General features: G+C 54.8%; 40 protein-coding genes, 1 pseudogene and 1 other annotated feature (1 of these 42 running past the window's edge). Of the genes and pseudogenes, 18 read left to right on the forward strand and 23 right to left on the reverse strand.

The window, feature by feature from the left end:
* Nucleotides 1-282, forward strand: partial view of a CBS domain-containing protein gene (locus PV433_RS01865; RefSeq protein ID WP_332070490.1) — the 3' portion only. Its footprint begins 123 nt before the window's first position; the window shows 282 of its 405 coding nt (coding positions 124-405); its start codon lies off the left edge, out of view; its stop codon occupies nt 280-282.
* 85 nt (nt 283-367) lie between these two features.
* Here the strand turns inward: PV433_RS01865 and PV433_RS01870 are convergent, their stop codons facing one another.
* The gene (locus tag PV433_RS01870) at nt 368-1,258 is read right to left on the reverse strand and encodes a sugar phosphate isomerase/epimerase (RefSeq protein WP_332070491.1); all 891 of its coding nucleotides are present in this window, start codon (nt 1,256-1,258) and stop codon (nt 368-370) included.
* 252 nt (nt 1,259-1,510) lie between these two features.
* Between PV433_RS01870 and PV433_RS01875 the strand changes: the two genes are divergently transcribed.
* Nucleotides 1,511-2,632, forward strand: coding sequence for an SGNH/GDSL hydrolase family protein (locus tag PV433_RS01875; RefSeq protein WP_332070492.1), 1,122 nt, complete (start codon nt 1,511-1,513; stop codon nt 2,630-2,632).
* Between the two features lie 128 nt (nt 2,633-2,760).
* Here the strand turns inward: PV433_RS01875 and PV433_RS01880 are convergent, their stop codons facing one another.
* A complete protein-coding gene (locus tag PV433_RS01880; RefSeq protein WP_332070493.1) occupies nt 2,761-3,444 on the reverse strand; it encodes a hypothetical protein in 684 nt (227 codons plus the stop codon).
* Nucleotides 3,445-3,677: 233 nt separating this feature from the next.
* On the opposite strand from PV433_RS01880, the gene PV433_RS01885 reads away from it, so the two are divergent.
* The 3 genes from PV433_RS01885 (at nt 3,678) to PV433_RS01895 (ending at nt 5,243) form a co-directional block, all read left to right on the forward strand.
* Nucleotides 3,678-4,226, forward strand: coding sequence for a TetR/AcrR family transcriptional regulator (locus PV433_RS01885; protein WP_332070494.1), 549 nt, complete (start codon nt 3,678-3,680; stop codon nt 4,224-4,226).
* Between the two features lie 54 nt (nt 4,227-4,280).
* Nucleotides 4,281-4,601: a quaternary ammonium compound efflux SMR transporter SugE gene (sugE, locus tag PV433_RS01890; protein ID WP_190929345.1), complete on the forward strand. Its 321-nt coding sequence runs from the start codon at nt 4,281-4,283 to the stop codon at nt 4,599-4,601.
* A gap of 63 nt (nt 4,602-4,664) precedes the next feature.
* A complete protein-coding gene (locus tag PV433_RS01895) occupies nt 4,665-5,243 on the forward strand; it encodes a hypothetical protein (protein WP_332070495.1) in 579 nt (192 codons plus the stop codon).
* Between the two features lie 187 nt (nt 5,244-5,430).
* Here the strand turns inward: PV433_RS01895 and PV433_RS01900 are convergent, their stop codons facing one another.
* Both PV433_RS01900 and PV433_RS01905 read right to left on the reverse strand, forming a co-directional pair.
* A complete protein-coding gene (locus tag PV433_RS01900; protein WP_190929343.1) occupies nt 5,431-6,558 on the reverse strand; it encodes an SGNH/GDSL hydrolase family protein in 1,128 nt (375 codons plus the stop codon).
* A gap of 114 nt (nt 6,559-6,672) precedes the next feature.
* Nucleotides 6,673-7,926: an AGE family epimerase/isomerase gene (locus PV433_RS01905; RefSeq protein ID WP_332070496.1), complete on the reverse strand. Its 1,254-nt coding sequence runs from the start codon at nt 7,924-7,926 to the stop codon at nt 6,673-6,675.
* 228 nt (nt 7,927-8,154) lie between these two features.
* Between PV433_RS01905 and PV433_RS01910 the strand changes: the two genes are divergently transcribed.
* Nucleotides 8,155-9,024, forward strand: coding sequence for a hypothetical protein (locus PV433_RS01910; RefSeq protein ID WP_332070497.1), 870 nt, complete (start codon nt 8,155-8,157; stop codon nt 9,022-9,024).
* Nucleotides 9,025-9,158: 134 nt separating this feature from the next.
* On the opposite strand, the gene PV433_RS01915 is transcribed toward PV433_RS01910, so the two are convergent.
* From PV433_RS01915 to PV433_RS01950, 8 genes are all read right to left on the reverse strand, one after another.
* Nucleotides 9,159-10,292 carry a serine hydrolase domain-containing protein gene (locus tag PV433_RS01915; protein WP_332070498.1) on the reverse strand — a complete coding sequence of 378 codons (1,134 nt, stop codon included), beginning with the start codon at nt 10,290-10,292 and terminating at the stop codon, nt 9,159-9,161.
* A gap of 63 nt (nt 10,293-10,355) precedes the next feature.
* Nucleotides 10,356-11,546, reverse strand: coding sequence for an anhydro-N-acetylmuramic acid kinase (locus PV433_RS01920; RefSeq protein WP_332070499.1), 1,191 nt, complete (start codon nt 11,544-11,546; stop codon nt 10,356-10,358).
* The gene (gene nagZ, locus PV433_RS01925; RefSeq protein ID WP_332070500.1) at nt 11,543-13,261 is read right to left on the reverse strand and encodes a beta-N-acetylhexosaminidase; all 1,719 of its coding nucleotides are present in this window, start codon (nt 13,259-13,261) and stop codon (nt 11,543-11,545) included. The genes PV433_RS01920 and nagZ overlap by 4 nt, the downstream gene beginning before the upstream one ends.
* Nucleotides 13,262-13,372: 111 nt before the next feature.
* Nucleotides 13,373-14,107: a hypothetical protein gene (locus tag PV433_RS01930; RefSeq protein WP_332070501.1), complete on the reverse strand. Its 735-nt coding sequence runs from the start codon at nt 14,105-14,107 to the stop codon at nt 13,373-13,375.
* 150 nt (nt 14,108-14,257) lie between these two features.
* On the reverse strand, nt 14,258-15,370 hold the full coding sequence (locus tag PV433_RS01935) for an ABC transporter ATP-binding protein (RefSeq protein ID WP_190931848.1): 1,113 nt from the start codon (nt 15,368-15,370) through the stop codon (nt 14,258-14,260).
* A 32-nt stretch (nt 15,371-15,402) separates the two neighbouring features.
* Nucleotides 15,403-16,236 carry a carbohydrate ABC transporter permease gene (locus PV433_RS01940; protein WP_190931847.1) on the reverse strand — a complete coding sequence of 278 codons (834 nt, stop codon included), beginning with the start codon at nt 16,234-16,236 and terminating at the stop codon, nt 15,403-15,405.
* Nucleotides 16,237-16,249: 13 nt separating this feature from the next.
* The gene (locus tag PV433_RS01945; RefSeq protein WP_332070502.1) at nt 16,250-17,179 is read right to left on the reverse strand and encodes a carbohydrate ABC transporter permease; all 930 of its coding nucleotides are present in this window, start codon (nt 17,177-17,179) and stop codon (nt 16,250-16,252) included.
* Between the two features lie 152 nt (nt 17,180-17,331).
* Entirely contained in the window at nt 17,332-18,717 is a 1,386-nt protein-coding gene (locus tag PV433_RS01950; protein ID WP_190931846.1) for an ABC transporter substrate-binding protein, read from the reverse strand.
* A 582-nt stretch (nt 18,718-19,299) separates the two neighbouring features.
* On the opposite strand from PV433_RS01950, the gene PV433_RS01955 reads away from it, so the two are divergent.
* Together PV433_RS01955 and murQ are read left to right on the forward strand one after the other, a co-directional pair.
* Nucleotides 19,300-20,238, forward strand: coding sequence for an N-acetylglucosamine kinase (locus PV433_RS01955; RefSeq protein ID WP_332070503.1), 939 nt, complete (start codon nt 19,300-19,302; stop codon nt 20,236-20,238).
* A 14-nt stretch (nt 20,239-20,252) separates the two neighbouring features.
* The gene (gene murQ, locus PV433_RS01960) at nt 20,253-21,167 is read left to right on the forward strand and encodes an N-acetylmuramic acid 6-phosphate etherase (protein ID WP_332070504.1); all 915 of its coding nucleotides are present in this window, start codon (nt 20,253-20,255) and stop codon (nt 21,165-21,167) included.
* 127 nt (nt 21,168-21,294) lie between these two features.
* On the opposite strand, the gene PV433_RS01965 is transcribed toward murQ, so the two are convergent.
* The 3 genes from PV433_RS01965 to PV433_RS01975 form a co-directional block, all read right to left on the reverse strand.
* Nucleotides 21,295-21,456, reverse strand: coding sequence for a hypothetical protein (locus PV433_RS01965; RefSeq protein ID WP_332070505.1), 162 nt, complete (start codon nt 21,454-21,456; stop codon nt 21,295-21,297).
* A gap of 27 nt (nt 21,457-21,483) precedes the next feature.
* Nucleotides 21,484-21,891, reverse strand: coding sequence for a hypothetical protein (locus PV433_RS01970; RefSeq protein ID WP_332070506.1), 408 nt, complete (start codon nt 21,889-21,891; stop codon nt 21,484-21,486).
* Nucleotides 21,892-22,110: 219 nt separating this feature from the next.
* Nucleotides 22,111-22,776: a DNA-binding response regulator gene (locus PV433_RS01975; protein ID WP_332070507.1), complete on the reverse strand. Its 666-nt coding sequence runs from the start codon at nt 22,774-22,776 to the stop codon at nt 22,111-22,113.
* 653 nt (nt 22,777-23,429) lie between these two features.
* Here PV433_RS01975 and PV433_RS01980 point away from each other — a divergent pair.
* Entirely contained in the window at nt 23,430-23,639 is a 210-nt protein-coding gene (locus tag PV433_RS01980) for a sporulation protein Cse60 (protein ID WP_190931842.1), read from the forward strand.
* A gap of 36 nt (nt 23,640-23,675) precedes the next feature.
* Nucleotides 23,676-24,227, forward strand: a complete 552-nt coding sequence (locus PV433_RS01985) for a 50S ribosomal protein L25 (protein WP_332070508.1) — start codon at nt 23,676-23,678, stop codon at nt 24,225-24,227.
* Between the two features lie 154 nt (nt 24,228-24,381).
* On the opposite strand, the gene PV433_RS01990 is transcribed toward PV433_RS01985, so the two are convergent.
* Complete coding sequence (locus PV433_RS01990) at nt 24,382-25,146, reverse strand: sulfite exporter TauE/SafE family protein (protein WP_332070541.1); 765 nt, start codon at nt 25,144-25,146, stop codon at nt 24,382-24,384.
* Nucleotides 25,147-25,675: 529 nt separating this feature from the next.
* On the opposite strand from PV433_RS01990, the gene PV433_RS01995 reads away from it, so the two are divergent.
* Nucleotides 25,676-26,497, forward strand: a complete 822-nt coding sequence (locus tag PV433_RS01995) for an AraC family transcriptional regulator (protein ID WP_332070509.1) — start codon at nt 25,676-25,678, stop codon at nt 26,495-26,497.
* A gap of 251 nt (nt 26,498-26,748) precedes the next feature.
* Here the strand turns inward: PV433_RS01995 and PV433_RS02000 are convergent, their stop codons facing one another.
* The 5 genes from PV433_RS02000 to PV433_RS02020 form a co-directional block, all read right to left on the reverse strand.
* Complete coding sequence (locus tag PV433_RS02000) at nt 26,749-27,516, reverse strand: sugar phosphate isomerase/epimerase family protein (RefSeq protein WP_332070510.1); 768 nt, start codon at nt 27,514-27,516, stop codon at nt 26,749-26,751.
* Between the two features lie 104 nt (nt 27,517-27,620).
* Complete coding sequence (locus PV433_RS02005) at nt 27,621-29,279, reverse strand: DUF4091 domain-containing protein (RefSeq protein ID WP_332070511.1); 1,659 nt, start codon at nt 29,277-29,279, stop codon at nt 27,621-27,623.
* A gap of 577 nt (nt 29,280-29,856) precedes the next feature.
* Complete coding sequence (locus PV433_RS02010) at nt 29,857-30,837, reverse strand: hypothetical protein (protein WP_332070512.1); 981 nt, start codon at nt 30,835-30,837, stop codon at nt 29,857-29,859.
* A gap of 39 nt (nt 30,838-30,876) precedes the next feature.
* A complete protein-coding gene (locus PV433_RS02015) occupies nt 30,877-31,878 on the reverse strand; it encodes a hypothetical protein (RefSeq protein WP_332070513.1) in 1,002 nt (333 codons plus the stop codon).
* A gap of 23 nt (nt 31,879-31,901) precedes the next feature.
* Nucleotides 31,902-32,825, reverse strand: coding sequence for a helix-turn-helix transcriptional regulator (locus tag PV433_RS02020; RefSeq protein WP_332070514.1), 924 nt, complete (start codon nt 32,823-32,825; stop codon nt 31,902-31,904).
* A 701-nt stretch (nt 32,826-33,526) separates the two neighbouring features.
* On the opposite strand from PV433_RS02020, the gene PV433_RS02030 reads away from it, so the two are divergent.
* The 6 genes from PV433_RS02030 (at nt 33,527) to ltrA (ending at nt 41,248) form a co-directional block, all read left to right on the forward strand.
* Nucleotides 33,527-34,588: a Gfo/Idh/MocA family protein gene (locus PV433_RS02030; RefSeq protein WP_190931834.1), complete on the forward strand. Its 1,062-nt coding sequence runs from the start codon at nt 33,527-33,529 to the stop codon at nt 34,586-34,588.
* Between the two features lie 18 nt (nt 34,589-34,606).
* On the forward strand, nt 34,607-35,449 hold the full coding sequence (locus PV433_RS02035) for a hypothetical protein (RefSeq protein WP_332070516.1): 843 nt from the start codon (nt 34,607-34,609) through the stop codon (nt 35,447-35,449).
* Nucleotides 35,450-35,492: 43 nt separating this feature from the next.
* The gene (locus tag PV433_RS02040; protein ID WP_332070517.1) at nt 35,493-36,398 is read left to right on the forward strand and encodes an AraC family transcriptional regulator; all 906 of its coding nucleotides are present in this window, start codon (nt 35,493-35,495) and stop codon (nt 36,396-36,398) included.
* Nucleotides 36,399-36,671: 273 nt separating this feature from the next.
* Nucleotides 36,672-36,904: a binding site (T-box leader), on the forward strand.
* Nucleotides 36,905-37,099: 195 nt separating this feature from the next.
* Entirely contained in the window at nt 37,100-38,410 is a 1,311-nt protein-coding gene (aspS, locus tag PV433_RS02045) for an aspartate--tRNA(Asn) ligase (RefSeq protein WP_332070518.1), read from the forward strand.
* Between the two features lie 151 nt (nt 38,411-38,561).
* Nucleotides 38,562-39,329 (forward strand): sugar phosphate isomerase/epimerase family protein, encoded by a 768-nt coding sequence (locus tag PV433_RS02050; RefSeq protein ID WP_332070519.1) that lies wholly within the window; start codon nt 38,562-38,564, stop codon nt 39,327-39,329.
* Nucleotides 39,330-39,955: 626 nt separating this feature from the next.
* Nucleotides 39,956-41,248, forward strand: a complete 1,293-nt coding sequence (gene ltrA, locus PV433_RS02055; protein ID WP_332070520.1) for a group II intron reverse transcriptase/maturase — start codon at nt 39,956-39,958, stop codon at nt 41,246-41,248.
* Between the two features lie 572 nt (nt 41,249-41,820).
* On the opposite strand, the gene PV433_RS02060 is transcribed toward ltrA, so the two are convergent.
* A complete protein-coding gene (locus tag PV433_RS02060) occupies nt 41,821-42,690 on the reverse strand; it encodes a helix-turn-helix domain-containing protein (RefSeq protein ID WP_332070521.1) in 870 nt (289 codons plus the stop codon).
* Between the two features lie 84 nt (nt 42,691-42,774).
* Here PV433_RS02060 and PV433_RS02065 point away from each other — a divergent pair, with 84 nt between their 5' ends.
* The gene (locus tag PV433_RS02065; RefSeq protein ID WP_332070522.1) at nt 42,775-43,599 is read left to right on the forward strand and encodes a phytanoyl-CoA dioxygenase family protein; all 825 of its coding nucleotides are present in this window, start codon (nt 42,775-42,777) and stop codon (nt 43,597-43,599) included.
* Between the two features lie 257 nt (nt 43,600-43,856).
* On the opposite strand, the pseudogene PV433_RS02070 reads toward PV433_RS02065, so the two are convergent.
* Nucleotides 43,857-44,249: pseudogene (locus PV433_RS02070) on the reverse strand (manganese catalase family protein); the annotation flags it as partial.
* Nucleotides 44,250-44,750 lie beyond the last annotated feature (501 nt).

Below are 44,750 nucleotides of genomic sequence, written 5' to 3' on the forward strand. Positions count from 1 at the left end.
GAAAATGGCCTATATTTCGGAACCTTGTCTGAGGGAGATTTGTTATGGAAGATGAAGGCCACGCCCGGTCTCAGTTTCGATACGATGCACGAAATTCCCGTTACCTCCATCAAAAAACGGCTGAAAGTCGAATGTGTTGCGATCGACGCCGATTTGGACGATATGCTGGCGCTGGCAGCCGATCAGAACTTCGTTCCGGTCGTAGACGCCGATCGTGTCTTCCTCGGCATAATTCGCCGCAAAGATATAATCGCATACTATACCCAGAATATTGTAGATTAGTTGGAAAGACCTGATCTAACGGATGATGCAGGCTGCCGTTCAACCGGCAGCTTTTTTTGTTCTGTATTGTCCCGCCCGGTGCCGATCAACGGGTACGGATGCCGCACACTTGAGCGGCCCTCCGGTATATGTCCCGCAGCTCATCCGTGCCGACAACCGTATGGTTATGCTCGAACGTCAGGTGGAACGCCGAGTTCCGCTCGGCCAAATGACACAAATACAAGTAAGCATCTCCGCAGCCGTCGTCCCCGCCATCGCTTTCCCGCACGGGCAAGTGATGCTTGAACGTGTCTTCCTCATACCGGACGTTGCTGTAATGCACCAGGTACACGCAGGAGGCGAGCCGGTCGATCCAAGCGTACGGATCGAAATTGTAGAAAGACCGCCGCGTGATATCGAGTCTGGCGGTGTCGACGACAAGCCCAATCTCGCGAAACTGCAAAAACATGTCGGTGAAAATATCCTCATACTCGCCAAAAAAGTCGTGCTCCAGCAAAATCCGCTGCTTATAGCGATGCTGCAGCTCGGCAAGCTCGTGGAACATCCGCTCGGAGATGTCGCGGAATTCGGCCCGCGGAAGCCGGTCGGAGGCGTATCGCTGCCGCTCTCCCGGCAAGCGGCGGTACAGCTTGCGAATCGGCGGCTGAAAGACGGGGAGGTACGGATAGTGAAACAAAATGTAATCGGCCCCGTAGCGGGAGGCAATCCCGGTTTGGGCCTCGACCTCCCTCATGGCCTCGCGTCGTTCCTCGGCGTCCGGGGCGTTCAGCAGCGGCAGGTCGTAGCCGTTATCGCCCAGAATCGGCCCGTGCACGCCGTAGCGGATTCCGCTCCGCTCGCAAAATAATTGCACCTCCCGCAAGCTTTTCTCATCGGCATAACGACAAATCTCAAGTCCGTTCAGCATATCCAGCTGTACCTGCTGCCACTTGACCGGCTCGAGCTTGTCCCACATGCCCATCTGCAATCGTCTCATCCGAGTCCCCCTAATAAGCTATATCGTCCAGTACTAATAATCTCCTACATTGGACTGTCCGGCAACCGGTTTGGTTGCGCGCTTCGGCTGCTGGATGTTCCGACGCTTCATCGGCACCGGGCCGCACTTCCTGTTCAGGGCAAGACGGCAGACGGCGCGGGTGAGGCGGCAAATCCCTGCTCCGTCGTTTGGCCGGAAGGGTTTCCCCGGCGGGCGACGAATAGTTTTTTACTGGAGGTGTTCTAGTTTCTTATGAACCAGCTAACAAAATCGGTGCCGCACAGAATCCATACGTTTACAGAAGCTTGGCTCGAGTGGCTTGGCGGCGGCAAATTCCCGGTCGCATTTTTTGGCGACAGTACGTTTGACGGTGCCAATACAACCGATTGGGTCCGCAATACGATCGGCGCCGACAACCAATCCCCGAACGCATTCTCGAAAAAGCTGGAGGAGCTGCTCCGGCAGGCGACCGGCAACGACAGCTTGCGCATCTACAATGCCGGCTTCAGCGGTCAGACGGCCAGATGGGCAGAGAAGGTCATCAGCGAGGAGTTCGGCGAAGCTTCCGCTTACAGCGACGTCAAAATGATCGGAATCGGCTTCGGGATTAACGACCGGCTCGGCTATCCGAACGAAAAGGCATACCGCGAAGGCTTCAAGCGATCAATCGTGACGCTGATCGACTGGTGTTATTCGCAAGGCATCCAGCCTTTTCTGCTGACGACCCAAGCGACCGTAGAACCGGGGGTGCTGACGCAATATGCGGACGAATACCCGATGCGGACGAGCGAGCACATTCATTCCGCAGCCAATGAGGTAAAGCGCGAGCTTGCGGACGAATACGGCTTGCAGCTCATCGATCTGAACGAGTTCGGCGAAAGCTTCCTGCTCTACTCGCCGCTTAGCACCGCAGCGATCATCTCGGACCGGCTGCATTTTGGAGATGCCGGCCACCGCGCAGAAGCCGAGTATTTGTTCTCCCGCTTCTGTCCGCGCACGATCGCCGTCGACTCCTACACCAAGATCGACTATTCGAGCCAGCGGGTGTTCGACTGCGTGCCGGAGGATTGGCTGACCATGCCGGATGCCCCTTCCGGCAGCTTCAAAGTGTATGTGGACCGCACGAAGGCGGATACGTCGGATCTGGGCATCCTATCCGCTTGGTTGTTCGTGAGCTCCAAGAAGAAGCTTCGCTTGTCAGCGTACCGGGGAATCTCGGCGGACAGCCGCACCTACGTTCGGATCAACGGCGAAACTAAATCTCTGGAAAGCCCCGAGACGGTAATCGGCGATCTGGACATCGGGCTGTACAAGCTGGAAGTTTTCACAGGACCGTCGGAGCGGGTTGACTTCAAAGGGTTTATTTTGGAGTAAACGTTCCCGCTGGTAATCATTCTGATCCGGGGCATAACCGCCTCTAAACAAAACAGGCACCTCCATCGTTGGCCCTTGAGAGGCAAAAAGCTCTCTCTTGAGCGGACAACATAGAAGTGCTTGTTTTCTCATTTCTGTGACTGCTTGCCTTTGCGCGCCCTTCGGGTGCCAAACCAGGCTCCAGCCAGCACCAGCACCGAAAAGGCCGCGATCGCTGCATACAGCCCCCGCTGATTTTTCGCAGGCGTAACAACCGCGCCCGCTTGCGAACCGGCAGCTTCGCTGTTTAACGGATGCTTCTCTTCCCCGGCTTCAAGCGGATGATCCTGCAGAAATTGATCGTACGTTTCGGTGTACGGATGTTCCGTGGAATTCGTTCCCCGGTAACTTTCAGTTACCCGATTGTTTTGAATGACCGCGATATTGTTGCTGTCCGAGGTAAAAGAAAGCTCTCCGTTATTCACCTGCAGCAATACCATCACTTCGGTTCCGACGGGCGGGATCGCCTGAATGACGGCGCCTGTCGTATAAATAAACTCTTTTACAGTCACACCGCTGCGGCGGAACGGCTCCATGTCGAAAGACTCGGGCTGCTTTAGCACCCGATGAATACGGATGACGGCTTCCTGTCCTTCCTGCTTCTCTTTGGCGGGCTTTAATTGCTCCACTTTGCCCTTAACGATCACATCCGACTTTTCGATCATTTGGGCCGGGGGCAAAATAAGGAGCTTCGCATCAGCTCGAGGTGGAAACCATAAGCTAAAAACGAGCAAGAGAGCAAAAACCGGCATCAGGCAGCGGATCGGACGCATAGACTTCCCTCCATTTCCCGATAATAGCTGCATGCTTATATGACGATGGAATCCTCAATAGGTTGCAGCTCGAGGGGATTTACAGAGCGGGTAACGACTGCGGCGCACAATCGGAGCTTGCGAATCCGGGACGGGTCTGCTATTATGAGTATCGCCGAATACCTAACTATCGTTAGTTAGAAGAACGGAAGGAGCGATCGTTTATTACCGCTACCGCTATTAAATCCGCCGCATTGAAACTGTTTTCCGTACACGGCTATGAAGGGACGCCTTTATCCGCGATCGCCAAAGAAGTCGGGATTAAAACTCCGTCGCTGTACGCGCATTTCGAGAGCAAGGAGAAGCTATATTTCGCCGTTTACGAAGAGGTACAGGCCGAGCACGTCCGCAGGCTGGAAGCGTTGATCGACTCGGTCCGGGAGGAAAATACCGGGACGAAACTGTATACGATATTGTCGGAGACGTGCCGCAATTACTTGCTCGATGAGGAAAAGGCGGCGTTTCTGAAACGGGCGATGCTGTTCCCTCCTTCCTCCTTGCAGGACGAGCTGCAACAGCGGTTTATGGACGCGGAGAAGAGGCAAACCGCCGTCTACCGCGGCATTTTCGAAGCGGCTATCGAGGAAGGATCGATCGCGGGCCGGGATGCGGATGACTTGCTCGCCGCTTATTACTGCCTGCTGGACGGATCGTTCGTACAGATGTTTTATTACGGCCCTGACCAGTTCCGGCAGCGGCTGCATTCCGTCTGGTCGATATTTTGGGAAGGAATCGCCCGCTGATGCGTCGATCGGAAGATTATCTTACAACTAGAGAACGGAAGTGGAGTGGGAGACATGGCTTGGTTTTATTTGGTGATTGCCGGTTTATTTGAAGTGGTATGGGCTTTCGGCCTGAAATATTCGCACGGGTTTACAAGAATCGGCCCGAGCGTCATAACGGTCGCAGGGATGGCCGTCAGCTTCTTTTTCCTGTCGCTTGCGCTGAAGTCGCTGCCGATCGGTACGGCCTACGCCATTTGGACGGGAATCGGGGCGCTGGGCACCGTCATAGTCGGGATGATCCTGTTCGGCGAACCGAGAGAATGGACGAGAATCTTGTTCCTGCTGTTTATCGTGACAGGCATCGTCGGTCTGAAAGTAACGTCCGGCGAGTAATCCGAATCAACAGGCCTCATACTAAGGGTAGCTTACTCTTCTAGCGAAAAGGGAGGAACAAGAATGGATCGAACCGGAATCCGGGTGCCGTTCGGCTACGAACCGCCTGAGGAGACGTCAAAAGGCACGCTGCTGATCTACGACAGCTTCGACCTTGGCGATGATGAAGACAACCCGTCGCCCGTCGCCGGCGACTGGCTGGACCGGCAAGGACTTGCCGAGCTCGCCGGCTGGGCCGAGCGCCGGTTTATTTCGCGCGTAGTTTGGTACGTGCCCCATGAGGAGACGCTGAAACGGATGGGCGTCCGGTACCCGGCGCCGATGTACAAGCGCGAGGAGGCGCTTCGCGAGGCAGCCGATTCGATCCGTTCGGGGGTTCGAACCGAGATCGACACCTGGGAGCGGAAGCGTAAAAAGTATACACCGATGGATACCGCGCTGCGTTATATGGAAGAGCGGTACAAGGGACCTTACTTCCTCGGCTTGTCGGAAGGAACCGCGAACCGGTTTGCCTCTTATCAAGACTTCGAGGAGTGGATACGCAAAATCCGGCTCGTCGTCGCCGCAGGCCCCGAGTTCCAGCCGCATCCTCATCTCGGCAAGCATGCCGCGCGCTGGAATGCCGCAACTAAGCGCGAATAGAAAAACAGCCGCTTGGGACCTGGTGCCAGGTCAGACCTTACGTGCTGCGCCTGAATGGGCTCCGGTTATCCGTCAGTCCCTTTCCAGCACAAGCACAAAATAAGCTCTGACCGGGTACGGCTCCTTGCGGCTGTTTCCGTATCCAGCAATTGTGTGATTCAATCACGCATCGTACGCAGATTGCGAATTACGGTTGCCGGCTAAAACCGAGCAGCTCCTGAAGCACAGGCGTAAGCGTATCGGCCATCCGCAGGAAGCCTAGATCGGTCGGGTGCACCCCGTCCACCGTACACTCGTAGTAGCTGTCCGTGCCAAGAAGCGCCGTGCCGTCAAAAAAGTGAATGTTGGCGTCCCCTTGCCGGCGGTACGATTCAACCGTCTCCATCTCGATCTGCATCATGTCCATTCTTTTCTGGAGCAGCGCCGGCTCGAACCGCTCGCGGCCGAACTGGATTTTGGACAGCACCAATATCGGCACGTCCGGATGAGCCTCGCGGTAAATCCGGATAAACTCAGGAAGCGTCTTGCGCATCAAGTCCAATTCGCCCGCATTGGCTTCGTAATCAAGCACGAGCAGGGCCGGATCGCTGATCTCGCTCAAGACGCGGGCGACTTCCGGGTCACCGCGGCCGTTACCCGAGAAACCTTCGTTAATAAATTCCATCGGAATTCTGCGGCTCAAAATGTTCGTATACGCCATCCCCGGACGGGTAGCGCAGCCACCCTGCGTAATCGAAGTTCCGTAAATGATCACCTTACGGTTATTCGCATAAGGCGCCGGCGCAATCACTTCCGCTCCCGGATCGATCCCGATTTCGACTTCCTCGACCCCTTGATACAGCGGGAAGTTCAGCGTTACGCTGCGTAGTTCCTTTTGCGGGAACTCGTACATCATTACTTCATATTCCAATTTCGTATGATCGTATCGGGATATGCTGTAAAAGTGCTGATCGCCCGTCTCGCCAAAGTATAAGTCGAATCCGCATTGGCCGGTGGACGGCATATGGTACATATTCGCCTTGCCCGACAGCTTGACGCGGATCGCCAGTCGGGCCGAGTCCGTCCGGAACGCGATCTGGCCTCCGGCCGTCGATTTCGACAGCTGCTGAACCTCCGGGCGAATCGGATAATTCGGTTGTACCGGCAGTCTCCGGTACACTTGATCCTGCTCGAACCAGGGAAAGCCGGATAAGCGAAACGGCTTCTCCTTCGGCGACATCCAGATCATCCCGAGGTTCCCCGTCTGCTCCAGCGTCATATTAGGGTCCAGCTTTTGCGCATCCACCTGATTCGTTTGCTTCGTTTGCTCCGCCATCGGTATGCGGCCTCCTTCTAACCGGATTTGCTCCGGTAATCCTTTTCTTCCCGATTTTACCACAGCCTGTCCAGGAAGTACCGTTGGGAAATATAAAAATTTTTACGGATTTCCCTACTTCTCCGCGCCCCTCATTCCGTGAAGCAGCTCGATGATATAGATGACGTTCCGGATGATATGATACGGATCTTTGACCGGCAAAGCGACGACTTTGTCGATCGGCTCGCCGCCGCGCTTGCGGATCTGAATCCACTCACCCACGCTTTCGTCCGGGTTCGGAAACGTCCGGAACGTATAGTCGTGAAGCCGGTTGTAATCGCGCAGAAAATCGTCGTCGCGCGTTAATCTGTAACCGAGCAGCGTCGTATAGAGCGCTTCGGAATGCGGCCACCATAGCTTGTTGTCCCAGTTTTGCCGGATTTGGCCGGCCATCGCCGTATGCTCGATCCCGCTTAGGTCGCCGTGCGGCTGACCTCCGTCCTGATCGACGAAGAGAAGTAGTCCGCCGTATTCGGAATCCCAGCCCAGCTCGACCATTTTTTTCGTCGTGCGCAGCGCTTTCGGGATATAAGCGTCCAGTCCGAGCTTGCGGGCCGCATGGATGACGAACCACATATCTTCGATCGTATGACCGGGATTGCAGTACCGGCCCAGCAGCGAGTCGACCCGGCTGTTGTCCGCCGCCAGCATCTCATTCAGCACACCGTCTTCGCGCATAAAATGATTCGTAATTTCATGGAGGAACATCTTCATATTGTCACGCAAATGCTCCAGCCGACCGGTGCCCGCCTGATCCGCATCTACAGCTGGAAGCGACTCCTCCGGCGTCGGGTACGGCGCCATCTGATAATCGCCGCTGCGGAATCTCTCCATGACGGACCCGTACAACGTGCGGGCGAATTCGAGGCTTGCGGCGTCCCCCGACTCCGCTGCGTATTTGGACAACCCCGCAATGACGAAACAATCGGCAAATATGCTGGAGTCGTAACGGTCGCCCGGAGCATTACGCTTCGGATTGCCTTTCTTGTCCATCACAAACGTACAATTCCCGTTCTCCAGCAGACAGTGATTCATCAGAAACCGCGCGCCTTGTCCCGCCAGCTCCAGAAACCGGCTCCGCTCTTCCCTGCTGAAAGTACCTGTAGTCATCGAAGCAAGCTTCGCGTACATCCAGACGAACCGGCCCTGCGACCACGTATACTTGTCCGTCGAGACGAGAGTCGCCCCCGTGTTGTCGTAACAGTTGAAGTAGCCCCCGTCCTCCTCATCAGTAGAACGCAGCCAGAACGGCAGCAGCACCCGTTTCAGATGATCCTCATAGAAATCGTACAACTCTTGCAAGTTCCCGGCACTATACGATACGGTCATCTCTGCTCACCCAAACCCTTTCCCTGCAAGTTTCACTTCGTCTACTAGTCAAACTATCATATAACGCTTCGTTATACAACGGCATGTTCCTTGCCGGAAGTTTACCCGTACCCAAAGATCAGGAGTTTCCGGAAAACCGATGTCAGATGTTAAATACTAGTAGAAACGGCCCAGGGCTTGCCCTATAATCAACATGAATTAGTTCATATCTACTAGGAGTGTGAGAAAATGAAAAAAGCACTAAAATCCGTAATAGCCGCCTTATTTTTGGTTTGTTCGATGATGGTTGTGTCGGCCACCGCTTTCGCCGATGCGGTTCTCGACTTTGAAGTAACGGAGGTCGGTTACGAGAACGGAGTATTGAAGGCCACCGGCGTCTTTACGAACAGCGGGGACAGAGCGATCGAGAAAGTAAACAAAGTGGATGTAAAAATCTTTTTGTACAACGACGACGGCGATTCGAAGGAAGTAGCCAACCACTACTTCACGGACTTGGCCGTGCAGCTTGCGCCAGGCGAGTCGATCGAATATACGCTGGAATTCCCTGACGTAGCGGAGTATGAGGATGCGACGCAGTGGAGCGCCGAGGAAGGTGACTGGGAGTTCACTTATCTGGATGAAGCGGTGGAAGAAGTCGTTTTGTATGAGGAAGAAGTTGTTGTCTACGAAGAAGAAGTCGTTTACGAGGAAGAAGTCGTTATCTACGAAGAAGAAGACGTTGTATATGAAGAGGAAGCCGTGTATGAGGACGAAGCGGTGTACGAAGAAGCGGCCGTTGAGGACGAAGCGGCTTTGCTCGACTTCCAGATTACGAGCGTTTACTTTGAGGACGGCAAGCTGATGGCCACCGGCAAATTCATCAACACCGGCACCAAAAATATCGAAACCGTTGAAAGCGTATATGTGAAAATTTGGCTGTACAACGAGGCCGGCGATTCCGAGCAAGCAGCGGATCATGTATTTAGCGGCTTAACCGTTCATCTGATGCCGGGCGAAGAGATCGAATATACGCTGGAGTTCGCCGGCGTACCTGAGTATACAGACGCTACGGCGTGGGACGCTTCCGAGGAAGAGTGGACGTATACGTACTTCGAGTAAGTCCGGGCACCGGATGACTCCGCGAAAAGGCTGTTCTGAGCTTGTTACCCGGCTCGGGACGGCCTCTTCTGCTGGAAGCGGCAGCAAAAAAGACAGCCCTGCTCTTACAGCTTGGCTGTCTCGATAGAATTGCCTTACTCCGAACAAGCGGCGGCGATCGCATTGTGAAACAAATGTCTGAGCCGGACTACCGACCTCTCCCTGCCGTAATACACCCGGTTCGTCAGCAGGATAGCAAAGGTACCCTCCGCCGGATCGATCGTCAGACTCGTTCCGGTAAATCCGGTATGTCCAAAGGTCGCCGGCGACATCAGATCGCCGGAAGCGTCCATCGAGTCGCCCTTCAGCACCCAGCCGAGTCCCCGGTTCGCCGGCAAATTACCGGTCTGGGTACGCGTTGCCGCTTCCACCGAAGCGCGGCTGAGCAGCCGGCCCTTGTCGCCGATCCGCCCCTTCGCCAGCCACATGGCCGCATACTTCGCCAAATCCGCGGCTGTCGAGAACAGTCCGGCATGGCCGCTGATCCCTTCGAGCGCGCCCGCGTTCTCGTCGTGTACTTCCCCCCACTTGTGCCGGCCCAGCTCCTGACTGTACTCCGTAGCGGCTATACGGGGAAGCCGGTCCGCCGCAGGCACGTAAAACGTATCGTTCATGCCCAGCGGTTCAAATACATACCGCCGTGCGGCGGTATCCAATCGTTCCTCCAGCAGAGTCTGAACGATCTCGCCGAGCGTAATGTAGCCGAGATCGCTGTACACGACTTTCGTCCCCGGCTCGTAATCTAGCGGCATTGCAAAAATGTGTGCTTTGATCTCTTCGGGCGACCAGCCATGTGAATATAAGTTCGTATGAGCGATAAGTCCTGATGTATGGGTAAGCAGCTGCTTGACGGTGACGGCTCCCTTGCCCTCCGAGTCGAAGGCGGGAATATACTGCTTGACCGGGTCCCCGAGACGCAGCCGGCCGCGTTCGATCAGCAGCAAAATTAGCGGGAGAAGCGCAACGACCTTCGTTAAGGACGCGCAGTCGAATATCGTATCGCTTCGGATCGGCAAGACGGCTTCGCCGCCCGATGCCGCCATATGGGCGGAGCCGCAGGCATGCATTGTCTGAATGGCGCCGCCGCGTCCGATAGCGGCGACTGCGCCCGGCGTATCTCCGCGCGCCACCGCTTCATCCAGCAGCCGGAAAGCATCGGCGATTCTCTCCGGATTCATTGAAGCTGTGTAATGCTGCGCCAGATCGTTTCCGTTCGTTGGATCCATCATCACTTCTCGCTCCTTTATAGCGGGTGCCCTGCCCATATGCAGCACACGGCCGCCGATCGTTATTCAGCCCGGCAGCGCCAGCTTGCCCATAATCGTCTGTACCGGCGCTCCGGTTGCCGACGGCAAATTGTTCGGAATCCCGAACAGGAAGTTGTTCGCGAACACCGCAAACGCCACCGCTTCCTTCGCATCGCTGGATATACCCAGCGCGTCCGACGTCGTTACCGACAGGCCGGGCAGCAGACCGGCCAGCATCGCCAGCAGCGTCCGGTTGTGCGCTCCGCCCCCGGACACGATCACTTCGGATGCGGGGCACGCCGGCAAGACGAACTCCCGGTAGCTTTGCGCGATCGAATGGGCGGTGAACGCCGTAAACGTGGCGACGATATCCGCATCGCCGAGCCCTTGGCGGCTCATCCGTTCCATCCATTGCTGAGCATACGCTTTGCCGAACAGCTCGCGGCCGGTCGTCTTCGGCGGCTGCATGGCGAAGTACGGGTGGCTCATCATCTCCGCGACGATGGCGGCGTCCGCCGTCCCTTGCGCCGCCCATTCGCCGCCGGCGTCATAGCTTTTCTCCCCGCCGGACAGCGTGTGCACGGCCTGATCGATCAGCATATTCCCCGGTCCGGTGTCGAATGCGATCACCTGCTCCGGCTGTCCGCCTGCGGGAATGCCCGCACAGTTGCCGATCCCGCCGATATTTTGCACGATCCGGCCCTTCGCTTCTTCACGGAACAAGATAAAATCGGCATAAGGCACGAGCGGAGCGCCTTGACCGCCGACGGCCATGTCTGCGGTGCGGTAATCGCCGATGACCGGCTTCCCCGTCCGTTTGGCGATTACGGAAATATCGCCGATTTGCAGCGTCGACCGGACGAGCGACCAGTCCTGTTCGTCGGCTACCGGGATATGCCATACCGTCTGTCCGTGCGAGCTGATCAGGTCGATCTCGTCCATCGGCAGCCCGGCTTCGGCGGCAGCCCGGACCGCGGCTTCGGCCAGCACATCGGCCATATAGAAGTTCATCCCGCACACTTTGGCGACATCGGAGTAATCGACGCTGCACAGCTCCTTCAGCTTTTCCCGCAGCTTGTCGTCATAAGGGACTGCCGTATACCCGACGAGTTCCGCTTTCGTCTGCAGCCCCTTGCCTTCCACCCGCACGATAGCGGCGTCGACGCCGTCCAGCGACGTACCGGACATCAGTCCGATGATGAGACGGCTCGGTTTGTTCGTTAGCTCTCCGATCATTTCGGTTCCCTCCTCCAGCCTGCCGGATAATCCCGATGAATCGTAACCGGTGTACGGCCTGTGGCCGCTATCGTTCCGGCCAACACTTTGGCAGCCGATTGCAGCGCCAGCGGACGCGATTCATAAGCCGTGACATAAGCCGTCACGTCCGGAAACGCTGCGATATCGTAAGGGTTGCGCAGCGCTACAACGACCGGCTGTCTGCCCGCATCGATCATAGCCCGTACAAGTGCGGCCTGCTCCGGGCGCAGCGATGCATTGTACGTCCCGACGACCACTTGCCCGAACGATCCGGCCAGCGCCGCGAGCTCCGCTAGCGACGAACCGACCTCTTCCAGCAGCACACTGCGTTCTTCAACGTCAACCCCTTGCGCAGCCAGCGCCTGACCGAGCGTTACCGGCAGATCGACCGACTCATCCACCTCCGACACGGCGGCGGCCAGCACACTGATGACGAGCGTACGCTCTCCCCGGCGCAGCGGAATCAATCCCGCTTCATCCTTGATCAGCGTCAGGCTCGCTTCGCTGATCCGCTGCGCCGTCTCCAGATGCTCGCGGCTGCCAACGCTGCGGAAAGCCGAGCCCGTGTAATACGACTCGTCTGCAACCGTTACGACCGACTCTGCGGTAATACCACGCTTCTCTTTCATCGCGAGCAACCGGCGGGCCGATTCGGTGATGCGCGCTTCGCTAATCCGCCCCGACTCTACGGCGGCGACCAGCGCTTCGATCGCTCCCTCCTGCAAATCGTGGCGATGGCTGATCAGCACGCAGTCCGCCCCCGCTTCGACCGCCATAACCGCCGCATCCACGGTGCCGTAATGGTCGGCGATCGCTTTCATCTCCATGCAGTCGGTCATGATAACACCCTCGAACCCGAGCTCCTCGCGCAGCAAACCGGTGAGTACGTTGTAAGACAGCGTAACCGGCAGCTTTTTCGTCTCGAACGACGGGAAGTAGATATGCGAAGACATGATCGCATCGATTCCGGCCGCAATCGCCCGGCGAAACGGCACCAGCTCGACTTCGTTGATGCGCTCCCGCGAATGCCCGACCGTCGGCAGATCGAGATGGGAGTCGACGTTCGTATCGCCATGGCCCGGAAAATGCTTAGCCGTTGCCGTTACGCCTGCTTCCTGCAAGCCGCGGACGGCCATCGCGCCGTACTCGGCCACGAGCTCCGGCGACTCGCCGTACGAGCGGACGCCGATAACCGGATTCGCCGGGTTGACGTTCACATCGAGCACCGGCGCATAGTTCAGATTAGCACCCAGCGCAAGCAGCTCCTCAGCGGTAATCCGCGCGGCTTCGTAGGCGTTCTGCGGCTCTCCGCCCGCTGCGATCGCCATATTGCCCGGCATCAGCGCGACGCCTTCGGTCAGCCGGGCGACCATGCCGCCTTCCTGATCGATCGCGATCGTCAGCGGAGGCTGCCCGGATTTCAGCGCGATCCGCTGAAATTCGGCGTTCATCGCCGCCACTTGTCGGGTATCGCGCACATTGCGGGCGAACAAAATGATTCCGCCGATATAACGGTCCCGGATCATCCGCTCGATATCCGCTCCGGGCTCATATCCGTGAAACCCGCAATGAATCATCTGCCCGATCTTTTGGCGCAGCGTCATGGCCGAGACAGCCGCCTCGACGCGCGACGCTTCCGTATCTCTATGCTCCGCGGCGCCGTGTTCCGGCGCACGTTTCGAATTCGTGTTCAACGTGTGTCTCCTCCTGTGTCCGATGCATTCCGTTTCTCTCTCTATAAGCGGAACGAAAGTCCGCTCCATTCCGGTAACAAGCAGATGTTTCGTTTAACATCTCTATCTCTGTCACTGTCCGGGAACCGACACGGCGTCAAGCCGCTCTCCCGCACTAGGGGACAAGCCGGCATACGATCCCGTTTTGCCGTTTTCGCCTTCGTCCTCCTCCGGCTTCGCCAGCAAGTTGGCCGTCACCAGATTCGAATAGATCGCGTACATCCCCAAATAAAGCGCGGCAAAACCGATCACGGTCAACCCGAGCAGCACCGTTACGCTGAGCAGTTGAACAAACGCGCCGACGGTGTAGCCCGGATGGGCCAGAAACAGTTTGACGCTCCGGCCCATCGCCGTAAATACGCCCAGTCCCTGCTGCACGATCAGCGGCAGCGCATACAGCTGCGAGACGAGCACCATGGCCACGAAGTACGTCTGGAACACGGCCAGCGCAAAATAAAGCATGCCCGGCTTGCCGCCGTAATACCACCAGGTCGAGACGATGATGAGGATGAAGATCGAGGTTGCAAAGGCTATGACGAACGAGGGGAGGGCGAACTTCCAGGCGCCGGCGAACAGTACGGACAGCTTCGGCCGCTCCCCCTTCATCATCCGGTGGGTGGCATGCAGCGCTCCGGCGCATAGCGGAACGATCACGAACGGCAGCACGAACAACGAGATGCCGACCGGCAAAAAAAAGACGAACGGAACGAGCACAAGCGCCCCCATGATACTGAACAGGGCAACGGGAATAATGTCCTGGTAGATCCGTTTCCCCGATTGGATGACAATCTCGCTCAATTTGCGCATCTCGATTCCTCCTTGAACCTGTATACTTGCGGCCGATGAAACCGGTTGCCCGTTCTTGCACCCGGATGATCGAAAATAAGAGTGGACATCCACCCTTATTTTCGCATCGGTTTCTTTTCTTCTATACGTCTTTATCTAAGAGCAACCGGATCAGAATACAATGCGCTGCTCGGTCTTCGGATCGAAGAAATGCATCTTGCTTCTGTCGAAGACGAACGTCATCATTTGTCCGAGGCGGACGTCCGTCTCCGGATTCACCCGCGCGGTTACCATTCTGGAGCCGACCCGGAAATAGAGCAGCGTCTCCGCACCCAAGTTTTCGATCACTTGAACGGTAGCCTGCATCGTATTTTCTTTGGATACTCCCATCTTCTCTGCATAGTATTCGTCATAGATGTGCTCCGGACGGATGCCGAGCGTTAACTCTTGGCCTTCATAAGGCTGCAGCGCCTTCGCCATCGCGTCGCTCAGCGAGAAGGCGACCCCTTCGAGTTGGGCTTTGCCGCCGGCGATCCGGGCATCCATGAAGTTCATCGCCGGGGAGCCGATGAAACCGGCCACGAACATATTTTGCGGCTCGTTGTACAGCTTGGCCGGGGAGGCGATCTGCTGGATGCTGCCTTTGTTCATCACGACGATCCGCTCGCCGAGCGTCATCGCTTCCACCTGGTCGTGCGTTACGTATACGATCGTGGCGCCCAGCCGCTTATGCAGCTCGGACAGCTCCACGCGCATCTGTACGCGTAGCTTGGCGTCAAGGTTCGAGAGCGGCTCGTCAAACAGGAATACTTGCGGGTCGCGGACGATGGCGCGTCCTACAGCAACGCGCTGACGCTGACCGCCGCTGAGCTCGCGCGGCTTGCGGTCGAGCATTTCGGAGAGACCGAGAATGTTCGAGGCGTCCTGCACCTTTTTCTCGATTTCCTCTTTCGGACGCTTCAGGTTTTTGAGCCCGAACGACAAATTTTCCTTGATCGTCATATGAGGATACAACGCGTAGTCCTGAAATACCATTGCGATGTCGCGGTCTTTCGGATGCAGACTGTTGACGATTTTGTCGCCGATGACGATGTCACCGCTCGATTGCCGCTCCAGACCTGCGATCATGCGCAGCGAAGTCGTTTTGCCGCAGCCGGACGGACCGACGAATACGACGAATTCTTTATCTTCAATGACGAAATTGGAATCGGATACCGCCGTGAACGTCCCCCGTTTTTCGTCGTGATATTCTTTGACCACATGTTTGAATTCGACTCGTGCCATATGTGTTCCCTCCTGAACCTCCTAAGCTTGCATTACCCTTTGACAGCGCCAATCGTAATTCCTTGCAGGAAATATTTCTGAAGCGCGAAGAACAAAATCATCATTGGCAGCGCGCCGACCGTAGCACCGGCCATAATCGCGCCGTAATCCGTCGCCTCCGCGAAACGGAAGCTGGCAAGTCCGACCTGAATCGTGCGCATTTCGTTCGATTGCGTAACAAGGAGCGGCCAGAAGAAATCGTTCCAGTTGGCCACGAACGTGAAGATCGCCAAAACCGCCAAGCCCGGCTTAGCCATAGGCAGTATAATTTTCGTAAAAATGCCGAACTCGCTGCAAGCGTCGATCCGAGCGGCATGAATAAGCGAGGTTGGTAGCGTCGACATGTACTGCTTCATCAAGAAAATGTTACCGACGGTCACGATAGACGGAAGAATGATGGCCGTATACGTATCGGCCAGGTCGAACACGTTGATTACCAGGACGTACAAAGGAATAAGCGTAACTTGAGCCGGAATCATCATCGTGCTGAGCAGCACCCAGAAAATCGAGTTGCGGCCCGGGAACTTCAGCTTCGCGAACGCATATCCGGCCAGCGATGCGAAGAACAGGTTGGTTACGGTAATGACAGCCGATACGAGCAGCGAGTTAAACAGCCAGCGCAAAGCTTTCGTTTTGAGGAAAAACCGCTCATAAGGGGCCGTGGACCAAATTTCCGGCCACATCTGCGGACGGAACGATGCGGAAGCCTGCGAATCCTGGAACGAACCGATAATCATCCAATATAACGGGATCACCGTAATCAGCACCCAGAGCATCAGAACGGCCGCCGCGATGCTAATGAATATGACCTTAGCTTGCTTGGACATAGCGACCGCCTCCTTAATATTCGATGTCCGACGAGAAGTATTTGAACTGAATGACCGATACGATAATGATCAGACCGGCAAGCACGAACGACTGCGCGGAAGCGAGTCCGAAGTCGTAGAAGACGAAGGCCGATTCATAGATCAAATACGCGATCGTCGTCGTGGCGAAATTCGGTCCGCCGGATGTCATCAAGTATACGCTGATAAACACCTGGAACGACGTAATGACGCCGGTAACCGCCAAATAAAGCGTCGTCGGCTTCAGCAGCGGCCACGTGATTTTGCTGAACTTCGCCCAACCGCTTGCATGGTCGATATCCGCCGCTTCGTACAGCGATTTCGGAATGCCGCCCATCGCAGCGAGGTACAAAATAATGCCACTGCCGTGCGCTCCGAGATAACTCATCAGCATAAGCGAGAACAGCGCTTTGTTTGATTGGCCGAGCCAAACGACCGGATCAAGCCCGAACATGCCGATGACCCGGTTCATAAGACCGGATGCGGTCGGATCGAAAATCGCCAGCCAGACGAGCGAGATCGTAACGCCCGACGCAACGGCCGGCAAATACAATGAAGCTTTAAAAAACGTCTGCCACGAGTTTTTCATCTGGAAAATAAAAAACGCGAGCACAAATGTGATGATGATATTGATCGGAACTGTCCCGATTGTGAAAATGACGGTGTTTTTGATCGATTTCCAGAACACGTTGTCCGAGATCATGTACGAATAGTTGTCTAAGCCGATCCACTTGGACTGCATGACGTTATACTTCTGGAAACTCATCAGAAACGCCGAGAAAACCGGATATAACGTAAACACCAAAAACAACAGCACCGGGGCCAAAATGAACAAGTACGCCCAGCCGTAATCTTTCCAGAACTGAACGAACTTCGTATTTGGCGGCTTTGGACCCGGAATCGCTTGAGCCGAATGGTTATCCATCGCTGTCCTCCTGACTGCAAAAAGCATACGTTCGCCCTGCCGAGAGCGGGTGGTTTTTACCAATGATGGTTCGCGAGGCGTTAAACGGAACGCCCCATATGCTGCCATACAGGGCGTTCCAACTGTTAACGCTCGTTTGCGGTTTGCGAGTCTTATCGCAGCATTTGCTGCCCTTTCGTTTTCAGATCTTCCGCTACCGCTTCAGGCGTTTTCTCGCCGGCCAGCAGCGCTTGGAAGTTCGGCTTTTGCACTTGCTCGCGGTATTGCTTCAGCTTAGCCGCTTTGTCCACGTCGATGGTGAGCGCTACTTGCGGAGCAAGCGTTTCACGCATTTTTTTGGATACGTTAAAGTTGACTTCTTTCGCCAGTCCTTTGCCTTCGAACGCTTTGGCTTGGGACGTCCGTACGAACGGCAGGCACAATTCGTTAGCGGAGTTGCCCGCCAGCGCGCCGGTTAAGGAATCCAGAACAAGGAATGTATTTTTCTTGTGCTGCTCGTTGGTTTGTCCTTTTTGCGTAAATGCAATGTAGCCTTCTCCGCCGCCTGTCGTCACGCCATAGCCGGAAACGGCCGGGGAATGAGGAACCGGAAGCTGGATGTACTCGATTTTCTCGCCTTTTACTTTGCCGGCGTCGATATCTTTGTTGCGGTTGGCGATCATCACGTCGTAATACGGGATCGCTTTGGAAATAATAGCGGCTTGACCCGCGTAGAACATTTCCGTACGTTTCGCAGGAGCGAGCGCCACGGTTTCTTTCGGCATATAGCCGTCTTTTACGAGCGTGTTGATGAATTTCAAAGCATCGGTAATTTTATTGTCGTTCCAGATAAAGTTGCCCTTCTCGTCAACAGCATCAACCAGTCCTGCATTGCGAGTAACCATGTCGAGGAAGTCCAGGGACGTTCCGTCCGTTACAAGTGCATATTGCTGAGTGCCGTCAGGCAGCGTTTTGTTCAATTTCTTGGAAACGCTCAGGAACTCTTCCCACGTCCAGCCGTTGTCCTGAATCTTCTTGTAGTCGATGCCTGCTTCGTCCAGAATGCGCTTGTTCGCGCCCCATCCCCACAGCGACTGGTACAACGGCAAGCCGTACTGTTTGCCGCCGAACTTCATCGTGTCCAGCGTGCCCGGAAGGAAGTCTTTCTTGATCTCGTCGGTCAGGTAGCTGTCGATCGGCAGCGCAAGACCTGTATTTACGTATTGGCCGTTCATACCGCCGAAGTACAGATCGGGCGGGTTCCCCGCATTAAGAGCGACGTCGAATTTCTTCGGACCTTCCGCCCAAGACAATACTTCGTACTCCACTTTGATGTGAGGATATGTTTTATTGAATTCGGAAATTAGCACTTTTATGTCGTCTTCGTATTTGCCGTGAACGGGATAGGTCCATACCTTAACGGTATCCGGCGTTGTATCCTGCTTCTGCTCTGTGTTACCGCCCGCCCCGGGAGCCGGCTCTTCTTTTTTGCCGCATGCAGCAGCTACGATGACGAATACGAAAATCATCGCGATGGAAAGCCACTTGTTGAACTTCATTTCACGTTCCCCCTTGTAAAATGGTCGTAGTATTAGCTTCGGCAGCCTCCGTTGTAGTTTGCATCGCACTCGGCATGTTATTCATAAATGTTTCCCGGGCATCCTAAAGATAACGGCCGATCGAACCGCTCTTCTTAAAATCGAGGCTCGGAGACTTCTATGCCGGCCTACGCGTACGCATGCTGGACGCTTTCAGCGGGTCATTGCTGCCATATGGATGTTATCGCTTCCACGTTTTTTATTATATCGCCTAGGAAATAATATTTCAACAATTTTTTAATATACGATAAATTTTATTTACAAAATCATGACATTCTCTTATACTTGAACTATTCCGCTGGATATACAGGGGAGTGTTTGTCTATAACTCCGATCAGGAGCCGCTTAACAGTCAGGAAATCATGTTTCCTATGAAGCCGGACCATACTACATGTAACGCAAATCCAATCGCAGCAACTTCGACGGCCGGCTGATCCGGCTGCACCGGGAGCGGAACTTATTTCCTCTCTATTTTTGCGGATAACCGCATAACCTTTTTTTTAGAGAACAACCTTACAACATTTATGTAAGCGGGTGAGCACGGTGCGGTACGTAATAGGAATCGACGGTGGAGGCACCAAAACAGAAGCGGTCGTCCTGACCGAGCAAGGTCAGGAATGGGGAAACTTAACGGTGGAATCGACCAATCCCCACGCCGTTTCCTTCGAGCAGGCCACGCGTAATATGGGCTTGCTGCTGGATCGGGTATTTTCCCTCCGCGAGACGAAGGGCATGGAATGTGCCGCCGTCTGCCTCGGCCTCGCCGGCGTGGATACGGAGGAAGAACGCAGACGGTTTCTTTCCTTTATGGAATCGTACCGGAATGAAAATCAATTGCCGTTCCGCACCTTTATGAACAATGACGCGCAAATTGCGTTAATGGCGACGCTTCAGTACGATCGCGGCATTATCGTTATATCCGGCACCGGGTCGATCGTTTTCGGCCTCACCGGAGACCGCCGGAAATTCCGCGTGGGCGGCTGGGGGCATTTGCTGGGCGACGAAGGCAGCGGCTATGATATCGGGATTCGTACACTGCGCGCGGCCATGCGGAGTCATGACGGAATCGAGCCTCCGACCTTGCTGACCGAGAGCATCGTTCAAGCATACGGGCTAAGCGCAATCACCGATCTGCGGACGTACATTTACCAGCCGCATCTGAAAAAGCACGATATCGCCAAATTCGCCGAGCTCTGCATCCGGGCCGACGAAGCGGGTGATGTGACGGCGGGCAGCATTCTGGATGCCGCAGCTATGGATCTTTCCGTGTCGGCTGCAGCGCTTGTGCGAAAAGATCCATGGTTCGAGCGGTGCGATCTCGTCACCACAGGATCGATCTTTACTTATTCCAAGCGGTTTGCTGGTACGTTCCGGGACGGCCTCGGCCGATTTTATCCGCACGTATCGCTCCATCCGTCCGCCAGGAAGCCGGCTTACGGCGCTGCGCTTCTAGCCTGGCAGCAGCTGCGACAAAACCAATAAAAGGGGCCATCTTCATGAGCAATTTGCTGAACGAACTGACAACCGAACAAGCGAATGAGCGGACGAGAGAAATCGACCGGCTGCCGACGGAAGACATCGTCAAGCTGATCAATCAGGAAGATCGCTTGATCGCGGAGGCGCTTCGTCAGTTGACTCCGCAAATCGCTGCGGCGGCCGACCTGATCATTCAATCGTTCCGCAGCGGAGGCAGACTTCTCTACGTCGGAGCAGGGACGAGCGGAAGGCTCGGCATCCTGGACGCCAGCGAATGTCCGCCGACGTTCGGCACCGATCCTTCGCTCGTGGTAGGCATTATCGCCGGCGGGCCCGCCGCGATCCAAACCGCGGTGGAAGGCGCCGAGGACAATGTGGAGCTGGGCGCTTCCGATATGGACGAACACGGAGTCGGGCCTAACGATACCGTCGTAGGCATCGCCGCCAGCGGCCGGACGCCTTATGTGCTGGGCGCCATGAAACGGGCCAAAGCGCTGGGCGCTTCCGTCGTAGGCTTGTGCAACAACCACCATACGCCGATGGTCGATATCGCCGATCTGATGATCGAAGCGGTCGTCGGACCGGAAGTTATTCTCGGCTCCACCCGGTTGAAGGCGGGAACCGCCCAGAAGCTCGTCCTGAACACGCTGACGACGACGGCGATGATCCGGATCGGCAAAGTATACGGCAACCTGATGGTCGACCTGCAGCCGTCCAACGAGAAGCTCGTCTACCGCGCGAAGCGAATTATCGGCATGGCGACGCAGGCGACTCAGGATAAGATCGACGAAGCGTATCGCTTGTCCGGCGGCCATGTGAAGACGGCCATCGTAATGATCCTCGCCGGCGTGGACAAGGATGGAGCGGCTGCACTCCTCGAGCAAAGCGGCGGATTCGTCCGCGGCGCCGTCCAGCCGGCAGGTCGGGGCGAATAATGGGTCGATGGTTAGGCGGCGATTCATCGCGATTTATTGCGATTTATTGCGATTTATTGCAATTTAATGCGATTTAGCGCAAGTCATTGCAAACTGACTTCAAGCAATTCGAGTAAGTCGAAAGTAATCAAGTAATCGAATCAGTCGCAAGCAATCGAATAACCGCCAGTTTGCCGCATGAATCGAACGGAACCTGCTCCCACTTTTGGTGGGGGAAGGTTCTTTTTTTACGGGACATCTTCCATCCGGCCTGGGCGATCGAATCCGCCGCTTCGATTGGTCCCGTCATTCATGCAACGCCTGGCATCGGGGAGCTTCAAGAGATGCGGAACATTTTCCGGAGCGGTGGCGACGCCCGATCCCGCATCAGAGGATCATCCGGGACGGGCCTTCCCCTTTCCGCCCACTCATAGGCAACTGCAGGAATTTGTGCTCTTCCTCCCTCTTCCTTGCTCTTCCTTGCTCTCCCCCCCTCTTCCTTGCTCTTCCTTGCTCTTCCTTGCTCTTCCTTGCTCTTCCTTGCTCTTCCTTGCTCTTCCTTGCTCTTCCTTGCTCTTCCTTGCTCTTCCTTGCTCTTCCTTGCTCTTCCTTGCTCTTCCTTGCTGCCCTGCTCTCGATACTTTCCCTGTTTCTCCCTATTTCTCCCTGTTTCTCCGGTCCCCCCTTTCCTCCTCTCCCCTCTTATTCCTTCCCCTCTCGCATTTCTTGCTGTTTCCTTGTTCAATTCTCCCCACAAATTGGTTAGAGGAAGTTTTACTTCCGTTAAATCATCGGCGGAGCTATTTTATCATCAATAGCGGAAGTTTTGTTTCCTTTATATTGAGGAAATCCCCGTATCTCCAGCCAATCTCCGCAAATAACGGAAATAAAAGTTCCGCTATCCGCTGGTTCGGATGGCTTCGGACACATTAGCGGAAGTCCCTCTTCCGGTAATCCCATCCCCCTACAAAAACAACTTCTTGCTGTCCTCATTCAGCATATAGGTGCGAATCCGCTTACTGCCGGATACCGGCACCAGAACTCCGTTGCCCAATAGACGGTGGAGCAATGTTCTGGTTTGCCTTTCACTGACACCCGCCGCTGCGCTGGCCTCGGCCGGGGAGAACGGGGCTTGCCTGCCAATCGCATACCGGACGATTTTGTGCTCCGTGGCGGTCAAAGCTGCCGGCTGCCTGCCGCTGCCGAACCATCTCCCGATCAGTTGCAGAATGAGCTGCTGGCATCGTCTCGGCTTCTCCGCTATATCGTCGTAGGAGAACCGGATGACACGCCATCCGTCAATTATCAAATGATTTTGCCGCGTCAACTGATCGGCAAACTGCCATCTGGATAGGTCCCGCGAGTGCGGACCGTACCCATCGATTTCGAAGCATATCCTCAGAGGGAAACGGATATAAGCAAAGTCGAGAAATCGCGTGCCGTCCTTAAAGTCGGACACCTCATACTCCGGATGCAAGTATTCAAAACTGCCGATCGCAGGCCACCACACCTCCTGTAAAAATAACCGTTCCGCATGTCCCAGCACGGCGATCCGCCGCTTTCTTTCTTCAGAATTTTCACAGCATACATGGTAATCAACGAATGCCGCAAACTGTTTGTCAAAACTCATGCTTGTTCTCCCCCCTTTTGCAAGCTCTTCCATTCCTGTGAAAAGCAAAAACACCGCATCACCCCGTACAAGTAACGGAATGAGCGGCGTATGCTTTACGACCGGTCAGAAGTTAGATTAGTTTTATCTTACGGGAGTTGGTACGAGATAACAACTGATTGAACGATGAAGAATCTCAGAACCTATCCAGATTAGTGAATTTCGGATCAGTCGCTTGCCGATATCGTCCCGGTTATACAGCGAGGACTGCATCTGCCGGAACCAAGCCGTTGACCGGTCCCTGCTGCCGCCCAGCCAGTTCGAATAGGCCCTCCCGCTATCCCAATCGCAACAGCAAACACGCTCAGCACTGACAAGCAAAACATCCAGCTCCCTCCCCCGCTCCCGCGAACCCTTTTATTGAACGGCTTAACATTTAATGTTAATATCAGGCAAAGTTGATATGCTGTACCTGTTATGGTACAATTCATCTAACAAAGGCATTTCGCTCATCAGGGCGAGGTGCCTTCGTGCATATACGAGGCAGTTGACATTTAATGGTTAGTTTTCGGCGCCGTGGAAGCACGGCCGGACGGCTTTCCGAATGGAATTGCCGATAGTTGGCGAATGTCCGTTAGCCCGGGCGGCCGGCGGAATATAAGGGAGGAATGCGTATGATTCAAGTGAAGGAATTTCTGGATAGCAACCACATCTCCGCGGAGAAGCGGGCCAATGAGTTTTTGGCGAAGCTGCGGGAGGAACAAGTGGTGGATATCAAATACTGCACCGGTTTACAGCAGTACCATGATACGGCCGAACAAAGAAGTTATATTTTAGTCGTTTACAAGACCGATTCCGGCAATGTGGGCATACACGAGCCCTAGCCGCCTATAACCTATTAATCGAGGAGTTGTACAACCATGAGACTATGTTTTGAAGCACAATCGAGAGTATCCATGAACCGTTCCCGCTTGAAGCAGCTGCGTCAAGCCGGCAATCTTCCGTGCGTCGTATTCGGCCTGGAGGCCGCTTCCGATATGATCCAAATCTCTTCCAAGCAGTTTGGAAAATGGATCAGAACCGGACGTTCCGAGATCGTCGATCTGAATATCGACGGCAACCAGAAGGTGCCGGTTATGCTAAAGCACGCGCAGCGGGACCCGGTTACACGGGACTGGGTGCATGCCGATTTCCTTCGCGTCCGCATGGACGAGATCATCCGGATGAAAGTGCCGCTGGAATTCGTCGGCACTCCGGCCGGAGTTACTAGGGGCGGCGTACTGTCCGTCCAGGAGACGCATATCGAAGTGGAAGGGTTGCCCGGCGACATTCCGGCCACGATTGCAGTAGACGTCAGCCAGATGGAAGTCGGCGAGTCTCTGCTCTTCGATCAGTTGCCGAAACCGGACAAAGCCGTTCTAGTACCTCTTGCCGACGAGATCGTGGCTTCCATCGTTTTACCCCGCAAGTAAACCGGACCATTCCGGAATGCTTGAGGGGACGGTTATGCAGCATCGTCCTCATTGTATATACGGATTTATGTGGATTGAAACAAACAAAAAATCCCTTGTGTTCGCAGACAGCGGCACAGGGGATTTTGAATTTTATTTACTCTGCTCGTTACCCTCATATGAGTTTAATCCCGCTGATCAGGATCAGCGATGCCACCAGCGTGCGCAGCGGCTTTGCCGGTACTTTGGAACTCAAGGAGCTCCCGATCCACACCCCCGGAACGGACCCGATCAGCAATTGAAACGCCAGCCCAAAATCGACGTTGCCGTAACCGGCATGAAGCAGCCCGGCGGCCGTAACCAGCAGCAGCGCATGGGCGATGTCGGTGCCAACCAGCTTGGAGGCGGAGATCCGAAACAAATAAAGCAGCGCAATAGCAAATAACGAACCCGAACCGATCGAGGTCAGCCCGACGATGAAACCCAACACAAAGCCGATCGTAATCGTCAACACCCGTTTTTGCTCCAGCGGTTTTTCCTGCCACCGGTTTTCTTTGGTCTTCCGGTCAAACAGCTGTTTTGCGATCGTCAGCACCGCCACCACAATAAGCATAATGCCCAGCGCCATCTTCACGATATGCTCCTGATTATCGAAAAACGCCCCGAACCAATGCAGCAGCACGATCGATACGACAGCTCCCGGAATGCTGCCAGCTGCAAACAAAAATACGATGCGATATTCCACTGTTTTTTGCCGCATATGCTGGATCGTGCCAAACAGCTTTGTGATCGAATTGTAAAACAAGTCGGTCCCTACCGCCAGTGTCGGATTAACGCCGACCAGCACCAGAATCGGCGTAAGCAGCGACGCCCCGCCCACTCCGGTCAGCCCGACGAGAAAACCGACCATCAAACCCAAAAGCGAAATTCCCCAGTCCATCTCCACGCTGATTTCCACCGTCCGTCCAGTAATTCCGATTATTATACTAGGATTATATGGTTTTATCTTTCGGCTGTAAAGATTTATTTCCGAAAAATGGCTGCAAGCGAACTCCCGTCCCTCTTTATACGATTGGCGGGGTTCTTAGATAAGGAAAGCTTATAATTCAATGAGACGAAACCGTATCGCACGAGTCCTTCAACGCTTTTATCCCAATTATAAGTATAGCTATCGTGTAGAAACGGATTAACCTCCGAGTCCGGCTTCGCCAAACTCCGTATCCTTCACTTTCACCTTCATCTCCACAAACCTACGGAGGTCCGACTTTTCCCCGAATGCCGCGATAAAGCACTAAAGGAATACCGCCGAAAATCTCCTTCCCATTCCCATTTCTCAGCCGATAGCAAACTGCCTTCCACCCAAAAAGACACTTCACCCGGACAGCCTCATTGCCGAAGCTTTTCATATTTGCCCTTCTTCCCCTCACCGCTTACAATAAAATCATATTCGGAAAGCCTAGAGGAAGTGAATGCGTTTGTTCTGCGAAGTGCTCGCGGCAGGTTATTCTTATCATACGAAGCCGTTCCGTACGGAAGCGTACCCGGGTGTCGGCTATTATTTGTTCCGGTTTCAGTCGGAGGGCAGCGCCAAGGCGTTGGTGGACGGCAAACTCGTCCCTGTAGGTCCGGGCGATTTGCTGTTGTACAAGCCCGGAGAGCCCTACGAGCTGCGGATCGAAGCGGAGCCGGAAACATCCGGCGATACGCCCGTCGCCAGCGGCGATTATTACTTCATATGCCGCGGAGAATGGATCGACGCCTGGTGGAACGAACGGAAACGCCCGCAGAAGCTAAGCCTCCCGCTGCAAGACAGCCTGCTCGCCTTATGCCGGCAAATTGTCATCGAGCATTACCGGGGCAAACGCCAATACAAGGAAATTACCGACTATTATTTGCGTATTTTCTGCTTGACGATTGACCGGGAGATGAAGGAGCACGGAGTAGGAACGGAAACCGGCCAGTCGTTTCTGGCGCAGAGAATGCGGAATTATGTAGAGGAACATGCACTCGAGTCGTTCAAGCTGGAGGACGTCGCCAGAAGCGCCGGTCTCAGCTTGTCCCGGGCCGTCCATCTGTTCAAGGCTTGTTACGGAAGCAGCATTATGAAATACGCGCTCCAGATCAGGCTGGCGATCGCCAGGGAACGTATGCTGTACAGCCCGATGTCGCTCGAGCAGATCGCCGAGTCGTCCGGGTTCAGCAGCTATTCGTATTTCCACCGGATGTTCCGGGCCCATTACGGCGTATCGCCCAAAAAGTATCAGCTCGAGCAGCTGACCAAAACCGAATAACCGGATGAACGAAGCTCTGCAGCGGTTAGCAGCTTCCAATCGCTTTTATTTCCCCATCCAAGCGGGTTCTGGACAAAATAACGGGTGCAAACCGCTTCTATAGTATTCAGCATTACTAGTATTCAGCATTACCGTTGAATGCTTTCCCTTCCTTTCCTTCAAAGAAAAGACCGTTACAGCCACTTGCAGGCTGGAACGGTCTTTCGTATTCGATACCCGATGACGTCCGTACAACCGCCATCAGCCTCCGGTTAAGCCAACCCGTTGTCCTTGATCCAGCGCATGCTGTTCGCCAGCGCGACGAACGGCGGATTTTGCGTATTGTCCTGCTCGTAGATGAGCCATTCCACCCCGGCAGCGGCCGACGCTTCGGCAATCGCATTCAGGTCTACGTCACCTGAGCCCAGCTCGACCGTCAGCCACTTGTCTTCTTCCGTACGGCGGACGTCCTTGAAGTGAACGAGCGGAACCCGGCCGTTGTACTTGTCCAGATACGCCACCGGATCGTAGCCGGCGACATACGCCCAGCAAGCGTCCAGCTCGACCTTGACCGCATCCGCCGCAGCGGTACCGAACAACCCGTCGAACGCCGTCGCGCCGTCAACTTTCTCGTCGAATTCGAAGGAATGGTTGTGGTAGCCGAAGCCGATCCCTTGCTCCACGCACTTGCGGCCGATCTCTTCCAGCAGCGCGAACGTATTTTTCCAGGCTTGCTCGCTGTCCCGGTATTCCTTGCCGAGTCCCGGACAGATGATATATTGGCTGCCGATCGCTTTGTTGAAGGCGATCTCTTCGTCGAGCGCGTCGCGCAAACGACCGATGCCGACGTGGCTGGCGATCGAGACGAGACCGAGCTCGTCCAGCAGCGCCTTCAGTTCGTCCGCCTGCATGCCGCCGTATCCGGCGAACTCGACTCCTGCAAACCCTTCAGCCGCTACCTTACGGAGCGCGCCTACAAAATCCTTCGCCGTTTCCTCGCGAAGCGTATACATTTGAACCCCGACTTTCAAGGCACTCATATCCGGACACCTCATTATCCATTAATGTCATTCGACTCCATCTAATCATAAGCGGCGGTCCGAAGTCCATGCAGGATAAGCCAAAAAGTTGGCGAATCTGGCTATTATGAATGTTTCCGGATCTCTTCGTTAATCCGTTCCCGGCAGGCAAGCAGCCATGCGGCATCTCTCGGATATTCCTCGAACGTAATCGGCGAACCGGCCCCTTCCTCCATCAGCTCCATCGTCCGCTCGCGTCCGACAAGCGACTCCAGCAGCTCAAGCGCGCGCAGATCCTGCAGCGCCTCGCGGAACACCTCGAACCGGAGCGATTCGACCGGCGTGCCGTCTTCGCCCGGATATACTACGAACGGGTCCCCGGCCGGGAAAGCGTTGTTCGCATCCGTACAGCGGTACGGGTCGATCGGGAATCTCGAATACTGGGCGTACCAGAAGTTATAGCCCCAATGCAGAAATCCGGCAATTTTAAACTTGTACAACTGCAAACCAAGTATGCGGTTGCGGGCGGACGGCATACTGATGAACCGGTTGGCGACATCGATATACTGCGAGCAGCAGTAATAGGTCCACAAGTTCCCTACCTCGTTGTCCAGGAAAGGCTGCATATGATTGCTCGCCGGAATCGGCGTAGGAACAATCCCCTTTTCATAGAACTCGTAGTTCGACAGCGCGTCGATCGTCGGGAATTCGGCTGTAAATTTGCGCAGCCAGTTACTTGCGCTTTCGTACCAAGGGATATGATCAAGCCGCGGCTCGTCGGAGACGTGGAAGTACACCCGTTTCTCCAGCCCGTGCTCCTTAATGAAACCGACCAGCTCCGGCAAAAACTGCGCCAGAAACGTCTTGTATTCCTCGCCGGTCGAATCGGTATCCCAGCCGAATATCCGTTTCGTCTCCCCGTTCACGTCCGCGACAATCTTCGGCGCATGCTTCGCCCCCCACTGCGTAAACAGATGGGACAGCTCGAAATAACGGACTCCGCAGCGGTCGCACATATCCACCCAGCGCTTCAGCTTCCCGAAGCCGAACTTGTATCCGGCCTCTGTCTTCTCTACGTCTACAAGCTGCACGGTCGGCCGTTCTCCGCCCACTTCCGTATCGAGCGGCGGGGTGAACAGCGGGGTCAGCAGCATATTGATGCCATGAGCGACAGCCGTCTTCACAAACTGTTCGACGATCTCCCAGTGACGCTCGCTGAATACGTCCAGGCCGTAGTAAGTAGCCAGACAATCGGTGTGAAACCATTCCGTATGAATGAGCTTCTGCTCCGGAAGAGCCGCCGCCAGCACGTCCAGCTCGAACGTCTCCCGCGCCAGCTCCTGCCCGTCCTTCGACTCGAAAATAACAGTAATCGGATACGTGCCGGGGGTAACTCCCGATTTCAAATCGACGGTAACCCAGATCGAGCGCCATTGGTTCGGCAAACCCGTCAGCCCTTCCGATTCCTTCACCGGAAAAAGCGGATCGGGGTACAAGCCCGGAGTAGAGCGCAGCAAATGTGCGTCATGGTCGGCGTACGCCGGCATCTCGGCCGGTACCAGTCCCACCGTACGAAACGTTACGGAGCTTCCGAGCGGCGACTCGACGCGGGCTTGGATGTGCTTGATCAGCTTGGACGCGCGGTACGCGACTTGATACGAGAACGTCTCATTTTGAAGTGCGGTAGCGCGGCTGAGAGGTGCGGCTTGCAATTCCTCGTCGGCGAATACTTTCTCCAGCGAACTGAGCAGCCGGGTAGCAAAGGTAACATCGGCAGTAGACAAGCGGGAATCCTCCTTCAGATACGGGTATGTGGTTTCATGCTCCAATTAGCAGTCGGAAAATGATCCCAAACGATCACAAACGGCGGGATCTCTAACAAACCTCAGCTTTCAAAACGGCTTAATCGCTTTCACATAAAATAGTGAAAATTAAAATGAAACAAAACGAGCAAAAAAGATCAAAATCTATCATTCATCATACCATATCTTCTCCCGCTTTTTCTAGCAGTCCTTGCAATAATAATTCAGCCGTAAACGATGTATCCGCCGCACTTGCACTTCAGTCTCTGCCCTTGGATCAACTCCATGCTTCCCGCCCTTGCCAAACGGCAAATAGGGTTGTCCCAAAACGCCTTTTGCAATTTTTGAATCTTGCATCAACCCGGTTTTCCCCGGGAAAAAAGACCTCAGCCTCCACCGTTCCAGTGGAATTTGAGGTCCTTTCTTTGGGGAATCGGGACGTTGCCAGTCATGCGGACACTTGTCACAGCCCCGACGCGGTTAGCATCGTTTTCTTGTATACCGTTCTCCGTTCAACCCGATCTGCAATCAACCAAGGTGAATCCCTTCAAGATTACCCTTACCTCAGCCCGATATCGTGGAACCGGTTGTCAATCGTTTCGTTCAAAAGCGCCCGGATCTCCCCGATCGCCCGTTCCTCCTCAGACTGCGCTTCGCGAAACAGCCCGATAAGCTCCCGCACCGTCTCCGGCTCGTACGGCCCGCTGCCGGCATCCGGATCGCAAGCCCGGTCGGCTATACGCCGGAATAGGCCGGATACCCGCGAATAATGCGCCGCTGCCTTTCCGATCTCCGGCCAGACAGGCTCCAGTCTTCGCGCGTATTCCCCGATATCCCGCTTCGCCGCGGCATAACAGCGGAATACGTGTCGCGATTCCCCGCCGTCATAATCGCCACTCCGCAGCGCCTCGACGATCGCGTCATAGGCCCGCCTGCCGCACGCGTACTCCGCTTCGGGAAGCATCAGATCGTGAGACTCCCATTTGTAAACGGCCTGCACGAACGATTCCTGGAAAATCGCCGATTCCTCGATCTCGATCCGGTCTTCCAGCAGTTGATAATACCAATACGGCGAATCGTTTCGGCCAAACTGTCCGTAAGGGACCGTGACATATTCGCTGCTCTTGCCATCCGCTATATATAGCACCTCGTCGTCATCGTCATAACCGGCGGCAACTACGAATTGATCTTTCCATATAATCGCAGCCGTCCCCCGGCCGATCGTCGCCTTGATATCGGATACGGCCTGCCGCTGATATAGCGGAAACGTCGCGTCAAACGTAAAACCGGCGTTCTGCGACGAACTAACGCCGATGAAGTCGGCCGCCAAAAAGTTTTCGGCGATCCAGTTGTAGGCCGTAACCGATTCCGCCGTTAACCGCCGGTTGACCGTGAAGCGGAACCCTGTCACCGTCATGCCGGACAACATCGGCTTCGGATGCGCCATCCACCCTTTATGGGAAAGGACAGCGTGCATCGCATCGATATACGACTCCGATTCGTTCGCCAATTGCACCCCCGGCACAATTACAGCTCCCATCCCATGCATTCGCCTCCTTCTCTTTATCCCGGATACCGGCTATCGCGGCGAATGCGTCCCCCACCTCGGAATCGTGGGACGCTTCAGATCCGGATAGTTCCGCGATACAGCGCGAAACAGCTCCATCGCCTCGTCTTCCAGCCTTTCGGCCTTGCGAAGCCGATCCGCGAGCAGCGGAATGTCCGTCCGGTTCACCCTTTTCCCGCCTCCGCGTTCCTGCTCCTTCAAACTATCCGGAATAACCGAGATCGCCTCGATCAGACCGGCGTAACAGGCATACGCTTCCTCCAGCTCCGGCCACAACCCCCGGACTTCGCGCAAATAGTCGGCGATCTCGCGGCGGGAAACGGAATACGAGTGCAAGATATACGCCGCCCCTCCCTCGTCGAACTCCCCCTGCTCGAGCCCCCGCCTGAGAAACGAATAAGCAAGCTTGCCGGAGGCGATCTTCGTGTCCGGCAACGTTTTGTGCGGTGTGTCCCAATCCTGCAGGGCAAGCCGCATCGATTCGAGAACCATCGCTTCCAGCGGAACGTCCACCTTGTCGCCGAACAGCCGGCAATACCAGAAATCGGTCACGTTCAGTCCGAGGTTATCGTACAGCACGACCTGATCTTCCGGCGTACGGCCGTCCTGAATATAGAAGATCCGGTCCTCGTCGTCGTATCCGTGTATCACCCCAAACTCGGGAATCCAATAGATGACGCCAACTCCCCGGTCCAGACTGCCCTTGATCCACCTCACCGCCTCCTGCCGGTAGTGCCGGAACGTCGGGTGTCTCGTTCTCCCTCCGTCCGATTCCGTGAGCACCCCCAAATTGTCGACGGCCAGTTTGTGCTCCACGCCCCATAGCCCGTAAGCGGTCACCGACATCGGCAACAGCTTCTCGTGAACCGATAATTTGAAGGCCATGCCGGAAAGGCCGGACAGCATCGGTTTGGAGCCGTCAAACCGTCCCGACGCCGTCAATATCGCATGCAGACTGTCGGTAAACGACTTCGACTCCCGTTTCATCGGGATGTTCAAACAAACGGAGGACATCCTCCCCCTCCTCTCGGATTAAACTATCGATTCGGCGGAGGCTCCAGGCGTCCGAGCAGATCCCGGCACTTCTCCCGGAGCTTCGCCTTCAGCCATTTGGGAGACGCCAGCTCCCGCCACTGCTCGACAAGCAGATGCTGCATAAACGCATCCGGGTCGTAAAACTCGATCGTATACAACAGCGGATCATGGCCCGGACGTGCGATATACCCGTTCCACGCCGTCCCCTCCAGCGGCCGCTCCAGCCATACCTCGGCGGTAAAAGGCTTCCGCACGGGAAGCCCGCTGTCCAGCTTCTCCATCTCCTCCGCTTCCGAAAGCCGGAACTTCTCCCCGGTAACGGAAAGCTGCGTGATCCGGTCCAGCCGGAAGCTTTTCCGGACACCCTCCCGCTGGCAATAGGCTGCCACGTAGTCCGCATTATAAAACGATTCGAGCTTCAGCGGAGCTATTCGGTGCTGCGACGGGGTTTCTTTTTCTATGTCTCTATATTGAATAAGGACGATCGCCCGTTCCCGGATCGCTGCGCCGAGCCGTTCTACCGTCTGAATCAGCTTCGGGTTCGCTTCGAAAACCGGCAGTCCGCGCCCCGGCATAGCGGGCTCCCGCTCATCCGTAAACCGGTCCAGCAAATGAGCGACCCTTTTGACGGCTTCCGCATTTTCGTAATTGTATTGCCGGTAACGGTGCGCAAGAAACTTCAACACCAACTTCTCTTCTTCCGTCATATAAAGAAGCGGCAGGGCGTACGTTTTATCCTCGTACCGGTATCCCCGCCGCTTCGCATCGTAATACAACGGCGCGCGCAAAGTCGATTCCATATATTCGATGTCCCGCTGGGCCTGCCGCCTCGAGATCTCGAATCGGCTCGCCAGCTGCCCGCTGTTCGGGTACCGTTCTTCCCTGATCTGCTGATCGAACCATTGAATCCGGTGAATGCTGCTCATGATCTGCACCCCCTGCTCCTGATCTGTCGAGTTGGCCTATTGATATTACACCACCCGGACGGACCGTCCGCAAGAGGCAAACCCGGGTATCCGCCTGCCACCAGACGGGGACCCGGGTCCGGGACCGGTTGTTGTTGCCGGATCGCAGATACAATATCGGAGCTGACCTTGATGCCGGAATGTCCGGCTATGCGCCGATATTCCGGTCGGCTCCCTCTCCTATCCGGTTAACCGCTGAGCTAGCCGGTCGATAGATCCACCTTCATTTGAGGGGCCTTGGCACACCGTTTGCATACTTTCACCATAGAACCGTCGGATCTCGTCCGCGGATACAGCAGCTTGATTCTCGTACTGCCGCACAGGGTGCACGTGCCCCGTCCCCGGGAAGGAAGATTCCATAATACTCGTCCTCTTTTTGTTTTGGCCATTGCCGTTCATGCCTCTTTTCCATATGGGTTATGCCGCCGCCCGGGCCGTGAGGACGCGGGCGTACGCCTGACGGGAACGATTCATTCGCCGAACCGTCCGGCTCCGCTGGCTATTTCATTGTAAACCAGCCGATGCGACATAAAATGTCGTATCAGGATCGACATTCAAAAAGACAAATTGGGATAAGCGCATAGTTGAAAAAAAAGATTGTTTATTTGGGACAAGAGGCTACAATTAATGTGGAAACGCACCAACCATTGGAGGGATAACCCATGAGTAAAACGAAAGTAGCCATTATCGGATGCGGTACGATTGCGAACAGCTCCCACATCAAAGCCTACCTGGCCAATCCGGATGCGGAAATCAAATATTTCTGCGACATTATTAAGGAAAAAGCCGAGAAGGCCGTTGCGGATTACGGCTGCGGCATCGCGATCGAAGACTATCGCGTCATTCTGGAAGATCCGGAAGTCGAAGCGGTTTCCGTCTGCACGCCAAACAACGGCCACTCCACGATCTCGATCGACTGCCTCCGCGCAGGCAAAAACGTACTGTGCGAGAAGCCGGCCGCAAGAACGTACGAAGAAGCGCTCGAGATGCAGAAAGTTCAGCATGAAACAGGCAAAGTGCTCAATATCGGCGTTGTGAACCGTTTCAACACGGGCGTCAATATCATTAAAGACATGATCCAAAGCGGTGAGCTGGGCGAGCTGTATCACGTGTATGTCAGCTTCCGCGCACACCGTTCGATTCCGGGGCTCGGCGGAGCGTTTACGACGAAGGCGATTGCCGGCGGCGGCGCGCTGATCGACTGGGGCGTCCATTTCCTCGATATCGTCATGTACTGCTCGGGCGATCCGAAGCCGCTGACCGTATCCGGCCAAGCGTTCTGCAAGCTGGGCAAAGATATGGAAAACTATGCGTACACCAGCATGTGGGCCGGACCTCCAAACTACGAAGGCACTTACGATGTTGACGATTCCGTTACCGCGATGATCCGTACGGAAGGACCTACGATTACGCTGAACGGCGCATGGGCGCAAAATATCGGCGTCGGCGAAATGTACATCGACTTCCTCGGCGACAAAGCGGGAATCCGTCTGCAATACGGCAAAGAGTTCGTCCTGTACAGCGCGAAAAACGGCGCACTGCTTGAAACGACGCCGAAGTACACGTCCCGCGACATGTTCCAGAACGAAATCGACGCCTTCATCAACTGCGTCCGTACCGGCGAGAAGTCGCCAGCCCATATCGATACCGTCATCCTGTCTTCCAAAATCATTCAGGGGATCTACGATTCGTCCGACAAACGCTCGGAAATTTCGTTTACTTAAGACGGAGGTGGACGACGTATGAAAAAGATCGGTTTTATCGATTATTTTCTCGACGAATGGCATGCGAACAAATACCCGGAGTGGATCGAGACGGCAACCGGCGGGGCGATGAAGGTGGCGTACGCCTACGGTAAAAAAGATTCCGACACCGGACTCGACAACGCAACCTGGTGCCGCAACAAAGGAATCGAGCTGCTCGGATCGATTGAGGAGGTCGTGGAGAAAAGCGATTATTTGATCGTGCTCTCCCCCGACTACCCGGAATTCCATGAAGAGCTGGCGATGCTCCCGCTTCAGTCGGGCAAGCCGACCTATGTCGATAAAACGTTCGCCCCGGACCGCAAAACGGCGCTGCTTCTGTTCGAGACGGCGCACAAGCACGGCACGCCGCTTTATTCGTCCTCCGCGCTGCGTTTCGCTACCGAATACGGCGCAGTGGACAAAAGCGGCATCGATACGATCGTTAGCTTCGGACCGGGCAAATACGACAACTACTCGATTCATCAGATCGAGCCGATCGTCTCGCTGATGGGCAGCGAAGCGGAACGCGTGATGTTCACCGGCACGGAGAAGTCGCCTTCCCTGCTGATCGGCTTCTCGGGAGGACGCCAGGCGGAGATTCATCATTTCGGCAACGTTCCGTTTACGCTTGCGGTGAATTACGAATCCGGCAAGTCGGCGATGCTGAAGGCGGAGTCGAATTTCTTCGGCGAGTTCGTTAAAGACTTGACCGCGTTTTTTGAAAGCGGCCAGCCGACCGTCGATTCCGCAGAGACGATTGCGATTATTACGATTATCGAGTACGGCTTTAAGGCGGCACAGACGCCTTACCAGTGGATCGAGCTTCCAAAAAGCGTATAATGTGAATATCAGGCGGGGCCGGTTCACAGGAGCGTGAGACGATATGAAGGAACGAGGACAAGCGGGCTGTTTGTTTCATTTCGACAACGTATTTCCCAAAGGGAAGTCGGCGTACGGAGGTATCGATCTGTACCAGATCGGGGAAATATGCTGCGAGTGCGGCTACGAGATTTTGCCGCATATGCAGTACTGTCTGGAGCTGAGCTGCATCGTGTCCGGCAGCGGTTTTTTCCACGTCGGGGACGACTGCGTGAAGGTCAGCGCGGGCGACATTATTTTCAACTCCGTAGGCCATGTTCATTCCATCCAGACGGACGAGTCCAGCATGCTGCGTTTCGTCTACATGGGATTTATGTTTAATGAGAACGCGGACGGGGAATTTGCGGACATCCGGGCTTTCCTGCAATCCGCCCCTTATTACCATTCGAAGGATACGTACAACGTGATGATCCCGTTCCTTCGCAATATCGACGAGTTTTATTCGCAGAAGCCGTATTCGCGCACGATGATCAAAAACTATCTGGAAGAAGTCATCGTTCTGGCGTACCGCTCCTTTATCGAGAAAAGCGGCAAAGTGGCGAGATACGCGCCTGAGCGTTCCTCCCATTCGGTCGGGTACACGGTGTATTCGGTTATCCGCTACATCGAGCACCACATTTTCGAGCTCAAAAGCATTAAAACGCTGGCCGAGGATCTGGGATACAGCTATACGTACTTGTCGCACACGTTCAAGGACAAAACCGGTATGACCCTGCAGCGGTATATCAATCATAAAAAGGTCGAGAAGGCGCTGGAGATGCTCAAATACGGCAATTTGTCGATCAAGCAGGTGGCGGCGAGGCTGCATTACGAGACGATTCAGTCGTTCAGCAAGGCGTTCTCGCGCATTATGGGGTATCCCCCCTCTGTATACGTGGCGATGCAGAAGGAAGAAGCGGGATCGGAATGATCCGGGCTGATGCAAAAGTCTGCAAAGAGAAGAAGCTTACGAAGGCAAAGGGTGGGGGGAATACGCTTCACTTCCGTTAAAATCGTCTTGTTTTTTATTCCATTTTATGGTTACAATACGATTTTAAAGTCAGACGCTTCGCTTTACGCGCATCTCCCCCACCTTTTTTTGCTTTTCACTTTCTCTTTTGGACTTGTAAAACTACGGGATCGGAATGATCCCGTTTTTTTCTGTTTGACAAAACCGTCCAAAGTGAATACTATATGTGAAACGACCAAAACGATGATCCGGAGCAGTAGCCGGAACGCGCAGCGCACAGAGAGCCGTCCCTTGGCTGGGAGGACGGCGGCTGACGTCCGAGTGAACGACACCGGAGAGTTCCGCCTGAACGGCCGCCCCAAGCGGCGCAGTAGGAGCGGACGCCTCCCCGCGTTACGGGGATTCGAGCGATCGCGCGGCTGCGCGATAATTTGGGTGGTACCGCGAGTGATAACCTCGTCCCTGTTGGGACGGGGTTTTTGTGTTTTCTGCGGAGCTGGCGGCATAAGCTGCGAAGGCCCGCTTCACTTTTGGGGGCTGTTTTCGGGGGTCCATTTAGGGGGGTGATCACATGGATGACGGCGACGATGATAACGACGATAACAACAACTTCAACTTCATGTCCAGGTTTAAAACTACACAATTGAATAGGAGTGTTTGCTATGACAACTCATTCGTCTTCTTCTATCCGTGTGCTTTGCTCCCGGGTCTCCGAGCATACCGGGCAAGCGATTACGGTACAAGGCTGGGTCCACGCCATCCGCGGCATGGGGGGCGTGGCGTTCGTAGATGTCCGCGACCGCAGCGGAATCGTACAATGTGTGCTGGAGGGCCAGCTGGCCGAAACGCCGCTTAGTCTGGAGTCGGTCGTAACGGTGACGGGAACAGCCGCCGCTTCGTCCAAAGCTCCCCGCGGCATCGAGGTGCACGCCAGCGGCGTCACCTGCATCAGCAAAGTCGAGGCTCCCCTGCCTTTTGAAATCAACAAGAAAAACATTAGCGCGCGGCTCGACACCGTATTGGATCATCGCGTATTGTCGCTGCGTCATCCGAAGGTTCACGCTACGTTCCGGATTCAATCGGCGTTAGCGGGTGCGTTTCGCGACTACTTGTCGAGCAGGCAGTTCACGCAAATCTTTACGCCGAAAATCGTCGCGTCCGGCACCGAGGGCGGCTCCAACCTGTTCCCGGTCGATTATTTCGAGCAGAAAGCTTATTTGGCGCAGTCCCCTCAATTTTACAAACAGATGATGGTCGGCGCCGGGTATGAGCGCGTGTACGAAATCGCTCCGGTGTATCGCGCCGAGGAGCATAATACGTCCCGCCACCTGAACGAATACGTCTCGCTGGACGCCGAGATGGGGTTTATCCGGTCCGAAGAAGAACTGATGGATCTGGAGCAGCATCTGCTCGCTTATATGTTCGAGCGGGCCGCTGCGGAGTGTGAAGCCGAATTTGCCCTATTGGGCGTAGAGGTTCCGGTTCCGGACGAGATCCCGAGAATTCCGGTCGCTGAAGCGCAGCAGATTCTGCAGCGCAAGTACGGCAAAACGTCGCCCAAAGGCGACCTCGACCCGGAAGGAGAGCGGCTGATCTGCCAATACGCGGCGGAGCCAAACAAGCCGGCGTTCGTGTTCGTAACCCAGTATCCGAGAGAGATCCGGCCGATGTACGCGATGCCCGCTCCGGATAACGCAGCGTTAACCGCTTCGTTTGACCTTCTTTTTAACGGTCTGGAAATCACGACAGGCGGCCAGCGCATTCACGACTACGAGCAGTTGAGCGAATCGATCCGGAGCCGCGGACTGGACCCGACACATTTTGCCGGATACCTCGACGTATTCCGTTACGGGATGCCGCCGCACGGCGGGTTTGCGATCGGACTCGAACGGCTCACCTCTCGTCTTCTCGGGTTGCCGAATGTGCGCGAAGCGGCGGCATTTCCGCGGGACCGGACCCGGCTGACCCCGTAATCGCCGGAAAACCTATCGTTTACGTATCGGACAGGAGCCGTTATAATAAGGCATTGACAGAGCACACCAGTCATCCAGAGAGCCACTGAACTATTTACCGGATGCAGATCTGCCGATCACACGCACCGGAATTACCGGGAGGTACGCGCTCATGAGAATCGCGGCACAACTTTACACGCTTCGCGACTTTTTGAAAACCGAAGAAGATATCGCCGTCACCTTGCAAAAAGTGAAGGATATCGGCTACAACGCCGTGCAAGTGTCGGGTCTTGGCCCGATCGGGGATCAGGCGCTGAAAGATATTTGCGACCGGGTCGGTCTGAATATTTGCGCAACTCATATTCCGTTCGCGAATATGGAGAACGATCTGGATGCCGTTATCGCGCAGCACAAGCTGTGGGACTGCCGCTATGTCGGAATCGGCGGCTTACCCGGGGAATACCGGACAAGTGCCGAAGGTTATGTCGAATTCGCCAAAAAAGCTTCGGATATCGCCCGCCGTCTGAAAGAAGCCGGACTCACCTTCGTTTATCATAACCATGCATTTGAGTTTTGCAAATTCGATGGAAAATCCGGCATGGACATTTTGTTCGACGAGTCGGACAGCAGCGCGTTCGGCTTCGAGCTGGACGTTCACTGGGTACAAGCCGGCGGAGCCGATCCGATCGAATGGATTCGCAAGGTGGACGGACGGATGCAGGTCATCCATCTGAAAGATTTTATCGTCAACGCCAGCAGCGAACGGCTCTTCGCCGAAGTCGGCGAAGGCAACATGAACTTCCGCGGCATCCTCGACGCTTGCACCGCTACCGGAGTCGAGTGGGGCGCCGTCGAGCAGGATAACTGCTACGGCCGCGATCCGTTCGACTGCCTCGCGGTAAGCGCAAGGAATTTGAAGGCACTTGGCGCGGAGTTTTAATACAGGTAAGCCGGACTCCACCTTATGTGACGACGCGTCGGCATGCCAAAAGGGACTTTACCTCGGATGAGGTAAGGTCCCTTCTTTTACTATACGAGCGTGCCCAGAGGCACGCATCTTCTAGCCGGTGAAAATCCGGTCGCGGGAGGGGCCAAGCCCCCGCGTAGCTAGGATGCCTGCGTACGGCGAAATCTGTGCGTAGAAGCGCGTCGACGAAAGTACCTGTCGGAGACAGGGCGAGCAAGATACCAGGCCGTAACATGAAGTGAATCCTGCCGCGTCGTCAAAAAGGCCTCGCAAGAGGGGGAAGAGGGAGTCGAACCCCGTCTATATGGGTGAAGACCACGGAAGCTGTTAAGAACTTGGAGCGACAGCGAAGAATCCTCCGGCGTAAGGGGATCGGCATGGTATGAAAGAGGATGCAGTGAACTGGGGAGACCCTCCCCCGCACGGGATTTTTTTTTCGAAACCCCGTAAATAGGCGCTCTATAAGCCCGAAAGGTGAAGTGAAGAGCCTGCGGGAAGGGAGTCCGAGGGGCTCATACTACCGAGGAACGCAGGACAACACAACCTGCGGGAGGGAAGGAGCCCTGCTTTGTTCATGTTTCTTAAGGAGGTACGAGTCAGTGAATGCCAAGAGGCTAACGACACCAAAGGAAAACATTCAACAACTCCAAGAGAAACTAGGTCATGCGGCCAAGGAAAACAAGAAGCGTAGATTCCATGCACTCTATGACAAAGTCTACCGGATGGACATCCTGTGGGAAGCGTGGAGGAGAGTACGAGCCAATAAAGGGTCGGCTGGAATCGACGGGGAGACCCTTGCGGACATCGAAAAGCAAGGAGAGTACATTTTCCTGTACGAATGCCATCGAATCCTCAAGGAAGGCGGGTATCATCCCCAGCCCGTAAGACGGCACTACATTCCGAAGAAAGATGGAAAGCAAAGGCCGCTAGGAATTCCCACCATCCGGGACCGCGTCATACAGATGGCGATGAAACTGGTAATGGAACCAATCTTTGAAGCGGATTTTCAGGAATCCTCGTTTGGATACAGACCGAAACGAAGTGCTAAGCAAGCGCTGGACCGAATCCGAAAAGCATGCAACCGCAAAGGCAATTGGGTGGTCGACGTCGACATCCAAGGTTACTTCGACAACATCAATCAAGAGAAGCTCATGAAGCTGGTGGAAATGCGAATCAGTGACAGACGTATCTTGAAGCTGGTACGGAAGTGGCTGAAGGCGGGAGTCATGGAAGAAGGAACGGTTCGACGATCAGACTTAGGAACGCCGCAAGGGGGAGTCATTTCTCCACTGCTCGCGAACATCTACCTGAACTACTTCGATATCCTGTGGGAACGACATGGCAGCGGATTTGGGGAACTGACGCGTTATGCGGATGACCTCGTGGTTGTGTGTAAAACGAAGAAAGACGCGGACAGGGCACACGAACTCATTCGTGCCATTATGGAGCGTCTAGAACTGACGTTACACCCGACCAAAACACGCATTGTCGGACTATGGACAGGAGAAGAAGGCTTTGATTTTCTCGGCATGCACCATCGCAAAACGAAAGCGGAAACTTCTCGAGGGAAGGTGTACTACACAACCCAACAATGGTTAGCTCGGAAAGCGGAAGAACGCATCCGGGAGGTCGTAAAAGAACGTCTAGCCCCGCCGAACATGAGGCATAAATCATTTCTCGAACACGTGGAATGGCTGAATCCAAAGATTCGGGGGTGGAGGAACTATTACTACACGGCCTACAGCCAGTTAAAGCTGGCAAAGTTGGATTGGTACATTCTGCAAAGGCTCACAAGATGGTATGCCAAGAAGAGGCAACGCGCAAGATGGATGAGTTCGCTTCAAGAAGTAAGGTTTCTGGCCAGACAATATGGACTTAAAACGCTCTTGTAATCTGTATGCACATGAATGACGAACATCGGAAAGCCGTATGAGGGAAAACCTCACGTACGGTTTGATGAGGAGGGGTAGATTTCTCTGCCCTTCACTCTAGTCCGGTTTTAGATAAGGGTCGCTAGCCCCCTCTATTTTCGGCCTTTTCGCAAAACCGGGCTAAATAAAGGGTGCAAACGAGGCTGTCGATTCATTATGTAGAAGTGTTAGCAGGCCGTTCCAAGTGAAAAGTTACCTTCTTCTGCTCAAACAGGTTGTCCGGAATCCCTTGATTTAAAAAGGATTGTAGGTAGGGATTCCAGACAAAACTCGCCAGAAGGTAATCTTTTCCCTTTCCACTTGGTTGTCCACAATGAATCGACAGCCTCGCAAACCACTCTTATTCGATTTCTTTCTGTTTATAGAGCCGAGCTTAGGGTCGAGCGGCCATTATGAACGACCTGCATCACTTGCTGACTCGATAAAAAAACTTCTAAACGATGCGATTTCCTTCCACGTCGAGTGATCTTGCGTAAGTGGGAACTTTTCTTGCGAGCAGAGCAGACTGATGTGTTCCTCGCAATAGCCCCGTTTTACGGCCCCGCAAGCTGCTCCTTCCCATCCCCGGAGACGCTCTGCTTCCGATATTCGCTGGGACTGATCCCGAAAAAAGCTTTAAACTGCTTCGTGAAATAAAACGGGTCCTGAAACCCGACTTCCCGCGCAATTTCATTCACTTGAAGCGTTGTAAACCGCAGCAGCCGGGACGCCTGGCGCAAACGAATCTTATTGAGCGTATCGATGATCGACTCGCCTACCTGCTCCTTGAACATATGCGCAAGCCGGGAGGGCGACAGATTAACGCCGCACGCAAGAGTTGCGACGGAATGCGGTTCGTTCATCCGGTGCATCAGGATATGCAGCACCTCCGATACCCGCGGATCGACTGCAGGAGCGGACGTACGGCGCTGCTCCCGGTTCAGCAGCAGCAATAGCTCCTCCACCCCGGTCATCGCAAGCTCGGCGGAAAAGGGATGGAGATCCTTGCTGTCGCGAATCGTTCTATGGAAGGCGTCCACGAGCCGCCGCCTCACCGCCTCTTCCCCAATCGGAATATAGACCAGTCCTCCATAAGACCGGGGCAACTGCAAAAGTCCGCTCCAATGAGGCGGAGGCACGACATGCACCCATACGAACTCCCAGACGGAACCCTCCTGCGTCGCATACAAATGGGGCGTTCCCGGCGGAAGCAGCACCGCAGCACCGGCATCGCACGGGCGAATGTCGTCGCCGATTTTGAATACGCCGGAGCCGGATATCGTATAGGTGAGCAGCCAATCCTGCGAGCCTTTGGAACGCCTTGTGCTGTAACCGAACGGTGCGAGGAAGTGATCGGCCAGGAGCCGGCCGGACTTGTGCTCGAGCTGATCCTGGATAGCAGGATCGTCCAGGTAATCAAACATTTCCACCATTCCTTCCAGGAGGTACGTGCCGTTACAATGAAATCACAGGAACGTTAATCCGATCATAACCGCGGAGGGATGACGATGTCAAAACAACAGCAAGCAATGCCGATTACTGAACAACAAAAACAGCAGTTTGATCAAGAGGGGTATTTGATCGTCCGGGGATTGTTCAGCGAAACCGAAATCGAGGAAATGAAAGCAACTTTCAGCGGACTCCATGCCCAAGGTACGATCCCGAATTGCTTCCGTGCCGTTCCGCCCGAGGAAGCCGGAGGGGATATGCTGAAAGTGTATCCGCGGATGATGCACCCGCACCGGATCAACGAAGCGGCCAAAAGCTACATGCTCGATCCCCGCGTGATGGATGTTCTCTCCGGATTGTTCGGGGAGGAGGCTTACGCCGCCCAGAGCATGTTTTATTTCAAGCCGCCGGGCGCCCGCGGGCAGGCGCTTCATCAGGACAACTTTTATTTGAAGGTCGAACCGGGCACCTGCATCGCCGCCTGGACGGCCGTCGACCCTTCCGACGAGGAGAACGGGGGCATCCAACTCGTCCCGAAAACGAACGCGCTCGGAATCGAATGCCCGCACGAAGCCGATTCCGCCGTATCGTTTTCCAAAGAAGAGGTTACCGTGCCTGAAGGGCTGCAAGCCATACCGGCACGGCTACAAGCCGGGGACGTGTTGTTTTTTAACGGCAGCCTGATCCACGGCTCTTATCCGAACACGTCGAAGGACCGGTTCAGACGTTCGTTTATATGCCACTACACCGGCATCTCCACAACGAAAATCGGCAAATACTACAATCCGCTGTATACCCGGGACGGAGAAGCGCTGGATATGACCTGGAACGAAGAAAGCGGCCCTTGCGGATCGGAATTCCCGGAGGCTCAAGGGCCTCATTGATCTGCCTGACCAATCCGTTCTGCCGTTCTGCCGGTTTGCCGCCTTACGGCAACGGGGTTGTCTCGAAAGTCATTTTGCGATGTTTGGTGTTCCGCTTAGAACTGTTTTTCCTCACGAAAAAGACCTCAGCCCCCACTTAACAGTGGAACTTGAGGTCTTTTTTAGGGCCTTTCCTTTGAAGAGGGGGGACCTCCCCATGCATGTGAACCATGTTGAGGCAGTCCCTGACCTTTTTCGGGAATCGCGTCCGCTCCTCCTCAAAACACCTTCTGAGCGTCCCGCTCCTCCTTCAAAATCTCCACCGCCTCGCGGAAGCGGAGCGAATGAATGATTTCCCGTTCGCGCAAAAACTTCAAGCCGTCCTGCAAATCTACATCATCCGTTATATCGATCAGCCATTGGTACGTCGCCCGCGCCTTCTCTTCCGCCGCAATATCTTCGTAGAGATCAGCGATCGGATCACCCTTGGCCTGTATGTAGGCCGCCGTCCACGGAACGCCCGACGCATTCTGATAAAACAGCGCGTTGTCGTGGGCGACGTAATGATCGCCGAGTCCGGCCGCCCTCATCATTTCCGGCGTAGCGTCCTTCGTCAGCTTGTAGACCATGGTGGCGATCATTTCGAGATGGGCAAATTCTTTGGCTCCAATGATTTATCTGTGATAATTACCAAAGTCCTGACAACTCCAGAAAGGTTTCACCAGCCAATTTCTATATTCATTTTTAGACAATCATGTATTGACGTTTACTGAGATGTACTTTTCCTCTTATACTATGGGGTTCAATCTCTGTTATAATAAAAGGTGCTCGGATAATCTACAAAAAAAAGGACAACAAGACATGTTTTTTAATGCTTCTAGGAAAAAATTCGTCGAATCTAATCTGGGTAAGCACATTTCTAGTGAAATCTATAATAAAGTTGAACAAATAAGAAGTGAACTCGACTATCCGAGTCTGCAAGTCTCAATTATACTTAATAACAACATTAAATTCAGTTGCAATAATGGATTAGCACATATAAATAACTCAACTTTCGCAGCTTAGATTAGCGAATAAACCCTTAATGTACAAGGGCAAATCGGCCATCCACTCTTGGAGTTGACACAATACCGTTTGTTTGCTGCGTTTGTTCTTGGCTTCAGCCATATCTA

Source organism: Paenibacillus sp. GYB004 (assembly GCF_036577605.1).
GTDB classification, from domain to species: domain Bacteria; phylum Bacillota; class Bacilli; order Paenibacillales; family NBRC-103111; genus Paenibacillus_AB; species Paenibacillus_AB oceani.

Excerpts from the sequence above, each read along its gene's own strand:
- PV433_RS01870 (WP_332070491.1), bottom strand. The coding sequence starts at position 1,258 with ATGAGACGATTGCAGATGGGCATGTGGGACAAGCTCGAGCCGGTCAAG.
- PV433_RS01875 (WP_332070492.1), top strand. The coding sequence starts at position 1,511 with ATGAACCAGCTAACAAAATCGGTGCCGCACAGAATCCATACGTTTACA.
- PV433_RS01880 (WP_332070493.1), bottom strand. The coding sequence starts at position 3,444 with ATGCGTCCGATCCGCTGCCTGATGCCGGTTTTTGCTCTCTTGCTCGTT.
- sugE (WP_190929345.1), top strand. The coding sequence starts at position 4,281 with ATGGCTTGGTTTTATTTGGTGATTGCCGGTTTATTTGAAGTGGTATGG.
- PV433_RS01895 (WP_332070495.1), top strand. The coding sequence starts at position 4,665 with ATGGATCGAACCGGAATCCGGGTGCCGTTCGGCTACGAACCGCCTGAG.
- PV433_RS01900 (WP_190929343.1), bottom strand. The coding sequence starts at position 6,558 with ATGGCGGAGCAAACGAAGCAAACGAATCAGGTGGATGCGCAAAAGCTG.
- PV433_RS01905 (WP_332070496.1), bottom strand. The coding sequence starts at position 7,926 with ATGACCGTATCGTATAGTGCCGGGAACTTGCAAGAGTTGTACGATTTC.
- PV433_RS01910 (WP_332070497.1), top strand. The coding sequence starts at position 8,155 with ATGAAAAAAGCACTAAAATCCGTAATAGCCGCCTTATTTTTGGTTTGT.
- PV433_RS01915 (WP_332070498.1), bottom strand. The coding sequence starts at position 10,292 with ATGATGGATCCAACGAACGGAAACGATCTGGCGCAGCATTACACAGCT.
- PV433_RS01920 (WP_332070499.1), bottom strand. The coding sequence starts at position 11,546 with ATGATCGGAGAGCTAACGAACAAACCGAGCCGTCTCATCATCGGACTG.
- PV433_RS01930 (WP_332070501.1), bottom strand. The coding sequence starts at position 14,107 with ATGCGCAAATTGAGCGAGATTGTCATCCAATCGGGGAAACGGATCTAC.
- PV433_RS01935 (WP_190931848.1), bottom strand. The coding sequence starts at position 15,370 with ATGGCACGAGTCGAATTCAAACATGTGGTCAAAGAATATCACGACGAA.
- PV433_RS01940 (WP_190931847.1), bottom strand. The coding sequence starts at position 16,236 with ATGTCCAAGCAAGCTAAGGTCATATTCATTAGCATCGCGGCGGCCGTT.
- PV433_RS01945 (WP_332070502.1), bottom strand. The coding sequence starts at position 17,179 with ATGGATAACCATTCGGCTCAAGCGATTCCGGGTCCAAAGCCGCCAAAT.
- PV433_RS01950 (WP_190931846.1), bottom strand. The coding sequence starts at position 18,717 with ATGAAGTTCAACAAGTGGCTTTCCATCGCGATGATTTTCGTATTCGTC.
- murQ (WP_332070504.1), top strand. The coding sequence starts at position 20,253 with ATGAGCAATTTGCTGAACGAACTGACAACCGAACAAGCGAATGAGCGG.
- PV433_RS01965 (WP_332070505.1), bottom strand. The coding sequence starts at position 21,456 with ATGACGGGACCAATCGAAGCGGCGGATTCGATCGCCCAGGCCGGATGG.
- PV433_RS01975 (WP_332070507.1), bottom strand. The coding sequence starts at position 22,776 with ATGAGTTTTGACAAACAGTTTGCGGCATTCGTTGATTACCATGTATGC.
- PV433_RS01980 (WP_190931842.1), top strand. The coding sequence starts at position 23,430 with ATGATTCAAGTGAAGGAATTTCTGGATAGCAACCACATCTCCGCGGAG.
- PV433_RS01985 (WP_332070508.1), top strand. The coding sequence starts at position 23,676 with ATGAGACTATGTTTTGAAGCACAATCGAGAGTATCCATGAACCGTTCC.
- PV433_RS01990 (WP_332070541.1), bottom strand. The coding sequence starts at position 25,146 with ATGGACTGGGGAATTTCGCTTTTGGGTTTGATGGTCGGTTTTCTCGTC.
- PV433_RS01995 (WP_332070509.1), top strand. The coding sequence starts at position 25,676 with ATGCGTTTGTTCTGCGAAGTGCTCGCGGCAGGTTATTCTTATCATACG.
- PV433_RS02000 (WP_332070510.1), bottom strand. The coding sequence starts at position 27,516 with ATGAGTGCCTTGAAAGTCGGGGTTCAAATGTATACGCTTCGCGAGGAA.
- PV433_RS02010 (WP_332070512.1), bottom strand. The coding sequence starts at position 30,837 with ATGGGAGCTGTAATTGTGCCGGGGGTGCAATTGGCGAACGAATCGGAG.
- PV433_RS02015 (WP_332070513.1), bottom strand. The coding sequence starts at position 31,878 with ATGTCCTCCGTTTGTTTGAACATCCCGATGAAACGGGAGTCGAAGTCG.
- PV433_RS02020 (WP_332070514.1), bottom strand. The coding sequence starts at position 32,825 with ATGAGCAGCATTCACCGGATTCAATGGTTCGATCAGCAGATCAGGGAA.
- PV433_RS02030 (WP_190931834.1), top strand. The coding sequence starts at position 33,527 with ATGAGTAAAACGAAAGTAGCCATTATCGGATGCGGTACGATTGCGAAC.
- PV433_RS02035 (WP_332070516.1), top strand. The coding sequence starts at position 34,607 with ATGAAAAAGATCGGTTTTATCGATTATTTTCTCGACGAATGGCATGCG.
- PV433_RS02040 (WP_332070517.1), top strand. The coding sequence starts at position 35,493 with ATGAAGGAACGAGGACAAGCGGGCTGTTTGTTTCATTTCGACAACGTA.
- aspS (WP_332070518.1), top strand. The coding sequence starts at position 37,100 with ATGACAACTCATTCGTCTTCTTCTATCCGTGTGCTTTGCTCCCGGGTC.
- PV433_RS02050 (WP_332070519.1), top strand. The coding sequence starts at position 38,562 with ATGAGAATCGCGGCACAACTTTACACGCTTCGCGACTTTTTGAAAACC.
- PV433_RS02060 (WP_332070521.1), bottom strand. The coding sequence starts at position 42,690 with ATGTTTGATTACCTGGACGATCCTGCTATCCAGGATCAGCTCGAGCAC.
- PV433_RS02065 (WP_332070522.1), top strand. The coding sequence starts at position 42,775 with ATGTCAAAACAACAGCAAGCAATGCCGATTACTGAACAACAAAAACAG.